General features: G+C 56.3%; 48 protein-coding genes (2 of these 48 cut by a window edge). 18 read left to right on the forward strand and 30 right to left on the reverse strand.

Annotated features, from left to right (window positions below; translation table 11 throughout):
- From OUO13_RS19660 to OUO13_RS19685, 6 genes are all read right to left on the reverse strand, one after another.
- Window positions 1–295 carry the 5' portion of a TIGR00266 family protein gene (locus OUO13_RS19660; RefSeq protein WP_283175610.1) on the reverse strand. Its footprint begins 365 nt before the window's first position, so 295 of the gene's 660 nt are visible here — the first part of the coding sequence; it begins with the start codon at window positions 293–295; its stop codon lies beyond the left edge, outside the window.
- Window positions 279–1472 (reverse strand): M48 family metallopeptidase, encoded by a 1194-nt coding sequence (locus tag OUO13_RS19665; RefSeq protein WP_283175611.1) that lies wholly within the window; start codon window positions 1470–1472, stop codon window positions 279–281. Before OUO13_RS19665 ends, OUO13_RS19660 begins: the two co-directional genes overlap by 17 nt.
- Window positions 1473–1909: 437 nt before the next feature.
- Window positions 1910–2479, reverse strand: a complete 570-nt coding sequence (locus OUO13_RS19670) for a CBS domain-containing protein (RefSeq protein WP_283175612.1) — start codon at window positions 2477–2479, stop codon at window positions 1910–1912.
- Between the two features lie 104 nt (window positions 2480–2583).
- The gene (locus OUO13_RS19675; protein ID WP_283175613.1) at window positions 2584–2877 is read right to left on the reverse strand and encodes a hypothetical protein; all 294 of its coding nucleotides are present in this window, start codon (window positions 2875–2877) and stop codon (window positions 2584–2586) included.
- Between the two features lie 325 nt (window positions 2878–3202).
- Window positions 3203–3481 (reverse strand): N(2)-fixation sustaining protein CowN, encoded by a 279-nt coding sequence (cowN, locus tag OUO13_RS19680; protein WP_283175614.1) that lies wholly within the window; start codon window positions 3479–3481, stop codon window positions 3203–3205.
- Window positions 3482–3551: 70 nt separating this feature from the next.
- A complete protein-coding gene (locus OUO13_RS19685) occupies window positions 3552–4193 on the reverse strand; it encodes a Crp/Fnr family transcriptional regulator (RefSeq protein ID WP_283175615.1) in 642 nt (213 codons plus the stop codon).
- A gap of 244 nt (window positions 4194–4437) precedes the next feature.
- On the opposite strand from OUO13_RS19685, the gene OUO13_RS19690 reads away from it, so the two are divergent.
- From OUO13_RS19690 to OUO13_RS19700, 3 genes are all read left to right on the forward strand, one after another.
- Entirely contained in the window at window positions 4438–4869 is a 432-nt protein-coding gene (locus tag OUO13_RS19690; RefSeq protein ID WP_283175616.1) for a CZB domain-containing protein, read from the forward strand.
- 231 nt (window positions 4870–5100) lie between these two features.
- On the forward strand, window positions 5101–6267 hold the full coding sequence (locus tag OUO13_RS19695) for a p-hydroxyphenylacetate 3-hydroxylase oxygenase component (protein WP_283175617.1): 1167 nt from the start codon (window positions 5101–5103) through the stop codon (window positions 6265–6267).
- 297 nt (window positions 6268–6564) lie between these two features.
- Window positions 6565–7500: a p-hydroxyphenylacetate 3-hydroxylase reductase component gene (locus OUO13_RS19700; protein ID WP_283175618.1), complete on the forward strand. Its 936-nt coding sequence runs from the start codon at window positions 6565–6567 to the stop codon at window positions 7498–7500.
- 226 nt (window positions 7501–7726) lie between these two features.
- Here OUO13_RS19700 and OUO13_RS19705 read toward each other — a convergent pair whose 3' ends face one another.
- The 4 genes from OUO13_RS19705 to OUO13_RS19720 form a co-directional block, all read right to left on the reverse strand.
- The gene (locus tag OUO13_RS19705) at window positions 7727–7936 is read right to left on the reverse strand and encodes a cold-shock protein (protein WP_283175619.1); all 210 of its coding nucleotides are present in this window, start codon (window positions 7934–7936) and stop codon (window positions 7727–7729) included.
- A 244-nt stretch (window positions 7937–8180) separates the two neighbouring features.
- Window positions 8181–10346, reverse strand: a complete 2166-nt coding sequence (locus OUO13_RS19710) for a PAS domain-containing hybrid sensor histidine kinase/response regulator (protein WP_283175620.1) — start codon at window positions 10344–10346, stop codon at window positions 8181–8183.
- A gap of 140 nt (window positions 10347–10486) precedes the next feature.
- Entirely contained in the window at window positions 10487–11647 is a 1161-nt protein-coding gene (locus tag OUO13_RS19715) for an acetyltransferase domain-containing protein (protein WP_283175621.1), read from the reverse strand.
- Window positions 11637–13757, reverse strand: coding sequence for a TonB-dependent siderophore receptor (locus tag OUO13_RS19720; RefSeq protein WP_283175622.1), 2121 nt, complete (start codon window positions 13755–13757; stop codon window positions 11637–11639). Before OUO13_RS19720 ends, OUO13_RS19715 begins: the two co-directional genes overlap by 11 nt.
- A gap of 237 nt (window positions 13758–13994) precedes the next feature.
- On the opposite strand from OUO13_RS19720, the gene hpaI reads away from it, so the two are divergent.
- Both hpaI and OUO13_RS19730 read left to right on the forward strand, forming a co-directional pair.
- The gene (gene hpaI / locus OUO13_RS19725; RefSeq protein WP_283175623.1) at window positions 13995–14813 is read left to right on the forward strand and encodes a 4-hydroxy-2-oxoheptanedioate aldolase; all 819 of its coding nucleotides are present in this window, start codon (window positions 13995–13997) and stop codon (window positions 14811–14813) included.
- A 237-nt stretch (window positions 14814–15050) separates the two neighbouring features.
- Window positions 15051–17159, forward strand: coding sequence for a TonB-dependent siderophore receptor (locus OUO13_RS19730; RefSeq protein WP_283175624.1), 2109 nt, complete (start codon window positions 15051–15053; stop codon window positions 17157–17159).
- Here OUO13_RS19730 and OUO13_RS20110 read toward each other — a convergent pair.
- Both OUO13_RS20110 and OUO13_RS19735 read right to left on the reverse strand, forming a co-directional pair.
- Window positions 17137–17712, reverse strand: a complete 576-nt coding sequence (locus OUO13_RS20110; protein ID WP_428982372.1) for a hypothetical protein — start codon at window positions 17710–17712, stop codon at window positions 17137–17139. The genes OUO13_RS19730 and OUO13_RS20110 overlap by 23 nt on opposite strands.
- A 936-nt stretch (window positions 17713–18648) precedes the next feature.
- The gene (locus tag OUO13_RS19735) at window positions 18649–19578 is read right to left on the reverse strand and encodes a LysR family transcriptional regulator (RefSeq protein ID WP_283175625.1); all 930 of its coding nucleotides are present in this window, start codon (window positions 19576–19578) and stop codon (window positions 18649–18651) included.
- Window positions 19579–19759: 181 nt separating this feature from the next.
- Between OUO13_RS19735 and OUO13_RS19740 the strand changes: the two genes are divergently transcribed.
- Genes OUO13_RS19740 through OUO13_RS19750 form a run of 3 tightly spaced genes read left to right on the forward strand, consistent with a single transcriptional unit; the run spans window position 19760 to window position 22617 of the window.
- Window positions 19760–20551 (forward strand): class II aldolase/adducin family protein, encoded by a 792-nt coding sequence (locus tag OUO13_RS19740; RefSeq protein WP_283175626.1) that lies wholly within the window; start codon window positions 19760–19762, stop codon window positions 20549–20551.
- A 43-nt stretch (window positions 20552–20594) separates the two neighbouring features.
- Window positions 20595–21614, forward strand: coding sequence for a TRAP transporter substrate-binding protein (locus tag OUO13_RS19745; RefSeq protein ID WP_283175627.1), 1020 nt, complete (start codon window positions 20595–20597; stop codon window positions 21612–21614).
- A gap of 37 nt (window positions 21615–21651) precedes the next feature.
- The gene (locus OUO13_RS19750; protein WP_283175628.1) at window positions 21652–22617 is read left to right on the forward strand and encodes a 2-dehydropantoate 2-reductase; all 966 of its coding nucleotides are present in this window, start codon (window positions 21652–21654) and stop codon (window positions 22615–22617) included.
- An 82-nt stretch (window positions 22618–22699) separates the two neighbouring features.
- On the opposite strand, the gene OUO13_RS19755 is transcribed toward OUO13_RS19750, so the two are convergent.
- The 3 genes from OUO13_RS19755 to OUO13_RS19765 are packed head-to-tail and all read right to left on the reverse strand — an operon-like array spanning window position 22700 to window position 24601.
- Window positions 22700–23566 (reverse strand): carbon-nitrogen hydrolase family protein, encoded by an 867-nt coding sequence (locus OUO13_RS19755; protein WP_283175629.1) that lies wholly within the window; start codon window positions 23564–23566, stop codon window positions 22700–22702.
- Window positions 23567–23568: 2 nt separating this feature from the next.
- Entirely contained in the window at window positions 23569–24174 is a 606-nt protein-coding gene (locus OUO13_RS19760; RefSeq protein ID WP_283175630.1) for a GNAT family N-acetyltransferase, read from the reverse strand.
- Between the two features lie 19 nt (window positions 24175–24193).
- Entirely contained in the window at window positions 24194–24601 is a 408-nt protein-coding gene (locus OUO13_RS19765) for a ketosteroid isomerase-related protein (protein ID WP_283175631.1), read from the reverse strand.
- 177 nt (window positions 24602–24778) lie between these two features.
- On the opposite strand from OUO13_RS19765, the gene OUO13_RS19770 reads away from it, so the two are divergent.
- The 3 genes from OUO13_RS19770 (at window position 24779) to rlmF (ending at window position 28676) form a co-directional block, all read left to right on the forward strand.
- On the forward strand, window positions 24779–25585 hold the full coding sequence (locus tag OUO13_RS19770) for a phosphate/phosphite/phosphonate ABC transporter substrate-binding protein (RefSeq protein ID WP_283175632.1): 807 nt from the start codon (window positions 24779–24781) through the stop codon (window positions 25583–25585).
- Window positions 25586–25600: 15 nt separating this feature from the next.
- The gene (locus OUO13_RS19775) at window positions 25601–27448 is read left to right on the forward strand and encodes an ATP-binding protein (RefSeq protein ID WP_283175633.1); all 1848 of its coding nucleotides are present in this window, start codon (window positions 25601–25603) and stop codon (window positions 27446–27448) included.
- 268 nt (window positions 27449–27716) lie between these two features.
- Window positions 27717–28676: a 23S rRNA (adenine(1618)-N(6))-methyltransferase RlmF gene (rlmF, locus tag OUO13_RS19780; protein ID WP_283175634.1), complete on the forward strand. Its 960-nt coding sequence runs from the start codon at window positions 27717–27719 to the stop codon at window positions 28674–28676.
- Between the two features lie 20 nt (window positions 28677–28696).
- Here the strand turns inward: rlmF and OUO13_RS19785 are convergent, their stop codons facing one another.
- Window positions 28697–29746 (reverse strand): helix-turn-helix transcriptional regulator, encoded by a 1050-nt coding sequence (locus tag OUO13_RS19785; protein WP_283175635.1) that lies wholly within the window; start codon window positions 29744–29746, stop codon window positions 28697–28699.
- Between the two features lie 439 nt (window positions 29747–30185).
- On the opposite strand from OUO13_RS19785, the gene OUO13_RS19790 reads away from it, so the two are divergent.
- On the forward strand, window positions 30186–31235 hold the full coding sequence (locus OUO13_RS19790; RefSeq protein ID WP_283175636.1) for an alkene reductase: 1050 nt from the start codon (window positions 30186–30188) through the stop codon (window positions 31233–31235).
- Between the two features lie 63 nt (window positions 31236–31298).
- Here OUO13_RS19790 and OUO13_RS19795 read toward each other — a convergent pair whose 3' ends face one another.
- The 3 genes from OUO13_RS19795 to OUO13_RS19805 form a co-directional block, all read right to left on the reverse strand.
- A complete protein-coding gene (locus OUO13_RS19795; protein WP_283175637.1) occupies window positions 31299–31694 on the reverse strand; it encodes a hypothetical protein in 396 nt (131 codons plus the stop codon).
- 101 nt (window positions 31695–31795) lie between these two features.
- Window positions 31796–33376: a chemotaxis protein CheW gene (locus tag OUO13_RS19800; protein ID WP_283175638.1), complete on the reverse strand. Its 1581-nt coding sequence runs from the start codon at window positions 33374–33376 to the stop codon at window positions 31796–31798.
- Window positions 33377–33406: 30 nt separating this feature from the next.
- Entirely contained in the window at window positions 33407–36637 is a 3231-nt protein-coding gene (locus OUO13_RS19805; RefSeq protein ID WP_283175639.1) for a methyl-accepting chemotaxis protein, read from the reverse strand.
- Window positions 36638–36901: 264 nt separating this feature from the next.
- Here OUO13_RS19805 and OUO13_RS19810 point away from each other — a divergent pair, with 264 nt between their 5' ends.
- Window positions 36902–37516 (forward strand): response regulator transcription factor, encoded by a 615-nt coding sequence (locus OUO13_RS19810; protein ID WP_283175640.1) that lies wholly within the window; start codon window positions 36902–36904, stop codon window positions 37514–37516.
- 42 nt (window positions 37517–37558) lie between these two features.
- Here the strand turns inward: OUO13_RS19810 and OUO13_RS19815 are convergent, their stop codons facing one another.
- From OUO13_RS19815 to OUO13_RS19830, 4 genes are all read right to left on the reverse strand, one after another.
- On the reverse strand, window positions 37559–41053 hold the full coding sequence (locus tag OUO13_RS19815; RefSeq protein WP_283175641.1) for a hybrid sensor histidine kinase/response regulator: 3495 nt from the start codon (window positions 41051–41053) through the stop codon (window positions 37559–37561).
- Between the two features lie 142 nt (window positions 41054–41195).
- Complete coding sequence (locus tag OUO13_RS19820) at window positions 41196–42056, reverse strand: AbiJ-NTD4 domain-containing protein (RefSeq protein WP_283175642.1); 861 nt, start codon at window positions 42054–42056, stop codon at window positions 41196–41198.
- A 165-nt stretch (window positions 42057–42221) separates the two neighbouring features.
- A complete protein-coding gene (gene nadS / locus OUO13_RS19825; protein WP_283175643.1) occupies window positions 42222–42512 on the reverse strand; it encodes a NadS family protein in 291 nt (96 codons plus the stop codon).
- On the reverse strand, window positions 42505–42846 hold the full coding sequence (locus OUO13_RS19830; RefSeq protein ID WP_283175644.1) for a type II toxin-antitoxin system RelE/ParE family toxin: 342 nt from the start codon (window positions 42844–42846) through the stop codon (window positions 42505–42507). Before OUO13_RS19830 ends, nadS begins: the two co-directional genes overlap by 8 nt.
- A 218-nt stretch (window positions 42847–43064) precedes the next feature.
- Between OUO13_RS19830 and OUO13_RS19835 the strand changes: the two genes are divergently transcribed.
- From OUO13_RS19835 to OUO13_RS19855, 5 genes are all read left to right on the forward strand, one after another.
- Complete coding sequence (locus OUO13_RS19835; RefSeq protein ID WP_283175645.1) at window positions 43065–44126, forward strand: TRAP transporter substrate-binding protein; 1062 nt, start codon at window positions 43065–43067, stop codon at window positions 44124–44126.
- 81 nt (window positions 44127–44207) lie between these two features.
- Window positions 44208–44771: a TRAP transporter small permease subunit gene (locus OUO13_RS19840; RefSeq protein WP_283175646.1), complete on the forward strand. Its 564-nt coding sequence runs from the start codon at window positions 44208–44210 to the stop codon at window positions 44769–44771.
- 2 nt (window positions 44772–44773) lie between these two features.
- Window positions 44774–46162 carry a TRAP transporter large permease gene (locus tag OUO13_RS19845; RefSeq protein ID WP_283175647.1) on the forward strand — a complete coding sequence of 463 codons (1389 nt, stop codon included), beginning with the start codon at window positions 44774–44776 and terminating at the stop codon, window positions 46160–46162.
- A gap of 162 nt (window positions 46163–46324) precedes the next feature.
- Window positions 46325–48301, forward strand: coding sequence for a RecQ family ATP-dependent DNA helicase (locus OUO13_RS19850; protein WP_283175648.1), 1977 nt, complete (start codon window positions 46325–46327; stop codon window positions 48299–48301).
- 339 nt (window positions 48302–48640) lie between these two features.
- Window positions 48641–49255 (forward strand): trimeric intracellular cation channel family protein, encoded by a 615-nt coding sequence (locus OUO13_RS19855; protein WP_283175649.1) that lies wholly within the window; start codon window positions 48641–48643, stop codon window positions 49253–49255.
- Window positions 49256–49273: 18 nt separating this feature from the next.
- Here the strand turns inward: OUO13_RS19855 and OUO13_RS19860 are convergent, their stop codons facing one another.
- From OUO13_RS19860 to OUO13_RS19890, 7 genes are all read right to left on the reverse strand, one after another.
- Window positions 49274–50494 (reverse strand): nucleoside recognition domain-containing protein, encoded by a 1221-nt coding sequence (locus OUO13_RS19860; protein WP_283175650.1) that lies wholly within the window; start codon window positions 50492–50494, stop codon window positions 49274–49276.
- Between the two features lie 108 nt (window positions 50495–50602).
- Complete coding sequence (locus tag OUO13_RS19865; protein ID WP_283175651.1) at window positions 50603–51592, reverse strand: TRAP transporter substrate-binding protein; 990 nt, start codon at window positions 51590–51592, stop codon at window positions 50603–50605.
- 1596 nt (window positions 51593–53188) lie between these two features.
- Window positions 53189–54460 (reverse strand): TRAP transporter large permease, encoded by a 1272-nt coding sequence (locus OUO13_RS19870; protein ID WP_283175652.1) that lies wholly within the window; start codon window positions 54458–54460, stop codon window positions 53189–53191.
- The gene (locus tag OUO13_RS19875) at window positions 54460–54996 is read right to left on the reverse strand and encodes a TRAP transporter small permease (protein ID WP_283175653.1); all 537 of its coding nucleotides are present in this window, start codon (window positions 54994–54996) and stop codon (window positions 54460–54462) included. The genes OUO13_RS19870 and OUO13_RS19875 overlap by 1 nt, the downstream gene beginning before the upstream one ends.
- Before the next feature lie 167 nt (window positions 54997–55163).
- On the reverse strand, window positions 55164–56147 hold the full coding sequence (locus tag OUO13_RS19880; protein ID WP_283175654.1) for a TRAP transporter substrate-binding protein: 984 nt from the start codon (window positions 56145–56147) through the stop codon (window positions 55164–55166).
- A gap of 102 nt (window positions 56148–56249) precedes the next feature.
- Window positions 56250–56945, reverse strand: a complete 696-nt coding sequence (locus OUO13_RS19885; RefSeq protein ID WP_283175655.1) for a fumarylacetoacetate hydrolase family protein — start codon at window positions 56943–56945, stop codon at window positions 56250–56252.
- Window positions 56946–57035: 90 nt separating this feature from the next.
- Window positions 57036–57671, reverse strand: the 3' portion of a protein-coding gene (locus OUO13_RS19890) for a cupin domain-containing protein (protein ID WP_283175656.1). It continues 408 nt past the right edge of the window; the window shows 636 of its 1044 coding nt (coding positions 409–1044); its start codon lies beyond the right edge, outside the window; the stop codon is at window positions 57036–57038.

Genomic DNA, 57671 nt, shown 5'->3' on the forward strand with positions numbered 1-57671 from the left:
GAAACAGGCCGTTTTCATCAATATCCACACAACGGATGTCACCCGGTGTGGGTTGCACCAGATACAAGGAGCGAGGCTCCTGGGTGTTGTTGGAAAAACGGCTGATAAACAGGGTTTCACCACCCAGATATTTGCGCAGCAGACCACGCACCAGCCCACCGTTCAGCTGTGCGGTAAGGTCGATGTTGGCATCCATACTCGACATGGCATTAGACTCGGTGACAATACTTTCCCCCGGAGCCAGCTCCACCTGCAAATGGGCAAATGCCTGCCCACCGTTAATCTCTACCTTCATCCTGCTCAGGCTCCTGTTCTGATTCCGTTACAAACTCCGAGACTGCCTGCTTCAGCGCCCGGAATTCCGAGTCGAGGTTGTAATAAGAGCGGTCCGCCCCGTTTTGTTGAATCAAATCCTGCAAGTTGGCGATGCGTTCGGCGGTTGCCGGATGACTGGCCAGCACCTGATAGGTAGCGGTTACCAGCTCGCGGGTATGTTCATCGCCGAATTCTTGCAGACGTTTTTGTTCTTCCTGTTGCAGCCGCATAAAAAAATCATGCAGGCCGTGAGGATCAATATCGGCCTGTAATAACAAGCCAAAACCGAGGCGGTCGGCCTCTCGTTCAAAATCGCGGGAGTAACTCTGGTTCACCAGCACGGGGGCAGCTCCCACCGCCAGCCCAGCAAGGCCTGAGGCATCACCAACCAACAGGTTCAGCAGCATATAGGTGCCCGCCGTACTGATAAGGTTGCGGGTGCCATGCTGTTCAGTAACGTGGGACGCTTCATGGGCCAAAACGCCCAGCAGTTCGCTGGCGTTATTGGCAGCCAGAATCAGACCGGAATTCACAACGATCCGTCCGCCCGGCAAGGCGAAGGCATTAATGGCGGGGTCGTTCACAATAAACAGCTGGAACCGGTAAGGAGACTGACTCAGGGTATCGAGCAACGGCTGGGCTACCGGGGTTAACCAGCGCTCGACGTTGGCCTGTGGCATCAGCTGTTCACGCAGGCGGATTTCGTCCATGGCAGTATCAGCCATGGATTCTTCCCATGCCTGCGGAATCTGGCGGGCCGCCAGATGCACCACTCCACTCCAGCTGAAGTAAGTGCCTGCACACAGCCCAACCAGCAATAACAGGCTGGCCACTAACCACAGGTGTCCCTGGGCGTTCACCCGACGAGCAGCGCGATGCTGATGTTGCAATTCAGGATGAGCACGCAGGGCGGGATGGTTCAGAACCGAACGGTCGGCGGTGAATAACGTCCAGCTCGGACAAGCGGGATGGGTGAAATACACCAGTCGATTACGGGCACCGCCCATACGCATGAGCAGGCCATTAAAGGGCATTCGTACCGATTGCCCGCCGCCCTGAAACTGCAAACCGGTATCGGATAATTCGAGGCTTCCAGACGATTTGCCTTTGGCAAACCCATCGAAGAAGGCGTGGGCAGGATACGTCTGGCTGTTCATTAACGCTTCCTTACGGGAACAAACAAAAGATTACCAAACGGAATCTGCCGTTTGATGACAAAAGCGTCAACCAGAAAAGGGCGCAATTGTGGCAGTATTGCCATTATTGATGGTTGCGCCAGCCAGAAATGAAGGCTGACGAGAATGCTCCAATCAGCCACTTATCGAGGAAAAATTGCGGGAGTGCCGATTAAAACCGCTATCGGGTCAATCAGAGGTTGGATTTTCCAACCCTTCACGTTGATTCGCCATGGCCGGAAAAAACAATCGGATGCGGTTAAATACTGTTCATCGGAGCAAACAACCATCCCTCCTCATCCAGTTGGTTGTTTGCTAGCGGAGAGTAAGAGACCTTACGTTCCTGTTGACCCCGTCTGGCGCCTGCTGTCCGGACGGGGCTTTTTTTTGCCTGTTATTCAGCCTCAGGCTGCCTGCGCTTATGAAACCGCGGCGAATACCTTGTAAAAGCTGGACTGGTCGTTGATGTTGATCGGCAGACGCAGTTTGCGGGAAATATCACTGGCGGAGAAAATTCCGCGAATACGGTGACGGTCGTGGTCAATCACCAGGCAGTGCTGCTGATGGTTGTCTTTCAGGAAGTTGATCACGTCGCCAATGGTGGAAAACTCCACTTCTTCAATACTCATCGCCAGCAGGTCCTGCTTGCGAGTCATCAGATCCTTCACTTCCAGATCGCTACGGGATACACCACGTTTCATCGCTGCCAGAGTGATTTTTTCATCGCTCAGGTCTTCGGCAGAAATGATGCCGACGAATTGTTTGTCGCTGTTCACCACCAGTTTCAGGCGTACGTGAGTTTTGATCATCACCGCACGGGCATGTTCAGCACCCAAATTCTTGTCGATTACCAGTGGTTCTTTCATCACGAAGTCGGTAAAGAATTCGAGTGCCATGGTATCCATGGACATCTGGCGTGGGGTTTCTGGCCAGGCCAGTTCGTCTACGTTGGAAACAGTGAACAGGTTCAGTTTGCGCATACGGTTCATAGGAGTACTCCTGCGGGACGGGTGCAAAGGCCCCGTCCACCTTATTTTCTGGAATCGGATCGAATGGGTTGCAGAACAACCGGGATTAGTCAGTCAACGAGGAATTACAGAGGGAAACGCGGTGGGCCGCGGCGTTGGACTGTTTCCGATGGCGAAAAGACCGGTTGTGCCGGAGGAGTGGGCAAAGGCACAACCAGGAGGAGAGCAAATAACAGCAGTGCAGGAGCCAGTAACAGGGACGCCAGCAACGCAGGAATAATATCCAGAATCGTTGAGGCACTGTCAGGCTGAAGTACCAGCTGCGGATCGAACATGCCAAATTCAGGCTGTACTTCTACGCCACTGGCGAACAGGCCAATGGTCAGCAGAAAACCGGTGTACAGCAGAAAGCGGGTCATGATCGGCATCTCCAGTGGAGAACTTCAACATCGGGCCTTGCCAGGAAAGCCGTTGTCAGAAGCCGGTACAAACAGGGACCCGCACATGCCCGAAACCCGGGACATATACGATGTCCATCTATTCGGTTGACCGGGTCCTGGCGAACAAGTTCAGCTGGCAACACTATGATCTTAGACTGCGCCCGTCAGGCTGCTTTTGGCAATACAGCATTGACTGGATAGTCAGCGGCTTTATAACCACTGGCTCAAAATGACGAATCAAGAAGTGCTGACGTTGGCCGCCGAGGCCGCATACCACCTGCCTTACAGGCTGAAAACAGTATTATCAACAGCATTCCTGTTCCAGCTTCCATAACAGCTGCAAGGCTATTTCATCGCCACAACCTTCCAGATAGCTGTACAGGTTGTTCATCTGGGCACCGACAAAATAGAGGCTGTCCTGGCCCATTTGCTGCTGTTGTAACTGTTTATCCCGAAAATACTGACACCAGCGCGGGTCGCCATCTTCGGCAACCAGGTGCTGGTTCAGAATGTCCATCAGCTGACGGGCATTGCCGTCACAATCGATTCCGCAAAAACTGACATAACGGTCGGTACTGGTCATGGTGGCTCCTGTTCGGTTGGAATTGCCCAGGTATCTGCGCCACTCTAGAACAACCGTACCAGCACGACTGTCAGCCAGCTGACAGTAACGACGAAGTATCCGCCAGCTGTTGTAACAGCCGACTGTCCAGCACCAGTAAATGATGGCGATCCGGCCGCTCCAGCAAGCCATCCCGAATCAGTCGGTTAATCACCGTCGACAGGGTTTGGCGCGAGGTTCCAAGCAGGCTGGCCAACAGGCCGGTATTGCCAGGCAAACGTAGTAAATGGCCACCCTGATTATCCAGCTCCAGCAACAGATAACGCGCCAGCCGCGACTCCACCGAACGAAATGCCAGATCTTCAATCAGGTTAATGGCCTGATGCAGCATCAAACCCACCTCGCGTAGCGCCTGCACCGCCAGCTCTGGCGAATCGGTGATCAGGCGCGTGAGTTGATCAAGCGGCCAACTGATGGTGCTGCAGGATTCCAGTGCCGCCACCCAGGCACGGGTATGAGTGACGTACACACAGCCCGGATTCAGACAGCCGAGGGTCAGCTCGCGTTGTTCGCCAGTCAGGAAGATTCGCGCTGAGCCTGTCTGCAAGCGGAACAGACGGTTATCGCCGCTGTCCGGGCGGCTGATGACCTCACCTGCGTCAAAAAAGCGCTGTATACCACCAGTCAGAGGTTCCAGCCAGGCCCTGGCCATTTGAGAACTGTCAGGATGCATACCGGGCACTCCAGCCAATATTTCAGCATTGTTCATGGCCTGCCGCGGTAAAACGAGCATTCACTAACACTGTCATTATTGGCAGTCGCACCATGAGATTGGGAGTGCATACAAAACGATCGATCAGTATTCATTTCCAGACCTCGATCAATATTTACGCCATTCAGGGTTTTATCATTTCTTCAGTTTCGATATTTGCCGCATGGATTACTGCCATTCGGCTAACTGTTTCAGGAGAGTTGCCATGGGATTACTGGCTTTTTTTGGCTTCGGCCATGATGATAAAAACGCTGTGGTAGCACAGGCAGCAGCACGCCGTGCAAGCCAGAGCCTGAATATTGATGTATCCATCGCGGCCCATGAAAACTGGCTGACCCGTCTGGAAACCTATCTGGCCGGACGCAGTCATGAAGAGCTGGAGCCAGAGAAAATCGCCTGTGACAACAAGTGCGAGCTGGGCCACTGGATCTACAGTGAAGGTCAAAAGAATCTGGGCGACTTTGCCGCCTTCCATGATCTTCAGGCGGCTCACAAGATGTTCCATTTCAAGGCCTCATCCATTGTCAGTCTGCATCAGGCCAACCGTACCGAAGAAGCCCAGAAAGAGCTGGCCGGTGATATCCAGAAACTTAGCCACAAGATCAAACAGCGCCTGACTGACCTAAAGGCGATCTGATTTGTTCAAAAAATGATCGTTATCCACACCCAGTGTGGATAACGACGCAATTCCCTGGCCGCTGCCTGTCTGGCTCAAGCAAACAGAAAAATCCCATTTTCAGCGAGGAAGTGTCATGTTACCTCGCCCACCCCATCGCAATAATGGCTCCATCGCTGTGCAGAAATTCACCGGTTCCTGATTGAACTGTCGCTGCCAGCCCTCCGTACAACAACAAGAATGGGCCATACCATGACCGCCAAGAATCCTATGCTCGCCAAGCTGCAAGAAATCCTGCCTGCTATTCGCGCCAACGCCCACAAGGCGGAAGAACTGCGTCAGGTTCCGAAGGAAAATATCGAGATGCTGCATGGCATCGGTCTCAACCGCGCCTTCCTGCCGAAAGCGTACGGTGGCCTGGAAATTTCCCTGCCAGAGTTCACCGACTGCATCGCCGCGCTGGCCGGTGCCTGCTGCTCCACAGCCTGGGCCTACAGCCTGCTCTGCACCCACAACCACCAGATGGCGATGTTCAGCAAGCAAGCCCAGCAAGAATTCTGGGGTGAAAACCCGGATGCCGTGGCGTCATCGTCCATTGCACCATTCGGTAAATACGAAGAAGCCGAAGGCGGCATTATCTTCACCGGTGACATGAAGTGGAGTTCTGGCGTGGATCACGCCGACTGGATCATTGTGGGTCTGAACCGCATGATCAACGATGAAAAAGTCTACTGCTTCGCGGTGATTCCGAAGCGTGACTTCAGTGTCATCGACGACTGGTTCTCCGTTGGTATGCAGGGCTCCGGCACCAAAACTGCCCGTATCGAGGGTGTGTTTGTGCCAGAACACCGTATCCAGGCCGCCAAAGACATGATGGAGGGCCGTCATGTTGGTCGTGAGCTGTATCCGGACAGCAAGATTTACCACACCCCGTACCGCCCATATTTCGCCTGTGGTTTCGCCGCCATGAGCCTGGGTGTGGCCGAACGTATGATCGAGGTCTACAAGGATCTCACCAAAAACCGCGTGCGCGCCTACACCGGCGCCAAGGTCGGCGGTTCGGTCCCTCCGATTCTGCGCATCGCCGAGTCTTACCAGCAGGTCTGTGCAGCCCGCGCCTATCTGGAAAAAACCTGGAACGAACACAAGGAATTCGGTGAGCGTCACCAGTACCCAACCCGCTACGAGCTGGCTCACTGGCGCACCAACCAGGCTTATGCCATCAAGATGTGTGTAGAAGCCGTCAACCGCCTGTGGGCCGTTATGGGCGCTTCCAACTGGTACGAAGACCGTGAAGCCCAGCGTCTGTGGCGCGAATCCAACATGACCGCTGCGCACGCCTACACCGACTATGATGTCTGCGCCCAGATCATTGGCCGCGAACTGCTCGATATGGAGCCGGACCCAAGCCTGCTGTAATCACACCAGCCTTAAAACTTCTTCCAACCCCGGCGGATTGCAGCTGACGGATGACGGTTCTGTACAAATGTTACCTCGTCGTCCGGCATACATTGATGTCTGCGGGCCGGGCTGGCCGGTGCTTCACTCTCACCGGCCAGCCCTCCATGACTGCGTCCAGCCAACCTGAATCACAGGCACAACATCATGAATCGACTGCTTTCGCTGTTTCGTCGTACCGAACAAGAGGCACTGCCGGAATCTGCCAGCCTGCTGAGCATGATGTTTCTGACGCCTTACCTGTAAAGGAAACTGACCATGACCGCATTTGATCCCAAAGCTTTCCGTCGCGCGCTGGGCAACTTCGCCACCGGCGTGACCGTGATCACCGCTTGCACCCCTGATGGCGTCAAAACCGGTGTCACCGCCAACAGCTTCAACTCGGTGTCCCTCGACCCTGCGCTGGTGCTGTGGAGCATTATGAAAACCTCCGGCAGCGTCGAGATTTTCGAGCAGGCCAGCCACTTTGCCGTGAACATTCTGGCGGCTGACCAGATCAACCTGTCGAACCACTTTGCACGTCCGTCCGACGACAAGTTCGCGGGTGTTGATTACGAAAGCGGCTTTGGCAATGCACCACTGCTGCGCGACTGCGCCGCCCGTTTCCAGTGCGAGAATTACCAGCGCCTCGACGGTGGTGATCACTGGATTCTGATCGGCAAAGTGGTGGCGTTTGATGATATTGGTCGCGCACCGCTGCTGTATCACGCCGGTGCCTATTCAGCGGTGATTCCACACGCCGGTGCCAAACCGAAAAACCCGGAAGCCAACGCTGAAGGCATCGAGAAAAACGCCCAGCGTCTGCACGACAACCTGTATTACCAGATGCTCCAGGGCGTCAAACGCTACCAGAACAGCTATCAGCCATTGCAACTGGCGACCGGCCTGCGTGTGATTGAAGCTCGCATGCTGATGACCCTGAACGACTTTGGCTCGCTGCTGGCCCGTGAGCTGGAAGAACGGATTGGTATGCCAGACCAGGACCTGCACGCCGCTCTGGAAACCCTGAAGCGCAAGGAATGGCTGGTAGTGAGTGGTGAAGGCAAGGACGAACGCCTGAGCCTGACCACAGCAGGCATTGAACAGGCTGAAACCCTGTGGCAGATCGCTCAGGAGCGTCAGCAGCAGGTATTTGGCCAGTTCAGCGCAGACGAGCTGGCGGCCTTCCGCAAGGTGCTCAACGCCATCCAGTAAGAATTTGTCTGGTCGGCGCTTGCTGGTCAGCCTGCCAAGATTCGCCGCACCAGTCGTGAGGGGCGCGAATGCTGACGATGCTGGTCTCCCCATCAGCGTCTGATCCTGTTGTTATATCTGCCTCATCCATTCCCGGCTTCGGCCGGGTTTTTTTCGTCAAACCTCAGACACAAAAAAAGCGGACCGAAGTCCGCTTTTTTATGTTGTCATGGTTTGCCGAAGCAAATTACACGATAACGATGTTCTCAGCCTGTGGGCCTTTTTTGCCTTGAGTCACAGTGAACTGGACTTTCTGGCCTTCAGCCAGGGTTTTGAAGCCTTCGCTCTGGATGGCGCTGTAGTGAGCGAATACATCTGGACCAGACTGCTGGGAGATGAAGCCAAAACCTTTCTCTTCGTTGAACCACTTAACGGTGCCGGTAACGGTGTTAGACATTTGAAATATCCTGTAGAAAAAATAAAAAATTCGCCACTGCGGGCGGACAGCAGGATGCAGATCGGAACCTGGATATTGCAGAACGAAGGACTACAAGAATACTTACGAAATGAATAACAAGAGGATTTGACTTCCAGCGTGTGCACCTACCTTAATACACCAGATTCTGGCTTGTCAAACGCAATGTCATACATGACTGGCTTTTTTGTAACCAACCTGTAAATTCGAGGCTCTGGTCTCTGGGTTACCGACCAGACTCATCACTTTTTGGCTCTCGTGGCGCATGACTGTCACGCGCAGCAGCAAGCCAACGCTCCAGTACCGGAATAATAGCTTCCATCCGCACCGGCTTTGCCAGATAGTCGTTCATACCTGCCAGCAGGCACTGCTCACGATCGCCCTGCATGGCATTGGCGGTCATAGCGATAATCGGCAAACGTCCGAAACGCAGGTCCTGTCGTAACAACCGCGTGGTGTCGTAACCGTCACGCACCGGCATATGGCAGTCCATCAGCACCAGATCACAACGATACTGATCCAGCCATTGCAGGGCTTCGTCACCATGGTTGCAAACCTCAACCTCCAGTCCCAGCAACTGCAACAAACCACTCGCCACCTTCTGATTTACCAGATTGTCTTCCACCAGCAGCACCTTGCCCTGCAGCTGGGGATAATGAGGGGGCGTCGAACGCTCAACGGGCCGGGAAGCCAACACCGTATGTTCGTCGTCAAACAGGGAGTGCAAGACATCAAACAGTAACGACTGGTTCAGCGGCTTGCTGATCACCGACCGGAAACCGTGCAAACCGGTAATCTGCCCCGACAGACGCATGCCCACGGACGAAATACCAATCACCACAGGCTGCGGCTGCAACTGCCCCAGCCAATGCAACTGTAACGCGGCTTCGTCAATGTTGTTCACCGCTAGCAGCACAACCTCCGGTTTTTCGAGATCGGCCGCTTCGGCAGGCAAAGTCTCCAGCAAGCGGTATTGCATTTGCCAGCAGTCGAGCATACGGCCGAGATATTCGCGACTGTCGCGATTCGGTTCGATCACCAGCAGACGGCGCTTGGCCAAACGGGGGGACTGTCGATACGCACGGTCACGATGACGTTCACTGCTGTCGAGCCAGATCCGGAACCAGAATCGTGAGCCTGCTCCCGGAATGCTGTTAACGCCAATATCACCGTCCATCAGCGCCACAATCTGCTTGCTGATGCTGAGGCCCAGTCCGGTGCCACCAAATCGGCGGGTGGTGCTGGAGTCGCCCTGATAAAACCGCTGGAACAGATGCCGACACACATCCGGCGCCATTCCCATACCAGTATCCACCACCTCGAACTGCAAGCAGCTGCGGTTGTTGAACTCGGCGATTACCCGGCAATGCACGCGGATGGAACCCTTTTCGGTGAACTTGATGGCATTACCAACCAGATTAAACAACACCTGCTGGATACGCCCCGGATCACCCACAAACCACTGGCTTTGCATCGGCTCCGCCGGGCAGATCAGTTCTACCGGTTTGTTCGCCACCCGGTGGGAAATGGATTCACCAAATATGGCCAGCAGTTTGGGCAGATCGAACTCGCGCTGCTCAAGCTCCAGCATGCCGGATTCAATTTTCGAGAAATCGAGAATGTCGTTGATGATGGTCAGCAGTGATTCGGCACTGTGATGAATGCTGTTGGCCATATCCAGCTGCTCTTCGCTGAGACTGGTTTCGCGCAGCAGGCTGATCATGCCCAGCACACCGTTGATCGGCGTGCGGATTTCATGACTCATATTGGCGAGGAACATACTCTTGGCGCGATCGGCGGCCTCGGCGACTTCTTTGGCGCGACGCAGCTCGACCATCATACGTTCGGTATTTTCCTTGGCTTCGCGTAACTCATGGGTACGCTCGTCGATCAGTTCTTCGAGGTGCTCCTGATAGTCCTGCAGCTCCTGCTCGGCACGTTTGCGTTCGGAAATATCCACCACAAACGCCACCACATACTCTTCGTTATCCAGCACAAAATAGTGGGAATGGATTTCTACCGGAAACTGCTTGCCATGATGGTCGATGTGCAGTGTTTCGAAATGCACCTTGTTGCTGAGCTTCAGCGCTTCCCAGATACCCGGCCAGTCGTCTTCACAGACATTCGGGTCCAGCTCCCAGATTGGACGCCCAATCATATCCTCACGGCTGTAACCCAGACGTTCACAGGCGGCCCGATTGACGTTCACAATGCGGGAATCGGCCCGCATCCAGAACACCTCGTGTGACGCTACCTCCAGCGAATACTGGTTAAAGCGCAAAGAGTTGAAAATCGCCTCGCTGTTGGCCAGTTCGTGGTCGAGATCAATGCGCGGAAACCGCTGCCCCTTGATGATCTCGTGAATATCCTGCGTCTTGTTATGCACGGCCATAGCAACACCTGCCAAACGGATGTTCCGGAATCCCTGACGAACATTCAGCCTAGCAGTAGCACAAGCCATGCGCGAACACCCTGGTCAAGATGGCGTATATTTTATAATCAATGATTCCCGCTCATGACCCAACGCACGACTTACCAGTATCGCAACCAGCCGTGTGAATGACGACGTTTCAGCCGCGCAAACCAGGCGGTCAGCGGGTACAGACACAGCGCCAGTCCGACAGCGATCATCCATACCTGACTGACGTGCTCAACGCCCAGCAAGTCGCCATGGTTGGTTCCCCACACAGACACCGCGACCTCGTACATCAGCAATAACGCATACAGGTGCAGCAGGTAGAAAAACATGGGGGCACCGCCCAGTGTGGTCAGCCAATGTTGCCAGCGCCCGGACCAGCGTTCGAAGGCGAACAACAACAGGCATGAAATCCCCAGCGTCAGCAGCAGAAAATGTAATGACGGCGGGTATTTGGTGAGGTTCACCATCGACATCAGGGTATGGGTTGGAGAGATTCCGGATTCCAGCGCCGATGGTTCCCCGTATAAATCACTTCCCCGCAGCACCACAAACAGCAACAGGCAGCTGGCACCAGCCAGCCACAAACTCTGCAGCCGTTTTACCGCATCGTAACCACGAGCAAACCAGGGGCCTGCCCAATATCCCAGCACAATTACGCCAATCCACGGGAGTAGCGGATAACTGATCTTGAGCCTGATCGGGCCATCGCTGATCAGGAAATTACGATCATGCAGGATGGTCCAAACCGGATAGGCCCAATGGTCGCTGCTGAATTGCAGCGGCGATAACAGGTTATGTCCCGCCACCAGCGTTAACCCCAGAACCAGCAGCCACGGCCGTGGCCAATGACTCACCAACGCCAGGCAGATCATGCTCAGACCAATGGCCCAGATCACCTGCAGCCAGATGGTGTGGTAGCTACCCATCCATGAGAACGTCACCAGCGTAAACTCCAGTACGATCAGAAACAGGCCACGCTTCAGCAAAAAGCCGGTTAACGGGCGCACCGGTCCACTGCCACCATGGGCATACAACCAGGCCGATACTCCGGCCAGAAACACAAACGAGGGCGCACACAGGTGCGCCGCAATCCGGCTCCAGAACAGAGCCGGAGACGTTGTGTCCAGATTCATCGGGTCACTGACCTGCTGATGCAGGAAAAACCGCTCACGCACGTGATCGACCAGCATCAACAACATCACCAGCCCGCGCAGGCTGTCGATGCTGCTGATACGGCCTGCCAGTGCAGGACTCTGGGCCAGCTCAGAACTCATAGGTCAGACTCGCACGAATATTGCGTGGCTCACCAGGCTGGTTCCACAAGGCCGAATAGCTGTTACGGATATAGGATTCGTCCAGCAGGTTATCCACATACAGAGCGGCGTCGAGGCCATCGCCCAACTCAGTGCCAGCGAATACATCGACCAGACTGTAGGCTGGCAGACGGTAATCCGGATCAGCCGCATCCCCCGGACGTGCGCCAACATGACGCAGACGCACTCCGGCGTGATTCTGATAACCGTAGAGGTCCAGCTGCTGTTTAAGGGTCAGGTTGAGGGTATGACGCGGGATATTCACAAGGCCACTGCCTTCCGGCACCAGCACGCCCCAATCAGCACTGATGGCATCACGAGTGGTGCGGGCATACAACCAGCTCCACGCCAGACTGGCGTTCAGACGCTCGGTCAGATCCGCCGCCACATCCAGCTCCAGCCCCTGGCTACGCGCCTCGCCCAGCGAGGCCGAGAAGCCGGCATTCACCGGGTCGGCGGTGAGAATGTTGGACTTCACCGCATCAAACACTGCCACCGTGCCCTGCAGACGTTCCGATTCGTACTTCACACCGGCTTCCAGCGAGTGACTGGCCTCGGGCTCAAAAGCATCGCCCTGATAATCAGAACCACTGACCGGCATAAAACCTTCGGAATAACTGCTGTACAGGCGGGTACTGTCGCTGAGCACATACACCACCCCCACACGCGGGCTCCAGCGACCATCGGCCTGATGGCTGCTGGTATTGGCTAACTGCTCATGCAGCTGCTGACGGAAACGGTCGTAACGAGCGCCCAGCAACAGTTGCCAGTCTGCGTTCAGCTCCATCTGATCCTGCAGGTATATTCCCCAGGCATTCCAGACTTCATGATTGCGATACAGAGGTGTCAGTGCGGGTGCGCTGCTGCCATACACCGGGTTGTGAATATCAATGGCGTAACTGCCCGCTGCTCCCCGATAACGGTCCATGTCGGTATCCAGCTGGTAACGGTAACCGTCAGCGCCCACCATCAGGTTGTGACGCACCGCCCCCGTCCATTCCTCACCACTCAGCTCCAGCCGTGCAGACTTGTCGGCAGCCGAATAATCGCGGTAACGACGCTGACGGGTGAGGGTGCTGCCATCCTGTAACAACGACTGGCGGCTGGCCGACAGCTCGGCCTCGGAGGAATACCCCTTGAAGCCGGAGTTGCGCTGGCTGATCCCGGCGGTTAACTGCCACCCATTGTCGAGCATGTGATCGAGTGACAGCTGATGACCCAACGCGCGGGTACGGATCGGGCCATCATCCGGTTCACCGAGAAAACGCGAACGCGGCACCGTATCAAAATCGCCGTTCAGCACCACTACACCACGATCGAAAACCTGATCCTGACGCACGTACTCCATCTCGTAGAGCAGACTGGTGTTATCGCCCAGCTCCTTCAGCAGCGATGGTGTCAGCACCCGTTTGCGGCTGTAAACATGGTCGCGAAAGCTGTCGTCATTGGCCCAGGCACCGTTCACCCGCCCGGCCATGGTGTCGGATAACGCACCCGTGATGTCCGCCTCCACCCGGCGATGACCAAAACGCCCGGTTTCACCCTTGATGTACCCGGCTGATTCAAATTCTGGCTTGCGGGTCACCACGTTGATGGTGCCGCCCGGCTCCGAACGGCCATAGAGCGCGGCCCCCGGCCCTTTTAACACCTCAATGGATTCCACATTGGACATGTCACGGTTGCCGCTGAAACCACGGCCACCACTGAAACCGTTCACCAGATACCCGGATGGCATGTTCTCGTTACCGGGAAAACCACGCAGCGCGTAGCTGTCCCAAAGACCACCGGTGTTGTTCTGACGCGCCACACTGGCGGATGAATCCAACGCGTCCTGAAAGGAATGCACTCCACGCTCATCCAGATCAACCCGCTCCAGCTGCTGCAACGCCTGCGGCCGATCCTGCTCGGCAACATTGCCGCGATAAGGCTGCTGATATGACGTGACCACGACCTCTTCGATGGGCGTTTCAGTGGCGGTTTTATTGGCCGTTTCAGTGGATTCGGACAACACCGGTGCCGACACAACCAGCAGCAACGGCAAGGAAACAGAGGGTTTGAGACTGGAAAACATGGATTCAACTCTGACGGGCAATAGAAATGGCTATCGTTTGATATGTAATAATATAACAATAAAATTAACAACATCTACCCACAATCCCAAATCAAATCCCAAATACGAAGCCAACCGGCACCGGCACAACAGCGGCATGATTCCATTTACGGAAACATGAAGTACCGCTACGGCCGCAATCGGCCTGTTTGCCACAGGCGTATGATCAGGCTGGATCACTGCTCACAGGAGTTGTATATGCCCGCCCCGATCAACCACTTCAAACGCGCCATCAATCCGGCCCAAACCATAAGCCCACGCGCCCAGATCGGCCTGTGGCTGGGTCTGGCCAACAGTTACACCGCTGAGTTGCTGGCAGGCGCCGGATTTGACTGGCTGCTGATTGATGGAGAGCACTCACCCAACGACCTGCGGACCATTCTCGAACAACTGCAGGCGGTCGCGCCGTACCCGACCACTCCGATTGTGCGTCCGGCCTGGCCCGATGCCGTACGCATCAAACAGATTCTCGATCTCGGTGTGCAAACCATCCTCGCGCCGATGGTTGAAACCGCCGAACAAGCCGCCGCCGTGGTGGCGGCGACCCGTTATCCGCCACAAGGCATTCGCGGGGTTGGCAGCCCGCTGGCACGCGCTTCACAGTTCAACCGTAATGCCGATTATCTGGAGACCGCCAATGAACAAATCTGTGTGCTGATCCAGATCGAAACCGCCACCGGCGTTGAACATCTGGATGCCATTCTGAAAGTGGAAGGGGTCGATGGTGTGTTTATTGGCCCGGCCGATCTCAGCGCCTCGATGGGTTACCTGAATAACCCCGGTCATCCTCAGGTGCAGGCGGTGATTGAATCCTGCATCGGCAAGATTGTGGCGGCTGGCAAAGCCCCCGGCATCCTGATTGGCAACGAACAACTGGCTAAACGCTACATCGAACTGGGTGCTCTGTTTGTGGGTGTTGGCACCGATACCGGCCTGCTGCTGAAGTCGTCGGCCGAGCTGATTGGTCGTTACAAAACAGAGTTAACACCGCAAGAAAAGCCCGGTTCGGTTTACTGATTACCCCTGTTACTCCTGCCCTTGTTGCCGCGTTATCTCTCAGCCGAGCCTGAGATATAACGCGGTGTCTGCAACAGCTCGATACTGCCCCGACCTGCCCCTGCCTTTGTCTCTGCTTTTGCCTGCCGACGATAGAAGCATTGCTGACATAACAATACATATTCTCAAATGAAAATGATTATTACATAAAATAAAATACCAGCCTTCTGCAACTTTCAAAGGCTGTTTGCTGTCGCCATGAAACCGAACCTGCTCGCACTTATTATCGCCTCGTTGTCCATTTCCACTGCCTGGGCAGAGACACTCAACGATGATACCCCCATCGAAATTACCGAGTCGGTGAGTGTGGTAGGCGAACAGGAATCCTGGTTCGAGGAAGCACGCACCACCGCCCTGAAAATGGATGCCGATGACCTCGAAACCCCATACAGCCAGAGTGTGCTGAACAGCACCCTGCTGGATGACTTCAAGGCCAACACCCTCGAAGAAGGCTTTGGTTACGTCAGCGGTTTCTCGCGTTCCGGCACCGCCGCCAACAGTTTCACCATTCGGGGCATGGCCGCCGATCTGCAAAACCTGCAAGTGGATGGCCTGCCGGGGCTGGTATCGCGCTTCGGTTCACCAGTGACCGCCAATATCGAACAGGTGGAAGTCCTGAAAGGCCCGGCCTCGGTGCTGTATGGCTGGATGGAACCGGGTGGCATGGTCAATATCGTTACCAAAAAGCCGCAGGCCGAAGCCCATAACAGCGTTGACCTGACCTATCAGAACTTTGTTAACCAAAACAAGGGTGGCTACGAAGGTTCGGTGGATTCCACCGGCGCTCTGACCGCCGATGGCAAGGTGATGTACCGCCTGATTGCCGGTGGTGAACACGAAAACAGCTATCGCGGTCTGGTCGATAACAACAGCCGTTATCTGTACCCGTCAATTGCCTTCCAGCTCGATAATGACACCCGCCTCGACCTGCAACTGGAATACACCAAAGAAGAGCGAGGTGCCGATGATGGCCTGGCGGTGCTGAACCACGACATCAACACCGCCGCCAGCATCGAAACCTGGTATCAGGAAAACGGTGATTTCGACAACGACGAAGGCCACGCCCTGTCGGCCACCCTCACCCACCAGTTCAACCAGCAACTCAGCAGCGAAGTGCGCTGGCGCAGCGTCTGGCACGAAGACGAACGTGATCTCTACGAAAACAACGCCGTGGTGGCCAGCGACAGCAGCCTTCGCCGTCGTGACCGCCACCAGTACAACGCCCGTGAATACCACTTCGTAGACGCCCGTCTGAACCTCGATATGGGCGAACAGATAAAACACCACCTGGTGATGGGGCTTAACGGCGGTTATGAATATCGCCAGTACGACCAGCTCGCCATCGACAGCCGCGGCGCCAACGTCAGCCTCTACAACCCGGTCAAAACCGGCAATGTCCTGACCGAAGACCCCGGCAGCTTCCGCCAGTGGGATATCTACAACGCCGGTATCTACCTGACCGACCGTATCGAACTCACCGACCAGCTCAGCCTGCTGGCCGGAGTGCGCCACGACTATCAGGAAGGTGACTACCACCTGTACTACCGCGATGCCGACACCAGCGCCGATGACCACACCGACACCCGCAGCACCAACTACAACGCCGGCGTGGTGTATCGCCTGACGCCGCAATGGTCGCTGTACAGCAGTTACGCGCAGTCGTTCAGCCCGCAAGCGGTCGCGACCTACGATGAAAACAACCAGCAGATGGACCCGGAACAGGGCGAGCAGTATGAATCGGGGGTAAAATTCGGCTCCGACGACGGCCGCCTGAACATGAACCTCGCCTGGTTTGATATCCACAAATACAACGTGGTGGAAAACAATGGCGACTACAACGAACTGGTGGGAGAAATCCGCTCACGCGGACTGGAGCTGAACCCGCAGTACCAGATCACCAACAACCTGCAAATGCAGGCCGGTTACACCTGGACCGAAGCGGAAGTCTCCAATAGCCTCAATGACGACGCCGAAGGCAACACCCCGGCCTTTGCCCCGGTACACAGCGCCTTTATGTGGAGCCGCTACAACTACCCAACCCAGGTCATGGGTGGCACTGTCGGCTCCAGCCTAGGGATGAAATATGAATCGGTACGTTACACCGACGAAGAAACCAGCAAACGCGTACGCCTACCGGGTTACACCGTCATCAACGCCGGTTTCTACTACGAACGCAACTCCGCCCGTTACGCCCTGAACGTCAGCAACCTCACCAACGAGCAGTACTACACCGGCGGCAGCGCCGACACCAAAATCTACCCAGGCGAACCACTGAAACTGTCACTCAGCGCCCAGTATGAGTTTTGATCAAAAGGCCATGTCGGGTGTCGGGTGTCGGGTGTCGGGTGTCGGGTGTCGGGTGTCGGGTGTCGGGTGTCGGGCGTCGGGCGTCGGGCGTCGGGCGTCGGGCGTCGGGCGTCGGGCGTCGGGCGTCGGGCGTCGGGCGTCGGGCGTCGGGCGTCGGGCGTCGGGCGTCGGGCGTCGGGCGTCGGGCGTCGGGCGTCGGGCGTCGGGCGTCGGGCGTCGGGCGTCGGGCGTCGGGCGTCGGGCGTCGGGCGTCGGGCGTCGGGCGTCGGGCGTCGGGCGTCGGGCGTCGGGCGTCGGGCGTCGGGCGTCGGGCGTCGGGCGTCGGGCGTCGGGCGTCGGGCGTCGGGCGTCGGGCGTCGGGCGTCGGGCGTCGGGCGTCGGGCGTCGGGCGTCGGGCGTCGGGCGTCGGGCGTCGGGCGTCGGGCGTCGGGCGTCGGGCGTCGGGCGTCGGGCGTCGGGCGTCGGGCGTCGGGCGTCGGGCGTCGGGCGTCGGGCGTCGGGCGTCGGGCGTCGGGCGTCGGGCGTCGGGCGTCGGGCGTCGGGTGAGCAGCATTCATCAACACACCGCTAAAACCCAGCGCAGCTGGCCACGTTAATTGCCCATTGGGCGAGCCGGGATTAACCGCAACGGCCGACCCGGCCGGGGCATGGATGCCCCGCAAGGCCCTATTTTCAAAGATAGACAGGGCACAGGGATGTGCCATCGGGCCGGGGTCGAAACGCCGTTGTCGGGGAATACCGGGTAAACGAGCCCAGTCGGGCTAAGCAGGGGGAGGCCCGCCCGGCCGGGGGACAAGGTCCCCCACGAGGGCAAGCGGCCTAGCCAATTAACAAGCCGAGTAATCGCAAAGCGTCGGACGAACAGCATCCACCAGCACACCGATTTAGCCCAGCGCTGCTGGCTACTGAATGCCCATCTGGGCGAGCCGGAATTCACCGCAACGGCCGACCCAGCCGGGGCATGGATGCCCCGCAAGGCCCGTTGGCACAGGGATGTGCCATCGGGCCGGGGTCGAAACGCCGTTGTCGGGGAATACCGGAGACACGAGCCCAGTCGGGCTAAGCAGGGGGAGGCCCGCCCGGCCGGGGGACAAGGTCCCCCACGAGGGCAAGCAGCCTAGCCAATTAACAAGCCGAGTAATCGCAAAGCGTCGGACGTCGGACGTCGGACGTCGGACGTCGGACGTCGGACGTCGGACGAACAGCATCCACCAGCACACCGATTTAGCCCAGCGCTGCTGGCTACTGAATGCCCATCTGGGCGAGCCGGGATTCACCGCAACGGCCGACCCAGCCGGGGCATGGATGCCCCGCAAGGCCCGTTGGCACAGGGATGTGCCATCGGGCCGGGGTCGAAACGCCGTTGTCGGGGAATACCGGAGACACGAGCCCAGTCGGGCTAAGCAGGGGGAGGCCCGCCCGGCCGGGGGACAAGGTCCCCCACGAGGGCAAGCAGCTTTGCGCCAGACGCCAGGCCCAGACCATCGCCTCACACCAACCACACACCTTCCGCTACCAGCTGCTGGCTGAGTTCCTTCACCACCGCGGCGACTGCCCTGCAGGCCAAACTGCGCGGGCGGTCGTGCATTTGCACCAGATTCACCGCTCGTTGCAGATCCGGTTCGGTAATCCGCAGCGCCTGAATCTCACCACTGCGCAGTTGTGGATAAATCGCCGTCGAAGGGCAGATCAGCAGGCCGTAGCCTTCGCTGACATAGCGCAGGGTGGTCATCAGCTGGCCGAACGGCTGTGCCCGTTGCAGACGAATGCCGGTGAGTTGTTCGTACTGGCCGATGCGATACCCCAGTGAATCCTTATAGCCGGTGAACATCACCGGTAACTCGGCCAGTTGCTGCCATGAGATGCTGGAGTGCGCCAGCAGCTGTTCAAACTGGCCGCCCGCCACCGTGCCCACTGCCAGCAAGAGCTGTTCGTTAAGCAGCAGTTCGCTGCTCATGCCCATGTGGTCAGAGGCGTCCGGCGAGCACACCAGCACATCCACTTCGCCCTTGCGTAACTGTTCATAGAGGGTGCTCGACAGCCCGGTGTAGAGATCCAGCTCGATGCCCGGATAAGAGCGGCTGATTTCGGCGTACAACGCGACAGCCAGGGCATTGCCGGTGGGCTGGGTCATGCCGATAGCAACCCGGCCACGGATGTCATTGTTGTCTTGCAGGGCCAGACGGGCGCTGTCGAGTTGTTCCAGGGCTCCACGGGCGGCCTGCACAAAACGCTCACCGGCGTCGGTGAGGCGCACGCCTTTGTGGTCACGTTCCAGCAGACGGGTTTTGAGTTCGTGCTCCAGCGCCGCCAGTTGCTGGCTGATGCTGGGCTGTGCGACATCCAGTTCACGGGCGGCGGCGGCGATGCTACCGGTGCGGGCGCAGACCAGCAGATAGGTGAGTTGACGAGTGTTCATGACGGCTCCGGAAACGGCGGTTGGGTATCAGTTTTTCCTATACCCCATCGATAAAGATCAGCCTACCAGAAGCGCTTGCCAATACTTAACATCTAAATTAACCAGACAGTCATAAATGGCAAAGCTGCCTGTCTGCCCTGTCGGGTAACCCTCTTTTAATAACAACAACCGGAGTGATGTGATGGCCTCATTCGATAACAACCCGCTGGCCCGCAGCCAGCAGAATTTCAACAAACCGGCACGTTTTTCCGAGGAAGAATGGCAAGCCCGTATCAAGCTGGCTGGCACCTATCGGGTGTTCGCCTACCTGGGGTGGGACGAGTCCATCTACAACCATATTTCCCTGCGGGTGCCGGGCACCAATCACTTTCTGATCAACCCGTTTGGCCTGCACTACAGCGAAGTGACTGCCTCCAATCTGGTCAAGGTCGATATCGACGGCAATATCATTGGCGAGTCCGACTGGCCCATTAACCCGGCCGGTTTTACCTTCCACGGCGAAATCCACGCCAAGGTCGCTGATGGCCACTGCGTGATGCACGTCCACACCACCCCAACGCTGGCGGTATGTTGTCTGGAAGAAGGCATTTCCTATAGCAACTTCTATTCAGCCCAGCTCTACGGCAAGGTTGCCTGGCACGATTTTGAAGGTATCACCCTGCGCTCTGACGAAGGTGCGCGGATTCTGGCCAGCGCCGGTGACAAGCCGGTACTGATGCTGAAAAACCACGGCCCGGTGGTGATTGGCGCCACACTGGCACAGGCGTTTTCGCTGATGTGGCTGGTCAACCGCGCCTGTGAAGTACAGCTGGCATCCATGAGTATGGGCAAGGTGATCCGTATTCCAGAGCCGATCCTGCAAGGCTGTGTGGCCGACTCGCTCAACTTCGACCCACGTTACGGTGCTGGCGAAGACGCCCTGGCTGCCATGATCCGGGTAGTTGAACGCCAGGATCCATCATTCAAATATTGATTGCCAACGATCACCATTCCAATAACAAATACGACGGTGTGTTATGAAAACCTTTTGTTTGTTCGCTCTCACCTGGCTGCTGTCATTGCCATCCCAGGCTGAAACCATTCTCCGCGTTGGCACCTGGCTGCCACCAACCAACCCGCAGAATTCGGAGGTCTGGGCAACCTGGTCCCAATGGGTCGAGGAAGCGACCGAGGGGCGAGTCAAAGTTAAACTGGAGTATGGTCTGGGCCATCCCAAGTCCCTGTTCAGCATGGTGGAAGACGGTGTGATCGATGCTGCTTTCAGTGTTAACGGTTACCTGCCAGGCCGCTTCCGGCTCGACATCATGGCCGAACTGCCAGGCCTCAGTAACAATGCCGAAGCCGCTTCTGTTGCCCTCTGGCGCACCCACCAGAAATACTTCGCCGACCAGGGTGAATTTGATGGCCTGGAACTGCTCGGCCTGTTTGTGCACGGCCCCGGCCAGATTTACAGCCGCAAGCCAATCCAGTCGTTAGCCGATCTGCGTGGTATGAAAATGCGGATTGGTGGCGGCGTGATGGGCACCATTGCCGAGCGTCTGGAATGCACGGCGGTGCAGGCTCCAGCTCCGAAGGTCTATGAAATGATGCAACAAGGTGTCGTGGATGGTGTGTTCCTGCCGCTGCTGGAACAGAAATACCTGCGCCTGAATGAGGTCACCAGCCACATCGTCACGATTCCCGGCGGCTTTTACGCCAGTTCGTTCTCATTCTTTGCCAATCCGGAATTTATGGAGAATCTGGAACCGCGCGACCGCGAAGCCATTCGCCGGGTATCAGGCGAGAAACTGTCCGCTCTGGCAGGCCGTGCCTGGGCCAATGCCGACCAGACCGGTTATGAAGCCGCTCGCGCCAGCGGTGTCCAGATCACGGAACTGACCGAAACTGACCCGATGACCGTTGAAATCCGCTCGCTGCTGGCGGATATGGAAGATCAGTGGGTAAAACAGATCGCCGATACTGGCGTGGATGCCAAGGCCGCACTGGCTTACTTCAAAGCTCAGAAAACCGAGCTGTTAACCGCTACCAACCCATAACATCAGGCCCTTCCGGGCCTTTTTCGGGAGATCGGATATGAACATCGCCATCGTGGGTGCCGGTGCCATTGGTGGCCATATCGCCGCCCGCCTGTTGCACAGTGGCCAGCCGGTCAGCCTGCTAGCGCGTGGCCAGACCCTGACCCAACTCCACCAGCAAGGGCTGGGCTGGAGTAGCGCCGACAGCCAACGCCAGTTTCTGCCGGTGATCGCCAGTGACGATGCTGGATTGCTCGGTCCGCAGGATCTGGTGATTGTGGCGGTGAAAGAACCGGCGCTGGCGGCACTGGTGCCACAACTGCGCGCGCTGATTGGCCCGGAGACCCGTGTGCTGACCGCCATGAATGGTATTCCCTGGTGGTTTACGGCCGGAATTCCAGCTCTGCAACAACAGCGCCTGAGCTGCCTTGATCCACAGGGACAACTGGCAGATTTGCTGCCTCCGGAACGTATTCTGGGCGCGGTGCTGCATATGGCCTGTACCAATCCGGCCCCCGGCATCTGCCACCATGTGATGGGCAATCGTATGGTACTGGGAAATGCCTGCGGTGGCGTTGATCCGACTCTGCAGAAGGTCAGCGAGCTACTCGGCCAGAGTGGTTTTGAGGTGCAGGTGTCTGACTTTATCCACAAGGACATCTGGTTCAAGTTGTGGGGCAACATGACCCATAACCCGATTTCCGCACTGACCCGTGCCACCACCGACCAGATCATCCACGACCCGCTGACCTGCCAGCTGGCAGTGAGAGTTATGACCGAAGCCCAGCAACTGGGGGCGCGTATCGGCTGCCAGCTGGATCAGGACCCGGCTGCCCGCAATCAGGAGGCACTGAAGCTGGGCGCGTTCAAAACCTCGATGCTACAGGATGTCGAAGCCGGTAAACCGCTGGAGGTAAACGCCCTGTTGGGCGCATTTGTGGAGCTGGCGGCACTGCTGCACGAGGATGTGCCCTGGAGCGGCAGCCTGCTGGGGTTGTTGCGCTTGCTGGCCAACAACCGCTGAGCCGTCTACTCAACTCAGAGCGCCATCCGCTGCAGACTCAAAACGCCACCCGCGCGGGGTCAGAGTGCCGTCAGCTGCCGAGTCAGAGACGAATGGATAACTGCCGCGACCAGTCGCGGTGGTTATACACCTGCCCCTGCTGGCGCACGGTTTCCAGCGCATCGAGATCCAGCTCGGCCATTACCCAGCCGGGTTGTTGCGAATCACCACTGGCCAGAATGCCGTTATCGGGGAAGCCGTAATCCACCGGTGTATAAATGCTGGCAACCCCGGTGTTTTCATCCAGTGCCGGTGACCACAAGGCCGTACCGAAAGTGGGTGCCTGCACCACGTAACACTGGTTTTCCAGCGCCCGCGCCTGACAGCCGATTTTGACCCGGTTAAAACCGGCCTCGGTATCGGTGCAGCTCGGCACCAGAATCAGCCGAGCCCCGGCTTCCACCTGCTGGCGCGCCAGCAACGGAAATTCGCTGTCGTAACAGATATTCACCGCCAGTGGGCCAATGTCGGTCGGGATTACCCGCAACTCGCGGCCAGCACTGATGCCCCACTGTTCGGTTTCGAAGCGGGTCATGATCATCTTGTCTTGCCAGCCCAACACCCCGTCGGGGCTGTACAGCACGGCGCGGTTATAAAAGTGGCCATCTTCGAGCACCGGAAAACTCGCTCCCAGAATCATCACGTCGTAACGACGCGCCAGTTCCTGATGCAACTCCAGCACCTCTGGCCACAGCTCCTGCACCGCCACCAGCTGCTGGTGCAGATCGCGGTACACCGCTTCACCCAGCAGGGAGGCCAGTTCGAGGCTGGCGTATTCCGGAAACACCAGCAAACGTGCGCCCAAACGCGCAGCGCTGCGGACTTCGTGATCCAGCTTGTCGTGATACTCACGCCAGTGCCCAAAAAAACTGATCGGGTACTGGGCGGCGGCAACGGTAATACGAGTCATGGTTATGCCTCCCCGTTGGTCAGATGTTTCAGCCAGAACACCATGGGTTTGGCTGATTCCCGGGTTTCATCCAGATCCTGCCAGCTGAAGGTGGTCTGCAGCTGTGGATAACGTTGATAACCGCGGTGTTGCCAGAAGTCGTCGAGCGGCCGGTAATCCGCCGGACGCCGTGGATGATCCAGCGGGCGCTCCACCGCGCAGAACACGCTGGTATCAAAACCACCCAGCGCTTTGGCGTGGGCCTCACGGCGGCGGAAAAACTCGACCCCGGCACCGAGGCCGCGATATTCCGGCAACAACACCGACTCACCGCAATAAAACACCCGCGCCAACGCCATTCCGGCTTGCCGAAACGGTGCCTGCACCTCAGGCGTTTCATCACTTAGCGGTAAGCCCGACGACGCTCCGACCACCTGTTCGCCATCAAACACCAGCACCATCAGGCTACGCGGTGATTGCAGGTAGGTTTGCAAATAACGGGCTTCATAGGCTTCGTCACCGTCATACAGATAAGGATACTCCCGGAATACCCGAATCCGCAGGCGCGCCAGCTCGCTGATCCAGTCGGCCAGTTGGGCTCCTTGCAGATTCAGGTATCTCAGGGTCATGTCAGAGTTCCTCTCCGGTTTACGGGTTCACCTGGGCAATCCAGTCATTGAGGTTGTAGTAGTTGCTGACCCGCGCCACCTTGCCGTCACACAGCTCAAAAAAAGCTCCGGCAGGCAGGCGATAGGTCTGGCCGCAGGCTTCTGGCAGGCCGTCATCCGTACTCAGATACTCACCCAGCACTACAAATTCCGCAGCGGCGCGTTGGCCATCCGCACTGGCCATAATCACCATGTCTACCAGCTGTTCGCGGTAGTGGGCGTTCATACGTGCCATAAAGGCCGCAAACACATCCTTGCCGGTTTCGCGGGCGCCCTGATTGATATCGTGCACCACATCGTCGGTTAACAGAGCCAGAAACGCCGGCATGTCCTGACGGTTAAAAGCATCGTAATAGGCGCGGACCAGTTCGATGGCGGCTTGAGTCATGTAATGGGCTCCTGAGGTTTTGTAATTCAAAACCAGACGGTATCACAGCCCATCATGGCCGAAGGCAACCCCTGCCGCCCCGCTTTGGCCTGCTTGCGCCAGATAACCGGCGGGTAAATTTGTGTTCCGGTGGCGCACTGCTATGTTTTCAGAGAGTCCTTCACGCTGGAATCCATCATGAATACCCTGTTTCGACCGGCCCTGAGCCTGCTGTTGCTACTGACAAGCCAGGTCAGTCTCGCCTGTTTGCTGACGATAGGTGTGGTGCCCCAGTTTGAACAGCGCAAACTGCTGGAGATCTGGCAGCCGATTATGGATCAGCTGTCACAGGCAACCGAGTGCCGGGTTGATCTGGCCGGCTCGGAAAACATCCCGGACTTCGAGGCCAAGTTTATGGCCGGGCGCTTTGATATTGCCTACATGAATCCCTATCACGCCGTGATGGCACACGCAGCCCAGGGGTACGAACCCTTTTTGCGCAGCAAGAGCAACCTGCAGGGTGTACTGGTCGTAAAAGACGACTCGCCGATCAAGGACGTGTCTGAATTACAGGGTCAGCCAGTGGCGTTTCCATCACCCAATGCATTGGGCGCGTCATTGCTGATGCGGGCTGAACTCAAGAACCTGCACGGCGTGGATGTCGATGCCCGTTACGTCAACACCCATCCATCGGTATACCTGCATGTCGCCAAGGGCCTGACGGTGGCCGGTGGCGGTGTGCAGAAAACCTTCGACGAACAACCACAGGTCATTCGTGATCGCCTGCGGGTGCTCTACAGCACCCGTGAAACACCGTCTCATCCGCTGGTTATTCACCCTCGGCTCGGCAAAGAACAGACACAAACCGTCATCAAGGCACTGACCAAAATTGCTTCCGAGCAGCCTGCACTGTTTGACGCTATTCCGATGCCAGGTCCAACCGCCACCACGTACCGTGACTACCAGCCACTGGAGGAACTGCATCTGGAGCAGTTCCAGCACTGACGCGGTAAACCATCCATGACTGGCCGCAGCCTGTTTTTCCGCTTCTTGTCGCCGCTACTGGTGTTATTGCTGGTAGCGCTGGTGTACGCACATGAAATCTGGACTCCCGCACTGGTGCGCCAGACCATGCAGAACGCCGAAGTGGAAATTCACAACTCGCTGGCCATTGTGGCAGAAGGGCTGGTGCCCATGCTGATTCAGGAAGATCTGTCGAACATCTACGACACCCTGGATCAGATCCTCGCCAACAATCCCAACTGGGACAACATCGCGCTCTACAACGCTGAAGGGCTGTCGTTATATCCGCTGGATGAGTTACCGGCACCTGAGCCGGGTAGCCATTTGCGCATGTATTCACAAGCCATCAGCGCTGGCAGCATTCCGGTTGGACGGCTTGATCTGCATTACAACGAAAGCGCCAGCCTGACCAGTATTCATGCTCAGGCCGATGCCATTTACCACACCCTGGTGGCCCTCATCGTGTTGGTCATGCTGGCCACGGCCTTCCTGTTTTACACCCTGGTCGCCACACCGATTCGCCGCCTGACCGTGGCAGTGGATGCGCTGTCGCGTGGAGATTTTGATTACCCTCTGCCAATTACCGGCAAACACGAAATTGGCCATCTGGCCGAACGTTTTGCGTTCATGCGTAACCAGCTACAAACCGAAAAACAGAACTTGCAAAAAGCGATTCAGGTTGCTGAACAGGCCAGCAAGGCCAAGGGGGAGTTTCTGGCCAACATGAGCCACGAAATCCGCACGCCCATGCACGGCGTAGTGGGTATGTTGCAGCTGCTGCTGGATAACCCGCTGGATGACGAACAACGCGAACGCGCCATGCTGGCACAATCATCGGCCCGGTCGCTGATCACCATCATCAACGACATTCTCGACTTCTCGAAAATCGAAGCGGGCAAGCTGGTGATGGAAGACATCGACTTTGATCTGGTCAGCCTGCTGACCGAAATCTACCGCCAGCAAAAACCCCAGACAGAAGCCAAGGCCCTGCGCCTGACCATCGACCTCAGCCGCATTCAGTTACGCTTCCTGCGCGGCGATCCACACAGGATTCGCCAGATACTGAACAACTTATGCAGCAACGCCATCAAGTTCACCAACGAAGGTGAAGTACATATCGATGCCATCACACGTTTGCTCAACAGCGGAGAGGTAGAGTTGTGTTGCAGTGTTACCGATACCGGGATTGGTATTCCGGCTGAACGTCAGGCCATGATTTTTGACAGCTTCTCCCAGGCCGATGCCTCCACCACCCGTCAGTACGGCGGCACCGGTCTGGGCCTCACCATTGCCCGCCAGCTGTGTGAGCTGATGGGCGGCAGTATCAGTCTGCAAAGCGCCAGTGGCAGCGGCACCCGTATGGATATTCGCCTGTTGCTGAATATGGGCAGCAGTGTCTCCAGCCCTGACACAACGACCAACCAGACCACTCAAAAACCAGTGGGGGCATGCCACGTATTACTGGTGGAAGATAACCAGGTGAATCAGGTAATCGCCTGCGCCCTGCTGAAACAGCTGCAATGCAGTGTCAAGGTCGCTCGTAACGGCATCCATGCGCTGGAGCTGTTGCAGGCCAGCCCACCTGACCAGATTTATGAAATGATCCTGATGGATTGCCAAATGCCGATAATGGACGGTTACGATACCACTCATCGAATTCGTTCCGGCGAAGCCGGTGAGCATTATGTACACGTGCCAATCATCGCCATGACGGCCAACTCCATGAAAGGAGATATGGAAAAATGTCTGGCAGCAGGGATGGATGATTACCTCAGCAAACCGCTGAACCTCGATCTGTTCCGCAAGACCATCCAGCTCTGGCATATGAAAGCTACCCATAGCTGACAGACTGGCCAATGAGCCTTTCAATAACCAAAGGTTAATCCTTACACCCGTTAGAATGACGTATTCTGTCGTTTGTTTCCGGCATAATGCCACTACCTGCAAGAGGCAGGTCTCCTCGGCAACGGGTGAGCGGATTCAGTGTGCAGGAAGCAGGCGACAAGGATGTCGCCCCGTTCCCTCTGCCAACCAGAGTTATTGCAGGTCATCGGCAATTACCGGCACGGACCGATATACTGCACAGACCTTATCCAGCCCTGAAATCTTTACCATGTCTGACCCAACACGCCCGGCTGCCCAGCTGCATCCCCGCAACCGTCATCAGCAGCGTTATGACTTCCCGACGCTGTGTGCCAGCAGCCCGGAACTGGCATTGTTTATGCGACAGACCCCCAAGGGCAATCGCGCCATCGACTTTACCGATCCGCAGGCCATCAAGGCCCTGAATCGCGCCTTGCTGAAACACTGGTACGGCATCGAAGGCTGGGGTATTCCGGATGGTTACCTGTGCCCACCGATCCCTGGCCGCGCCGATTACATTCACCATCTGGCCGATTTGCTGGCCAGCAGCCATCACGGAGTATTACCCCGTGGTGAACAGATTCAGGTACTGGATATCGGCTGTGGTGCCAACTGTATTTACCCGCTGATTGGCCACAGTGAATACCAGTGGCAGTTCACCGGCGCCGATATCGAACCGCGCTCACTGGCATCAGCGCAGAAGATTCTGGATGCCAATCCGGCACTGGCAGCGCATATCCGCCTGCAGCAACAACCAGACCCGCAGTGCTGCTTCAGCCAGATCATTCAGCCTAACGATCGTTATGACCTGACGCTCTGTAATCCGCCGTTTCATACCTCGCCGGAGCAAATGACCAAGGGCAACCAGCGCAAGTGGAAACACCCCGGCAAATGGGATGGCAGTGCGGTCGACAGCAGCCTCAACTTTGGTGGCCAAAGTAACGAGCTGTGGTGTGACGGTGGCGAGGTGGCGTTTATAAGCCGGATGATTCGCGAAAGCGTACAGTTCGGTGCACAGGTGTACTGGTTTACCTGTCTGGTATCGAAGCAAACGACCCTGGCGGCCATCGAACCGGTATTACAAGAAGTGGGAATAGAGCAGCGGCAGACCCTGGTGATGACCCAGGGCCTGAAAACCAGCCGTTTTATTGCCTGGAGCTTTCTGACACCGGCGCAGCGCCAGCTCTGGCAACAGCAACGCTGGGGCTGAACCGGATCAACCGCCGCCGCTTATTCCAGCGTGCTGGCAGCATCCTCAGGGGCGAATTCGTACAGCCCACACAACTCACGCAGACGACTGTGAATTTCTTCCACCCAGTGTTGTGGCGCCTGTACTTTCAGGCGCGAGTTCATACTGAACACCCACCACAGGGTTTCTAGGTCGTCCGCAACAATGGCTTCGAGCCGATACCAGCCCACCCGAGTGTGAGAATCCGGCAGAGGTTCAATGCTCTGCTGCAGGCTTAACGGAGTTTCTCGCAGCAGGTTGGCGACTTCCGGAGCAATTTCCGCCACCAGGGTGACATCCCCTTGTGGTTGCCAGCCAAAGGTTCCCTTGCGGATATAGTCATCGAGGTCAAAACCAGCCAGCTGACGAGCCGGTGCATCCAGTATGTCCACCTCGGAAATACGATGCAGGGCATACAGGGTTTCCTGCTCGTAATCGTTGGCCATAGCCACCAGATAACTTTTGTTATCCCGCATCACCAACGCCAGTGGGTGCAAACGCAAGCTGCGGGTTTCGCCTTTGGCCAGACTGAAATATTGCACCTGCAGCTGCTGTCCGAGCAGCAGGGCTTCACCGACTTTTTCCCAGACTCCGGCTTTGATTTCGGCGGGCAGCAGGGTTTTACCGGTTGGCAGAGCACGAATGCGCTGTGGCCAGTCGGCCAGTGAGTTTTCGGTGAGGCTGGTCAGGTGCAGCGAAGCGCGTTTGAACTGGGGCTGCAATTGCTGGAACACACCGGCAGGCAACCGCTGGCGCAAATGCGGCTCTGCCAGACACCAGGCCAGCGCCGCCGGGGTATTGGTTACCGGGAATTGCTGATGGATATCACCTTCGTAATACCAGCGATAAGGCTTGCTGTCGGTGTCGTTACGAATAGGAAACAACAGGGATAAACGATCAAGATCGCGCTGGATGGTACGCGCCGATACTTCGTAACCGCGCTCGCGCAAACGCTCTTCCAGCGTAGTCGTCGCAATTTTGGTCGGCAGACGCGGGATGAGGTTCAGGGTTTCGATATAACGCAGCAGCGTATCCTTGCTTCCGTGTGACATGGGGGCCTCAAAATGTGATTCCGTTCAAACTTTTCAGAGCATAGGGCAATGCCGATACGGCAGACAAGTCGTAATTTTCGCTGCAACATTTGTTTACTGACAAGGCGATCAGAGTTCTGATTCATATCAGCTTTGTATAGGTCGTCCGCAATGTCTCTGGAAAAACGGCCCATACGATGCATAAAACATCCAGATACCGATTCGACACGGGGCAGAAGGGCTTGGGCTAAGCTGTATGGATTTGAGCTGTATGGATTGAGCTGTATGGGCTTGAACAAAATAGGCTTGAGCAGCACAGATCGGTAAAACGGATCAGCAAGAACACACTATCCCGAAAATGCCCCTTCAGGATCAAATTGCCCGCCCCCATATCGGGTGTAGCATCCATTTACATCGCCACACCAATCCCCCCCCCTTATTCAGAATCAAGGAGCTCGCCATGCCCGGTTTGTTTGACCCGATCCAGATGGGAGAACTGCACCTCAGCAACCGCGTGATCATGTCACCACTGACCCGTTGCCGTGCCGAAGGACGTATTCCCAATGCCCTGATGGCGGAATACTACGCCCAACGCGCCAGCGCCGGTCTGATCATCAGCGAAGCCACAGCGGTAACGCCGATGGGTGTGGGGTATCCGGATACTCCCGGCATCTGGTCCGACGAGCAGGTGGAAGGCTGGAAGCTGGTTACCAACGCCGTCCACCAGGCCGGTGGCAAGATTGTCTGCCAGTTATGGCACGTAGGCCGTATTTCCGATCCATCGTATCTGGATGGTGAGCTGCCGGTATCCGCCAGCGCCATCAAACCGGCTGGCCACGTCAGCCTGGTACGGCCCATGAAAGAATTCGAAACCCCACGCGCGCTCGAAACTGCCGAGATTCCGGCCATTATCGAAGCCTACCGGGTCGGTGCCGAAAACGCCCGTAAGGCCGGTTTTGACGGTGTGGAATTACACGGTGCCAATGGTTATCTGCCCGAACAGTTCCTGCATAGCAGCACCAACCAGCGTACCGACCAGTACGGCGGCAGCCTCGAAAACCGTGCCCGTTTTATGCTGGAAGCCACCGACGCCCTGATTTCCGTCTGGGGTGCCGGTCGAGTGGGTGTGCACCTGTCACCACGTGGTGACGCTCACGATATGGGTGATGCCAACCCGGCGGAAACCTACGGCTACCTGATGCAAGCCTTCAGTGAACGTGACATTGCCTTTGTGTTCACCCGCGAACACTTCAATGAACCAGCCCTGACGCCAGCGCTGAAACAGCAGTTCAGTGGTGCCTTTATTGCCAACATGAACATGACCGCCGAACAGGCCGAACAACTGGTTGCCGACGGTGTGGTCGACGCGGTGGCCTGGGGCAAGGCGTTTATCTCCACCCCGGATCTGGTCTATCGCCTGCAGCAAAAAGCGGCCTGGAACGAGTGGGATATGAGCACTTTCTATGGCAGCGGGCCGAAGGGTTATACCGACTACCCGGCTCTGGCATAACACTGCGCAGGCCTGACCGCCACAACCGACATTCCCGCCGCCCAAACGGCGGGAATACCCTTTTCAGGCCGCCACCGGATAACACAGGGTGGCCGCCACCAGCAGCAATAACCACAACCCGATTTCAAGCGTTTCGGTCAGCGGCTGAATGCGTAACACCGCACCCATCACATGCACCACCAGCATGGCAGCAAACACCAGCAGCAACAGCTGGAACGTCGCCTCCAGCCATTCACCACTGCTGGCAGCACGGAAAATAAAACACTCCACCACCAGCACAAACGCACCCACGCAGCGGCCGAAATACACCGCCAGATCGGTATGCTCCGGAATAGTCCACTGCATCAGCCGAGCCCAGCGCAAAGGCACCGCAAACAGCGGTATCGCAAAAAACAAAGTAGTTGAAACACCTAACAGCCATAAGAAAAACACAGCCTGATCCGCAAACATACCCAACATCGCCCGACACTCCTTTGGAAGAAAGGCCAAAGAGTAACGAAGAGAGACAGGACGATTGTCAGATCTGTGTCAGAACTGCCTGCTCACACGCAGGTAGCCGTTCAGTGCACTACCGCCAGGTCATGATCCGGGTCGTGTGAGCTGTCATTGCCACTGTTTCCTTGCTCAATCCACGCAAAATCCATCCCGCGGCGACTGCCGGTTTTTAATACCTGATCGGCCAGCATCGACAAGTCCAGCGACAGGCAGGTTTCATGGCCATCGTCGCTGTTGTATTTGATCAGCCCCCAGCAACCGCGCGCGGCGCTGCCTGCACTGCCTTCCGGTACGGTATCGCGGTTGGAGCGCATCCAGATGATGTCACCAATGGCGTACAGGGTTGGCACCATAAAACCGATATAACTGTAGTCTTTCTGCACCACCAGAATCGATGAGGTAGGTGTCAGTTCAGTGGGCGGCGCACGGCCAATAAGGCCGTTGAGGCAGAAAATCGGCACTGGTTTGCCGCGTAACATCACCAGCCCACGGGCGTAACCAGCGGCATTAAACAGATCGACCTGACGGCTCAAAGGCAGGATTTCGCAGATACTGGACACTTGTGAGGCCAAACGCACACCGGCATCAAATACCAGCGCCTGACCATAACCGCGGTTGATCCGTTTCTGTTCGGAGGTTTCGGCCTGCGGTTTGACCGACGATGCACTCAAACGCGCGAGATCCTGTAGCGCTGGGCACTGCATCAGCGCCGTAGCATTCAGCAGCAGGAAATAATCCTCGGTTACGCCGAACCGCTGGATATCACTCACATGGAACAGCGACTCGGTCTTGCAGGCACCGGAATAAAACGCCGCCGCCGGGAACATACCACTCGGCATCAGGGGTAATTCAGACAAACGAGCACTGACCACATCAATAATATGATCCACCAGAAAGGTCACCATCCCGTCGCCAATACGCAGGATAAAACCCTGACAACGCTCCTTGTATTCGTAATCAATACCCAGCAGCGCGCCGGTCGATACCGTCGAGACCCGTTGCCCCAAATGGAACATATCACCGCGATAGACCGGGTTTTCGGTTACCGCTTCTTCGATTTTCGGGCTTTGTAACGTCGCCACAACTGACGAGGTTTCCAGCGCCAGCAACATACGGCCCACGCTGAATAACATCAGATGCTGGCTGTCGTGGCTGTTCACCACCCGCGACAGCTCGGTAAAGTTGTTGGTGACCACCCGGTTGCGAATACGTGGCACGCCCGGTAAACGCAGCAGCGCAGGCATATTGATCAGACAGACAAAGCCGTTGCCGTCAGGATGCGGAAACGCCGCCAGCAGGAACTCGCTGGTTTCTTCTTCCGGGCTCAGGTAACTCATACCGTCACGCGGAGCATCCACCACGCCTTCGAGGCTGTCGCCCAGCAGACCGTAAATAAACCCCTCTACCTGCACCACAATCACAATACTGTGCGACCGCGATGTTGCCGTCAGCCCCATCAGCACATCCGGGTCCAGCAAGGGCACCAGACTGCCGCGCAGGTTCGCGGCCCCCGGCATACAGGCCGCAGCGCTGGGTAATGGCTCGATCCGGGTCAGTGGCATCACTTCCTTGAGATGATCAAGCGGCACGGCCAGCCGCAGCTCACCCAGTCGAAATACACCGTACTGATCGGACAGATTACTCATACTCCCCCCTACTGGTCGGTCTGACGGCCATCAGGCTTCGGAAATCAGGATCTGCTGCAGATCGGCAATCGCCTGCTTGACGTCCTGGGCCAGGTCTCGCTGACCACCAGTCGCCTGCACAATCTGGTCAACGTAGTTCACCATCGCCGACACTTCACGAATGATGCCTTCAAACTGGGTCACGGCGGTGCGCTGGACATCCGCGCCGCGCCGCACCTCTTCACCGGATGCCCGGATCAGATCGGAAATCTGGCTGGCGGCATCAGCACTGCGTTCGGCCAGTTTACGTACCTCGCTGGCTACCACCGAGAAACCAATACCGTGTTCACCGGCACGCGCGGCCTCGATCGAGGCATTAAACGCCAGCAGATTGGTCTGGCTGGCAATCTCGGTAATGATGTTGACGATCTGGGTGACTTTTTCGGAGCTGGACTGAATTTGCCGCACGGCACTCATGGACTCTTCGAGTGCCTGTTTACCCGCCATGGCCGTATCGGCCGATTGCCGTGCACTGTTGGAGGCGGTAGCAGAATGGCGGGCAATTTCGCGAGCACTGTCGAGCAAAGCAGCAACCTTGTCACTCATCAGCCGCGACCGGGTACTGAGCGCCTGTTCCAGTTCAACTTCCTTGGTCACGTCATAGGCGTATTTCACCACCTTGATGACCTGGCCATTCAAATCGAGAATCGGGTTGTAGGTCGCCTGAATCCATACATTGCGGTCAAATTTGGCAATCCGGTGGAAACGGCCGGTAATAAACTCACCGTCATTCAGGGATAACCAGAAATCCCGGTATTGCTGGCTCTGAATGTGTTCAACAGTACAGAACATGCTGTGATGCTGACCCAGAATCTCACGGGCGGTGTAGCCCATAGCGCGCAGGAAATTGCGATTGGCACTAAGTACCTTGCCATCCAGATCAAACTCGATCACCAGCTGGCCTTTGTCGATGGCCTCTACCTTGGCCCTGAACTCGGAATTGGCCAGCTTGGTTTCGGTAACATCAATAGCAAACTTCACCACTTTTACCGGTTGGCCGCTGGGGTCGAATACCGGGTTATAAGTGGCCTGCAACCAGACTTCCTTGCCATCTTTGCCGATGCGTTTGTATTCACCGCCTTCATGTTCACCACGGGATAGACGCTCCCAGAAACTCTGATAATCAACAGACGCCGCTTGTACATGCTCCACAAACATCCGGTGATGGTGACCCTGGATCTCGGCCATTTCATACCCCACCAGCTTCAGGAAATTGTCGTTGGCCTTGATGATGCGCCCCGACAGATCAAACTCAACCATCAGCTGTGAACGCTGGATTGCCTTGATCTTGCTGTCAGCATCCAGACGTTCCTGTTTATCTTCAGTAACATCACGCCCCAGCATGAACACTTTCGACAACATGCCATCCAGGCCCATCATCGGGCTGAAGGTAGCGCTGAACCAGATCTCCTTGTCACCAATGCCGCGACGCCGAAACTCACCGGTTAATGGAATGCCCTCGCGCAGGTCACGCCAGCCGCTGGTGTAATAAATCGACTTCAGATCCCCCTCAAACAACAACTTGTCACCGGATTTGCCGACCAGTTCGGACTGCCGATAACCCAGCGCTTTTTCCATCTCGGCATTCATCGAGATGATATACCCCTCCCGGTCGAGTTCCAGCGTGCAGTTACTGGCCTCAACAGCCTGCATACGAGTGCGGGTTTCCAGCGATTTGATCTTTTCGGCGGTGATGTCCTGACAGTATTTCACCACCTTGTAAGGACGCCCGTTAAAATCGACGATGGGGTTGTAACTGGCCTGAATCCACAGCACCTTGCCGTTTTTGCCAATGCGCATGTATTCGCCAGAATCGAACTCACCTCGACCCAGTTTGTTCCAGAATGCCTTGTAAGACGGATTATCACGCTCGGACTCCTGCACCAGTATACGGTGGTGCTGCCCTTCCAGTTCTTCGAACACATAACCGGTCATATCGAGGAATTTCTGGTTGGCCGTCAGGATATTGCCAGCCAGATCAAATTCGATCATGCCGTTGGATTTGCCAACCGCCTGCACACGGCTGTCATCCTCCATGGACTGGATCCGACTTTCTGTGAAATCAAAGCCGTACAGCACAACTTTACTGGGCTTTATGTCTTCTTTAATGAGGGGCACATAGATCCCTTGTAACCAGCGTGGATTACCCTTTTTATCAAAAAACAAGACCACGTTATTGTTAATGGAGCCTTCTTCCAACAATTCCCAGAACACTCGATAGTCCGGCGAAGTAACGTATTCTCGGGAGCATAGAATCTTGTGCTGATGCCCTATCAATTCTTCTTCGCTATACCCCATCATCTTCAGAAAGGTGTCATTGGTATGCAAGATGGTGCCATCCAGTGCAAACTCCGCTACCGCAAGTGACCCCGTGATAGCATCCAGCTTACAACCCAACTCGATGTTCTGGCGTTTGTGTACCGATATATCCTGCGAGATTTCCTGAATCCGCACGACTATGCCTTCGATATTGCGCACTGCTGAGAAGTTGGACCAAACCCATACCGTTTCGCCCGCGGCATTGATTCGGCGGAAGTCACCTGCACGCGCCTTACCCTGCAGCAAATCCTCCCAGAACAACTGGTAACCAACCGCTCCGGCCAGAGCCTCCGGACAGCTGTCACGATAAGTAAAACTGGCCTGAGCTTCAGTCGTCAAACGATACAATCGGGCAAAGTTGGGATTACAACGCAGCATATTGCCCTGCAAATCGTACTCGGCCACACACATGGAACCCTCAATCGATTCCACCTTGAATTGGTCTTCATAAGTCTTGCGGCGAACATCATTGATATCATCAGCTTCCATCAGAATGCCAATGACCTCGCCTTTATCGTTCCGTAAACCAACATAGGAAGCGTGTACATAAATATCCCAGCCATCAGCGGAGATACGGGCGAAATCCTTGTAGTAGGAGCCCCCCTCCCTCACCAAAGTCCACCACTGCTGAAAATCCGGCGAGTCCACATCTTCTCGACGACAAAAATCGTGATGATGCATGCCCTTGATCGAGTTGTTATCAAAGCCGAACAGTTGACTGAAGCGTGCATTGACCTCCAGAAAATTACCTTCATGTGAAAACAACGCCGTGCAATGAGACTTCTGCAAACTATCAAAGGCCCACAAACGAGCTGCAATCTGGTCACGTACACGGGGATCGAATCCATCAATGCCGTCAAGAGCATCAATGAGATGAGAAGAACCAAGCGAAGCTAGCGTCACAACAGCCACCCATAAACCACAGCTGGAAATGCTTTAGGTATAGCAGCCAGACGCTGGGTGTGCCTTTAATTGAGCAATGTATCGACAAGCCCTGCAGATAACTGCCTTTTTTCGTACCAGCAGATGCAAAGAAAGATAGATGCGCGAGGCCAGACTTCCCCTCCTTTAGTAGGAGAGCAGCCTGTAAGGCTTCGCATCCGGCTTGCAGGCTGAATCCACGCGGGGTAATAGTTGGGCACAACAACGATAACAACAGGTCATGCCATGTACCGGGTTCTGATTGCCGATGATCACCCCCTGTTTCGCCGAGCATTGCGAGAAGCCGTTGATAGCACGGGCGAGGACTGCGAACTGATCGAGTGTGAACAGCTCGATCAGGCGCTGGCCATCATCACTCACCAGCAACCCGACCTGTTACTGCTGGATCTGAAAATGCCCGGCAGCAGCGGTCTGGCCGGACTGGCGCAAATCCGCAGTGCATATCCGGAACTGGCAGTGGTGGTGGTAACCGCCTCGGAAGATGGCACGGTTGCCAGCCGGGTGCGGCAACTGGGAGCTTTGGGGTTTATTCCCAAATCGGCCAGTATTGAAACCATGACCCAGGCGTTACGCAGTGTACTGCAAGGCAAGCTGGTATTTCCGGAGTTTGTCAGCCAGACACCTGACGAATTAACCCGCAAACTGGCCAGCCTGACCCCTCAACAGCTGAAAGTGCTGGTGCTGATTTCAGAAGGGGCTCTCAACAAACAGATCGGTTACACCCTTGATATCAAGGAGACCACCGTCAAATCGCACGTTCGGGATATCTTCCGTAAGCTCGATATTATCAACCGCACTCAGGCGGCGATGGTGATTCAGCAGCTGCAAATTCCCGATTGAGGTGGCCCTGATCCCGACACGCCAGAGCGGACACCGGATTATTCAGAGGGTCTCCAGCAAACGGTTGATTACCGCACGCAGAGCCATGGGTTTTACAGGCTTGCGTAACAACCGATACCCCTGTTGTTCAATCGCCTGCTTGACCTCGTCGGTATAATCCGCGCTGATCACCAATCCGGGCACGGCGACGACATCCTGCCCCGTGCTCCATTCCTGCTGCAAACTCGCCAGCAACTGCAAACCGGTACGCCCTTCATCGAGATGGTAATCCACAATCACCAAGGCCGGGCGGGCACCGTTCAGAATGGCACGGGCGCCGTTCTCATCCGCAGCGACCCGCACTTCATACCCCCAGTCACCCAGTAGATGACTCATGCCGGTGGTAATCTGGATTTCGTTATCCACGCACAGAATCAGGCCGCTACCACCATTGGCGCGGAGAGGCGGATGGATACGCTCAATCGGCAATTCTGCTTCTACCGAAGGCAGCAAAACGCCAAAACAGCTCCCCCGTCCAGCAACTGATTGCACCCGTACCGGATGATCAAGCAACTGCCCAAGACGCTGCACGATCGACAACCCCAGACCCAAGCCCTTGCTGCTAACGTCTGGGCCTGCGGCTGGCAAACGGTGAAACTCTTCAAAAATCGCTTCCAGTTCCGAGTCAGGAATCCCCGGTCCACTATCGAGTACCTGAACCTCAACATGGGTCCCACGGCGCCGCCCCCCCACCAGAATCCGGCCATGACTGGTGTAACGCAGCGCATTGGCCAACAGGTTCTGGAGAATCCGCCGCAACAATACCGGATCGGTTCTGACCGTCAGACTGGTTGGGACGGTACGCAAAACCAGTCCTTTGCGCTCAATCAATGGCCGGAACTCGGCTAATAACGACTCCAGAATCTGCCCCAGCGGCAAAACCTGATAACGGGCGCGGATAATGTCAGCATCCAGTTTCGAGATTTCCAGCAGTTCACCCAACAAGGACTCAGCGGCATGTAACGACTGATCGAGATGACAGGCCACCGGCAGAACCGCGTCCACCAGCTCCGGCGCCTGTTCGCGGCGGCGCTCCAGCTTGCTGATGATCGACGCCGAGAACAGGGTTGCCGAGTTCAGTGGCTGCACCAGATCATGACCCGCCGCCGCCAGAAACCGGGTTTTGTTGCGATTGGCTTTCTCCAGATCCTCGTTCAGGGTGCGTAACTCGCGGGTACGTTCGCTGACCCGTTCCTCCAACACTTCGTTGGCGAGCCGCAAGCGCCGTTCAATATGGCGCTGATCCGTAATGTCGGTATAAACGGTTACGTACAGGCTGTTGTTGATCGGAATGCCGTTGAGCTGAATATGACGACCATCCGAGGTTTCACGCACGTATAACAACGCCTCGCGGTTGCGCACCTCTTCACGGCGTAACCGCACCATGTCCTCCTCGTCCCCATCGCCATAACCGCCCGAACGGGCGATAAAACGCACCACGTTCTCGGACGACTGGCCGACGTACAGATACCCCGGCGGAAACTGGTACAACGCCGCAAACTTCTGGTTCCAGGCCACCAGATTGTCGTTTTCATCGATCACGGTGATACCCTGATTCAGGCTGTGCAAAACCGCATTCAGAACATCACGATTGAACAGCACCACTTCCGATACCTCATCCATGATGTTGTTGAGATTACTGAAGCGATTGCCCTGGTCATCCAGCAGGTTGCGCAGCAACAGATCTGCACCGCGACGCCCGACAACCGAACGCAACAAACGATCAGCCGCTCGCAGAGTCACATCATCCACCTGACCACGCGCCAGCAAACGTCCGGTCAAAGGGTTGCTGGTTGCCTCAAACAGGCTGGCCACCTTGGCTGCACTGAGAAAACGCAATAACAGCGCACGCAAGTCATCGACCCGCACCCCAGCCTGACGCCCGGAACGGAGCATTCCCGGCTCCGGACTCATCACAAAACGCTGGGCTTGTTCAACGTCAGCAAATCCGGGTTTGTAATACAGCGAGCCCAGTACCAACGCCAGACAATTCAGCAGCAAACTCCAGAACGTGCCATGAACACCCGGGTCCAGCCCTTCCAGGCCAAACAGGGCATGCGGGCGCAGGAACGGTAGCCAATCGTGTCCATTCAGGAACACCGCAGGCAACCAGCCCTCTCCCGCCAGTACGGGTAAAAACAGACAATAAAGCCAGACCACAAACCCGGTACCAATTCCCCATGCAGCACCACTGCGATTGGCACCATGCCAGATCAGGCCGATCAGCATCGCGGGGGCAAATTGCGCCACCGCCACAAACGACAGGAAACCGATTTCCGCAAGACTGTGATAACGCGACAGCATCCGGTAATACACAAACCCCAGAATCAGAATCACCAGAATGGTCAGGCGCCGGATCACCAGTACTCGCTGGCGAATATCACTGGTCGGCCCTTGCCAGCCCAGCTTGATCAGGCCCGGCAACAGCAACTCGTTACACATCATGGTGGCCAGTGTGATCGAGGAAATAATCACCATCGAAGTGCCTGCTGAAAAGCCACCGAGATAGGCCAGCAAGGCCAACCAGTCCTGACCCGCCAATAATGGAATCGTCAGGGTGATATACCCCAGCTCCAGAATTCCGGGCTGCAAGGCAGCAACCAGTGCCAGCGGCAGCACAAACAGATTCATCAGCAACAGATACAGAGGAAATAGCCAGCGCGCGGTCTGGATATCACGTTCACTGCGATACTCCACCACTGCGACATGGAAATGGCGAGGCAAGGCCACAATCGCCAATCCTCCCAGCAGTACGTGGGTCAGGTAGATACTGGGGTTATGGTAATCCGCCAGTCGTTGCGCCAGATCCGGCTGTTGCATGACCCGCTGCCAGAGGTCTGCAAAACCGTCGTAAAGCCCGTAAACAGCAAAACAGCCAACCGCCAGCATAGCGACCAGCTTGATCAGAGACTCAAAGGCAATCGCCAGCATCATGCCACGATGACTCTCACTGGAATCAACGGTACGGGTACCAAACAGAATACTGAACAACGCCATAAAGGCCGCGATGTAGAGTGTCGGGTCACGAAACCAGCTGACGGTGGTGACAGCCGACGAGGTAAGCAACTGAAAACTGCCCGATACCGCCTTCAGCTGCAGAGCGATATAGGGCACCACCCCCAGCAGACACAGCAACGCCACCGTCATACCAATGCCACGACTGTGGCCGTAACGGGCCGAGATAAAATCCGAAATCGTCGTGCTGTTCTCCTGACGGGCGATCCGCACAATACGGTCAAACAGCTTCCAGCCGAGAGTGATCAGCAGAATCGCGCCCAGATAGGTAGGTGCCAGCCACCAGCCGAAATAGGCCGCCTGCTGCACGGTGCCGTAAAAAGCCCAGGTAGTGCAGAAAATCGCCAGCGTCAGGCTGTAGATATACGGCTGCCAGCCACTGCGACTGACGCGGTTGCCCCAGATCGCCACCACAAACAGCAGCGCCACGTACAACAGCGAAATCGTTCCGGCAAACCAGACCGTATTGATATAACCGCTCACCGTCACTCTTCCCCTGTCACCAGCCACACCATGGCCCGGCCTCCATGCTTATCCAGACACCGGCCTACGACAACCTTCTTTAGGAGGAGAGAATGAATTTGGACAATGATCAAAATTTTTACGTTGATCACAGCTCTTGAGATTACTCCGAACGAACGTGCTCCATATCGTGACACGCAGTCAGCTCAACCAGATAATTTGTAAACGCAGAGCAACTGACCAGCATAAATCTGGCATCCGCCTTGGTTAATGACGAATCCTCCATAAGTGCATGCCTTATGCCATCTGCATCACTTGTATAACCATAAAGAGAGGAGAATGCATTTTTGAGAGCTTTATGTAGCCGTCCGGTTCTTTCAAGAGCCGTTAACGCCTCTCCCAATGTTGCTTTATCATGCCCGGATATCTGTTTGGCAACAGATTCTACAGCGGAGATGGATTCCTTGATCGAATTTCGATAATCAGGATTTGTTTTATCACTCATTAAACCAAGTGCTGTTCGAAGATGGCGTTTTGCTCCTCCATTTAAAACGGCACTTTCAATCGCTGTTTCAACAGCGCTGATTTCCTCTTCAGACGTTATCTCTGCCAATAGACCATTAACGAATCGATATGCGGAGTTTTCGCGCTCCAAAAATCCATTGCAATATAAAGGAAATAATTTTTCATATTCACTTGGGCCAGATTTAGCACAAAATTCAATAAAATCAAGTAACCTAAACCATTCGGTCGTGTAGAGCCAGGATTTTATTTCGGAGGTCGCATCGTTGAATTGCCATGGTATTTCATCAGCCGGGCGTTTAAAAAAATCAATCCAGATAGATCTTATAAATCCATAAACACTGGACATCTCCGTTTGATTTGGAAAGTATTCGTCAAAGGTGGCGTTTTGAAAATATACAATATAGATTGCGTTCCACAAGCTATTTTTCAAGTCATTGTCCATCTCTTCCTTTTGAACAAATTTTAATGGAGTTATTCCTATTCGTTGAGAAAACCTCATGATCAATCTCCGATCCTTAATATCCAAATTATCAGATGGGCCTGAAAGTGTAATCACAGGATGTCAGTCAACATCATTCGCCTGATTCAGTGATAGATACATTTCGAAGCTACGACTTATGAATTGATGTTCAAGTCGTCAAAATAAATAGTTAAATCCCGCAGATTAGCCGGAGCCCAGCGCCCGCAATACGGCTGCAGGTTCCCTGGCAACCACATTCAGCAGCACCAGCGCCGGACCTTGTGGTGTACGATCACCACGCTCCCAGTGGCGTAATGTGCTCACGCTGATACCGAAAGCCGAAGCAAATTCGTTCTGGGACATGCCGACTCTGGCTCGTATGGCCTTGACATCCAGAGGACCGAATTCATGCACAACGGCACGTCCGGATTTACCTTTGGAGAATTCAACGGCCTCGGTCAGGCCCTGCATGATACTGGCGAATGCACTACTCATTGACGTCACCATAATGCTTGACTAATAACGTGGTAAATCTGGCCAGCTGATTGCGCTCGGCCTTGCTGAGATTGGCTTTTTCACCCTTGCCAAACAGGGTCAACAGGAACAGTGGCATGGCGCCATTGTGGAAGTAGTAAATCACCCTGACACCACCACTTTTACCCTTGCCCAGAGCAGACCAGCGCAGTTTGCGGATGCCTCCGGTCCCCTGCATCAAATCACCAGCCATGGGGTGAGCCGCCAGATAATTGATAATACTGGTTTTTTCTTCTTCCTTGAGCAGATCCAGTGATCGTCTCTGGAATTCCGGCAGTTCTACGATCGTTTGCATAACAGCCAGTCTAATCCAATGGATTATACGACGCCACTTATCGCTATTGCCTTTCCCGCCATCCCCTTCTTTGGAAGGAGATGCCCCCGTTCTCCTCCTTTTGATCGGTATACCAGCCGGTGCTGTAGTTTTTACAGTAGTGCCATGGCCGGTTGCCCGCCGGTGCCGACCGCACCGCAGGTGCTGTCGGTGATCAACAATAACAACAGGAGCAGATCATGAAGACCACTCTGAAACGCCTGGCGCTGGCGACTACTCTGGCCATTGCCACTACCACCAGCGTTACGGCGGATGCCAAACCGGTACTGCTGAAAACCCCGATTGCGTTCGGTTCCAACCTGCCTGCCCTCGGCACCCCGATTGTGTGGGTATCCGAACAGTTGCCACTGGTGTCCGGTGGCCAGCTGAAAATGAAAATCTACGAACCGGGCAAACTGGTGGCACCACTGGAAATTCTGGATGCCGTGTCGAGCGGCAAGGTCAATTCCGGCTACTCCATTGCCGGTTACTGGGCAGGCAAAATGCCAGCCGCTGCAATTTTCTCGACCATTCCTTTTGGTCCGGAAGCTCCGGAATTCATGGCGTGGATGTACTACGGCAACGGCCTCAAGCTGTACCAGAAAATGTACGACGACGCCGGTTATAACGTTCATGTTGAGCCTTGTGCCCTGATCAGTCCGGAAACCTCCGGCTGGTTCAAAAAACCGGTCAATTCACTCGATGATCTAAAAGGTCTGAACATGCGCTTTTATGGCCTTGGTGGTGAAGTGCTGGCCAAATTGGGGGTCTCTACCTCACTGATTCCTGGTGGTGAGATTTTTGGTGCTCTGGAAAAAGGTGCCATTGATGCCACCGAATTTTCACAACCTGCGATTGATGAACGCCTCGGTTTCTACAAGGTCGCCAAATACAACTACTTCCCTGGCTGGCATCAGCAAGCCACCTTCTTTGAGTTGCTGATCAACAAAAGTGAATGGAATGGCATGGACGACAGCCAACGCGCCATTATCTCCAGCGTCTGCAAGGCATCGGTCACCAACTCCATTGCTGAATCCGAATTCATTCAATACCAGTCGATTCGCAGCAACATGGAAGAACGCGGCGTGACAGTGAACAAGTGGTCGCCGGAAATGCTGAAGGCTTTCAAGACGGCCTGGGAAGAAGTCGTACAGGAACAACGCAAGGACCCGACTTTCGCCGCTGTTTATGACGACCTCCACGCCTTCCGGGAAAACTACAAAATCTGGTCATCCCGCGCCTTTGTTCCACGAGAAGAGTAAGAGACTCCCCTCGGGCGTACCGGCCACACGCCGCTCTACGCCCCTTTTTAGCCTTCACGTTTGCACTGGACAGGACGTTATATGAACCAACCTGCTGATCTGTCTGCCGGTGAACATCCGCAATCCCCATCCCTGTCAGTACCACTGGCAGACACCATCGATCACGCCCTGCGGCGTCTGGGGGAAGCGTTTGCCTGGCTGTTTGTAATCCTGATGCTGGTCATCCTGTTGCAGGTGGTACTGCGACGCGGTTTCAGTGCCGGTCAGATTGCACTCGAAGAACTGCAATGGCACTTGTACGGCATTGGCGTGCTGATCGGCGCCGTGTATGCCCAGGCCGCCAATACCCATGTTCGGGTGGACATATTCCACGCCCACTTCAGTCGAGCCTGGCAATACCGGATCGAGATTATCGGACTGCTGGTGCTGTTGCTGCCGTTTCTCGGACTGGTGTTGTTTCACGGACTTGAGCTGGTGCAAGAAGCCTGGCGTATCAGCGAACGTTCACTGGCCCCGGCAGGTTTGCCATGGCGCTGGTTAATCAAATCCATGATTCCACTGACCACAGTGCTGCTGATCATCGCCGCCCTCAATCGTATCTATCGTGATCTGACCTTGTTACGGCGCTGCCGTCGGGAGTTGTGAGTATGGAGCTCAATGAACTCCTCATTGTGCTGATGTTTGTCAGCTTCATTCTGCTGCTGTTTACCGGCTTTCCGGTGGCCTGGGTACTGGCCGGTGTCGGCACCCTGTTTGGCCTGGTCGCCTGGGGATTTGATCTTTGGGGCGACACCCTGTTCGGTATTGATTTCAACACCATGGGGATTGTGGTCAGTCGTATCTACAAGATCATGGATAACTGGATTCTGGTTGCACTGCCCATGTTTATTTTTATGGGCAACCTGCTCGACAAATCCGGTGTCGCCGAGAAACTCATGCATTCGTTTCAGGCACTGTTTGGTCAGGTCCGCGGTGGGCTGGCCATCACCGTGGTACTGATCGGGATTATCCTTGCCGCGTCGACCGGCATTGTTGGTGCGTCCGTCGTGTTACTGGGCGTAATGTCACTGCCAGCCATGCTGTCGCAGGGCTACAGCAAAACCGTCACGGTTGGCACCGTGGCCAGCTCCGGAACCCTTGGCATCCTGATTCCCCCCAGCATCATGCTGGTGATCATGGCCGACCAGCTGGCGCTGTCGGTGGGGGATCTGTTTATGGGCGCGGTGTTGCCGGGGCTGTTACTGGGTGTTCTCTATATCGTCTACATTCTCGGCTGGGGTCTGATCAAACCCGACGCCATGCCGCTGGCCGAAAACGTCAAACCCGTTACCAAAGAGGTCTGGATTGAAGTGCTGCAGTCGGTACTGCCGACTCTCAGCATGATCTTTGCCGTGCTAGGCAGTATTTTTACCGGCCTTGCCACCCCCACCGAAGCCTCGGCAGTAGGCGCTGCTGCAGCCATGGCACTGGCCTGGCACAACAAGCGTCTGAGCTGGCAGGTGCTACGGGAGTGCCTGCGCGATACCCTCAACGTCAGTGGTTATATTTTCGCCATTTTTATCGGTGCCACCATGTTTGCCTTAGTGCTACGGGAATTGGGCGGTGACGAATATATCGAGTCGCTGCTGACCTCACTTCCGTTTGGCCCCTACGGCATCATCCTGTTTATTCTGGCCGTGGTGTTCCTGCTTGGATTTATTCTCGACTGGATTGAAATCACCCTGATTATCCTGCCGCTGGTAGCCCCGGTGGTCAGTGCTCTGGAGATTTCCATTAACGGTTATGGAGTGCTCGATAATCCGATTCTGGTGTGGTTTGTGATGCTGGTTGCCATGACCTTGCAGACATCCTTCCTCACACCACCGGTAGGGTTCTCGCTATTTTATCTGAAGGGGGTTTGCCCGCCGGAAGTCAGCCTGCTGGATATCTACAAGGGCGTAATTCCCTTCATCCTGCTGCAATTACTGGCGCTGACCCTGATGATTCTGTACCCACAGCTGGTGAACTGGTTACCGGCGGTTGTGTACGGCAAATAATCAATCCCGCCCGGCCTGGCATGCTGTGCCAGGCCGCCAGCGTCATGCAGTGACGCAGTTGCGGTTATCCTCACGCCAAAGCGCTGGCCATCAGCGACAGAGCCGTTACACTCCCCTCCTATTCCATGTCATCCAGTTGAACCCGTTTCAGGGAGGGAACGTATGCAACCGTTATGGCAAGCGCCGTTACAGCAGTATTTTGGCTTTGAGAGCCTGCGCCCCGGCCAGCAGCCGGTGGTTGAGACGATTCTGGCCGGGCGTTCGGCTGCGGCGATTTTTCCGACCGGTTCCGGCAAGTCGTTGTGTTACCAGCTACCCGCCCTGTTGCTGCCACACCTGACGCTGGTGATTTCGCCGTTGCTGGCATTGATGCAGGACCAGGTGCAGTTTCTGAAGTCAAAAGGCATTGCCGCCGCCACCATTGATTCCAGTCAGAGCCCGGATGACACCAAAGCGGTGATGCAGGCAGCCCGTAGCGGACAGCTGAAGATTCTGATGGTGTCGGTGGAGCGTCTGAAAAACGAACGCTTTCGCCAGTTCATCAGTGACGTGCCCATTTCCATGCTGGTCGTGGACGAGGCCCACTGCATTTCCGAGTGGGGCCATAACTTCCGCCCGGATTACCTGAAGTTACCCGAGTATTGCCGTCAGTTTGCGGTGCCACAAGTGTTGTTGCTGACCGCAACCGCCACTCAGGCGGTGATCAGTGACATGCAGCAGCATTTTGATATTGCCCCGCAGGATGTGGTGGTAACCGGTTTCCATCGCCCCAACTTACGCCTGTTAGCCCAGCCGACCGCCGAGACAGACCGGATCAACAAGTGCGCCACCTGGTTGCATTACCTGGCGGAGAAGTCGGCCAGCAAACAACAGGCGTTTGCCGCCATTATTTATGTAACCCTGCAAAACACCGCCGAAACCGTGGCCTCCCAGCTGGCACGGCAATTACCGTTTCCGGTGCAGGCTTATCACGCCGGTATGGACAGTGACGAACGGGAACGTATCCAGAGCGCGTTTATGCGCGGCGATATTCCGGTGATTGTGGCCACCATCGCCTTCGGAATGGGTGTGGATAAAAGCAATATCCGTCAGGTGATTCACTACGACTTGCCAAAGTCGGTCGAGAACTACAGTCAGGAAATTGGCCGCGCCGGCCGTGATGGCAAACCGTCAGACTGCATCATGCTCGGGGATGCCTCCGGTCTGACCGTGTTGGAGAACTTTGTCTACGGCGACACCCCGGAGCTGTATGGTATTCAGGCGGTGCTGGATAACATTCGCTCACAGCTGCAGGGCAATCAGTGGGAAGTGCTGATGACTCCGCTGTCGAACAGCACCAATATTCGCCAGTTACCCCTCAAGACCCTGCTGGTGAATCTGGAAATGCGCGGAGTATTAACCTCGCAGTACAGCTATTTCGCCGAGTACCGTTATCAGCTGGAAATCAGCGAATCCGCACTGTTTGGTCATTTTGATGATGAGCGCCGCCAGTTTCTGGCCACCATGATCAACACCAGCCAACGTGGCCGCAGCTGGTTTACCCTCAATATCAGTGCCCTTGAACAGGCGCTAGGCCCCCAGCCGGGCCACACACCGGTGCGGGCGCGAGCCCTCAGTGCGCTGGAGTTCTGTGCCGCCCGTGGCTGGTTAAAGCTCGAAAGCAAACAGATGACCGACGTGTATCGGGTTAATCCGCAATTGCTGGCCGACCCGGCGCTGGCCACCAGCCTGCACCAGCATTTTGTCCACAAGCAGCAGAATGAAATCCGCCGCATTCACAGCATGCTCGACCTGTTCCGCCAGCCGGTCTGTATCTCGCGCCAGCTCGCCAACTGGTTTGGTGATGCCATGCAACAGGACTGCGGCACCTGTTCGGTATGCCGCGGCCAATTCCGGCCATGGCCAGAGATCACACGCGCCCAGTCATTGGCCAGCCTCGACCGCCGCAGCCTGACCGGCCCGTTACAGCAGGCGATTCAGCAGACCTTTGGCCAGCCAGCCTCAACCGAACTCCTCACCCGTTTCCTGTGTGGTATCCAGGTGCCCTGGTTCAGCAAGGTCAAAGCCCGCCAGATGGCCGGATTCGGCAAACTCGAACAAGTGCCGTATGCCGAGGTAAAAGCCTGGTTGGAAAGCTGAGCGGCAGCGAACACGGGAGAACCGATGGGCATAAATGCCCATCCTGCTGATACGTCGGCAATGGATTCGGCACGACCCGGCGTTGTGGCCAATACGGCATGTTTGTATCCAGGACGATGTTTTGGGCACTCAGCCTGTATTTGCCCAAAACCGGCATTAACCACTGCGTTTCCGCCACTCTGGCGAGGTAAACACTCCGGAAGCGTTCAATTTCCGAGCAACAAATGGTTTGGCTTTGACTACACTGCAGTTCAGGCTCGACCGTTCTCCCCCGCAGATAACGACCATCGAGCCTTTCCTTTTTCTCCCCTCTCGTGATCGCCGCCGGAATGGTTCCCCATGGAATTTTCGCCTACTACCCTGTCAATTCTGTACTGGTCAACGCTGTTGTCGTCGGTGGCATCCGGCGCGGCCGCCGTGATTGATTGCCGCCGCAAGCAGTTTGATCTGTTCGGGGTTTTGATGGTGGCATTTTGTGCCGCCCTGGGTGGCGGTACCTTGCGGGATGTGGCGCTTGACCGTCCGGTGTTCTGGATTGCCGATTCCAGCAACCTGGTGTTTGTGTGGCTGGGAGCACTGGCGACGTTTTTTGTGGCGCGCAAGATCGAGCTGTCGGCCAACCGTTTTGAAATTCCCGATGCCATCGCTCTCGGGCTGTTTACCGTGGCCGGTACACACGCGGCGCTGATGATGAACACCGACTGGGTGGTTGCCAGCTTTATGGGAGTGATTACCAGTGTGGCCGGTGGCATCCTGCGCGATATTCTGCTGAACGAAGAACCACAGGTATTCAAATGTCAGGTGTATGCCACCGCCAGCTGGGTCGGTGCGTTGTTGTACGTCGCCATGTGGCACCGGGTTGATCCCAACCTGGCGGCGGCGATTACCGCAATCACCGTTACCCTGCTGCGCTTTGGCGCCTTGCGCTGGAACTGGACGCTGCCAAAAGCCTGATCGTGGCAAAACCACGGGTTAACCAAAAAACCAGATACCCACCAGCACGGCGGTGGTTAACCCGACCAGATCACACAACAACCCGGCCCACAGGGCATACCGCATACGGGTAATGCCGACCACACCAAAATACACTGTCAGCACGTAAAACGTGGTTTCGGTAGAGCCCTGCATAATCGCGGCAATGCGCCCCGGCAGTGAATCCACCCCCTGCTGGTTCATCACATCCAGCATCAGCGCCCGCGCACCACTGCCGCTGAACGGTTTCATAAAGGCCACTGGCAAGGCATCGACAAAACCGGTCGCCAGCCCGACCAACCCCAATAACCAGCGAATACCATCCAGCAGCCATTCCAGCGCACCACTGGCACGGAACAGGGCAATCGCCACCAGCATCGCCACCAGATACGGAATCAGCTGCACCGCGGTTTCAAATCCACTGCGTGCACCCGCCACAAACTCCTCGTAAACCGGCACCTTGCGGGCCCAGCCAGCCCCAATAAACAACGCCACAATGGCCAACAACAAACCGTTGGCCAGTTGTTCCGACACCGGCCCCAGAGCGCTGGCCGGTAACAGGCTGAGCCAGTACACAAAGGCGCTGATCAGCACCACCAGCCCCCCCAGAAACGCCAGAATCACCGCATCCACACGGATTTTCTGAATCGCCATCACTGCCAGCAAACCGGCCATGGTCGAGGCGCAGGTGGCCAGCAGAATCGGAATAAACACATCGGTAGGATTAGCGGCACCGAGCTGGGCGCGGTACATAAAAATCGAAATCGGCAGCAGGGTCACCGACGAGGTATTCAGCACCAGAAACAGGATCTGGGCATTGGTCGCGGTGTGTTTGACGGGGTTGAGGCTTTGCAGCTCTTGCATGGCACGAATGCCCAGCGGGGTTGCGGCGTTATCCAGCCCCAGCATGTTGGCAGCCAGATTCATGCAAATAGCGCCCTGGGCCGGATGTCCGGCGGGCACCTCCGGCATCAGACGTAAAAACAGCGGCGACAGGCCACGGCTCAGACGTTCGATCAGACCCGCCTGTTCGGCGATCCGGAACAAGCCCGACCACAACGCCAGCAGGCCAATCAGGCCGAGGGAAATCTCCACCGCCAGTTTGGCCATATCAAACATGGCCTTGACCACCGCGGCGAGAATCGCCGTATCACCCCCAAGCCACTGCAGGGCGGTGCTACCAATACCGATCAGAAATAACGCCGCCCAGACCTGATTCACCGCCGCCACCTGTTTGTTGGATCACTACTGTCAGGTGTAGCAGTTTACACGCCGTCCGGGAGGCTGGCAGGCATCCTGTTGATACCTGCCACACGCATTACGGCAGAGTTATTGAACGTTGGTAATAAAATGACCAATCGCCGGAGTCGCCGTGCTGTACTGTTTAACGATGTTGTCACCCACCTGCTGGAAACCCTGCAGGTCTGGTTGCACCACGTTCACACCTTCGGCTTTCAGGTGTGCGAGGTTGGCCACTTCCGCTTCGGCCTGTTTCTGGAAGCCCCAGCTTTCGGCTTCCTGGAAGGCTTTGGTCACCATCTTGCGATCAGCATCCGACAGGCCATCCCACCACTTGCGCGACGCCACCATCACACCGGGAAACGCCATGTGGTTGGTGAACAGCAGGTTCGGCGCCTGTTTGTAGAGCTGCAGGCCAACGGCCATATCGAGGTCAACATCAACCGCATCCAGCTGACCGGCAGCCAGCGCCGGCGCTACATCACTGATGGCCAGTTGCACGGGAGTTGCTTGCAGGTTTTTCCACCAGTCCTGGAATACCGGAGCCGGGAAAGCACGGACTTTCATATCCTTGAAATCAGCAACCGACTGCACCGGTTTCACTGAAATCACCTGACGCATACCGGACAAGGCATAACCCAGGCCCACCATTTGATGCTCGTTCAGTGACGTCAGCATATTGCGGGCGTCTTCGTTACGGGTAGCCTTCGCCACCGCGGTCACATCGGCAAAGCGGTACGGCATGTACCAGCCGGTAAACGCCGGTTCAAACCCGGCCAGACTGCCTACGGTCAGAATCGCCAGCTGCATGTTGTTGGTCTGCAACTGGGCGATCATTTCCGGCTCACCCTGCAGCTTCGCCAGCGACGACATACGAATGTGGTACTGACCATTACTGGCTTTTTCGAGGTTATCGTTAAAACGGTCAGACACCTGATTCCAGATATGCCCCGGTGGCGACACCATACCGATTTTCAGGGAAGCCGCTTCAACAGCACTGGATGCAAAACCGACCAACCCCACCATCAGGGAAGCCAGCAAACGGCGGTGACCGCCAGCAAGACGAACAGAAAGGGTCATGTTTACCTCGTGAACTCACAGCAACGATGTGCCCATGGCCTCCCTGCCAAATGGACCAATACGGGTCAGAGCAGGCAGGTTACCCATGATTTGCTACAAATTCACCTGACAATCCGGCTGTCTTACCAAAAACGCTCGTAAAGCTGAGCCAGAGCAAAAAGCCATTGGCTGCTGATAAAAATGTCGGGCGTCGGGCCGGGCCGCGTTCGGATCGGGCGTTGGGCGTTGGGCACGATTTTTTGTGGGCATAAATGCCCACCCTACAACAGAGCATCTATTTACACCGATTTAACCCACCGAAGGTGGCCGCCAAATGCCCATCTGGGCGAGCCGGGATTCACCGCAACCGCCGCCCCGGCCGGGGCATGGATGCCCCGCCAGCTCAGTTGGCACATGGATGTGCCATCTGAGCGGGGTCGAAACGCGGTTGTCGGTGAAAACCGGAGACACGAGCCCAGCCGGGCAAAAGCAGGGGGAGGCCCGCCCGGCCGGGGGACAAGGTCCCCCAGGAGGGCAAGCGGCCTGGCCAATTAACAAGCCGAGTAGACGTCGGGCGTCGGGCGTCGGGCGTCGGGCGTCGGGCGTCGGACGTCGGACGAAAAGCATGAGCCAGATGCCAGACGTAGAGTCGGATCTTGTGGGCATAAATGCCCACCCTACAACAGAGCATCTATTTACACCGATTTAACCCACCGAAGGTGGCCGCCAAATGCCCATCTGGGCGAGCCGGGATTCACCGCAACGGCCGCCCCGGCCGGGGCATGGATGCCCCGCCAGCTCAGTTGGCACATGGATGTGCCATCTGAGCGGGGTCGAAACGCGGTTGTCGGTGAAAACCGGAGACACGAGCCCAGCCGGGCAAAAGCAGGGGGAGGCCCGCCCGGCCGGGGGACAAGGTCCCCCAGGAGGGCAAGCGGCCTGGCCAATTAACAAGCCGAGTAGACGTCGGGCGTCGGGCGTCGGGCGTCGGGCGTCGGGCGTCGGACGTCGGACGAAAAGCATGAGCCAGATGCCAGACGTAGAGTCGGATCTTGTGGGCATAAATGCCCACCCTACAACAGAGCATCTATTTACACCGATTTAACCCACCGAAGGTGGCCGCCAAATGCCCATCTGGGCGAGCCGGGATTCACCGCAACGGCCGACCCGGCCGGGGCATGGATGCCCCGCCAGACCCGTTGGCACAGGGACGTGCCATCGGGTCGGGGTCGAAACGCCGTTGTCGGTGAAAACCGGAGACACGAGCCCAGCCGGGCAAAAGCAGGGGGAGGCCCGCCCGGCCGGGGGACAAGGTCCCCCATGAGGGCAAGCGGCCTGGCCAATTAACAAGCCGAGTAGACGTCGGACGAAAAGCATGAGCCAGACGCCAGACGCCAGACGCCAGACGTAGAGTCGGATCTTGTGGGCATAAATGCCCACCCTACAACAGAGCATCTATTTACACCGATTTAACCCACCGAAGGTGGCCGCCAAATGCCCATCTGGGCGAGCCGGGATTCACCGCAACGGCCGACCCGGCCGGGGCATGGATGCCCCGCCACATAAAAAAACAGCGGCCACAGCCGCTGTAAATGAGGAGTCAGAATAACAAACGTCTTACTGCATCAGGCTCGGCAGCCACAACGACAACTCCGGCACCAGCGCGATAATCACCATACAAACGGCCATCGCCAGCAGGAACGGAATCATGGCCCGGAACAGCGCCATCATGGGTAATTCCGCGGTGGTCATGGCGATGTACAAACCCGGCCCAACGGGCGGTGTAACCAGACCAATCAGGGTCGCCAGGCTGATCACCACACCAAAGTGAATCGGATCAATGCCGAAGTTCTGCGCCACCGGCAGCAGGATCGGCACAATCACAATCATCACGGCAATACTTTCGAGGAACATGCCCAGCACAATCACCAGCGCATACACCAGCATCAGGAATACCCACGGAGATTCAGTGAGGCCGGAAATCCAGTCCACCATCTCGTCCGGCACCCCTTCAAACGACAGCGCCCAGCCCAGAATCGAGGCGGCGGCAATCAGTCCGGTAATGGTGGCAGTACTGGTGGCAACCGAGGCAAATATCTCACCGAGATCGGCAAAACGAATGGATTTGTACACCAGCATTCCGATCAGAAACGACATCACCGAGGCAATGGCACCGGCTTCGGTTGGCGTCATCACACCGGTGATGATGCAGATGATGACCACCACCGGGATGGTGCCCGGCAACAAGCCGTCGATCAGGTCCTTGCGAACGTTCTTGTGCTGGATGTGTTCACCGGATGGCAAACCCTTGATCAGGCCCGTCAGGAAAATCACGCTGGCAAAGCCGAAAATGATGAGGATGCCCGGCAGGATACCGGCAATAAACAGATCGGAAATCGGCTGGTACGCCACTACGCCGTAAATAATCATCAGCATCGACGGCGGAATAATCGGCCCCAGCAAACCACCGGCAATGGTGACCGCGGCTGAGAATTCCTTGTTGTAGCCCTTCTCGACCATGCTCGGAATCATCAGACGGCTCATCACCGAAATCTGTGCCGTGGCCGAACCCAGAATCGAGGCTGCCATGGCATTGGTGAGCAGGTTGACGTACGCCATACCACCGCGGAAGCCACCCACAAACACATCGGCCGCGTTCATCAGGCGTGAGGTCAGGCCACCTTTGTTCATCAGCTCGCCCACCAGCATAAACAGCGGAATCGCCAGCAGGCCGTTCTGGTTCAGTGAACCGTACAGCTGGATCGGCAGAGAACTGAGCAACAGGGTCATATCGGTTTCGCCGAGGAATACCTGGGTACCCAGAATCAGGGTCAGGAAAATCGGCAGGCCCACCAGCAGGGCCACAAAAAAGACAATCAGGGTAATCATCAGCGTGCCTCACCAGAGTTCTGGTTATTGCTGCCTGCCAGTAAACCCACCGGGCTGGCGGCTTTGGCAGGAACCAGCAGTTTCACCAGCTGGTGAAACGCCATGCAGTAAAACGAAAACACCAGTACGGAGTAGTTGTACCAGCGTGGAATACCGGTTGTCGGGGAGATGTCGCCGCGAATTTCCGGACGCTGAATCCACTCGGTGGCGTAGTAACACAGCAGAACCAGCACCACCAGCCCGACCAGATCCAGTACCCGCATCAGCACACCGGCCGCCGGTGCTGGCAGGATGTTGAGCAGGAAATCGACCCGTACCGCCTTGCCGGCATGAATCAGGTAACTGGCCCCGAGGAAGGAAATAATGATCAGAATCTGTACCGATACTTCTTCGGCCCAGAACAGCGGGCTGTTGAAGAAATACCGCAGGATCACCTGTACGCACAGGATCAGGGTCAGAGCAGCCGTCAGCGCAATCATCAGCCAGCGTTCAGAGCGGCCAACGACAGAGTCAAAAGAATCCAGTTGTGTGAGCATGAGTACCTCGGGGCATCCCGATCAGCCACGCCCGGCACCGCCATGCGCAATATCCACAAGAACATTCCACAGGGCGATGCCGGTTCCATCCTGGAGCGCAGCGGGTTAACAGGTCCGCTGCCAGCGGCCTGCATTGTTATGGTCTGGCGAAAATAACGGTGGAGAGATCAGCGGTTTTCTTCGTAGAACGCCTTGATGTCTGCGTTTTCGGACATGTAACGGCCGTTGATCTTGTTCATCACTGGCTGCAGGCTGACCTTGTCGAACGGCACAATGGTCACACCGGCTTTTTTCAGTACATCCAGATTGCTGACTTCAGCTTCGGCCTGTTTCTCGAAGCCCCAGCTTTCTGCTTCCGCGAAGGCTTTTTTCACCTGTGCACGCTGGGCATCACTCAGACCGTCCCACCAGGTTTTGGAGGCCACCACAATGCCCGGGAAAGCCATGTGATTGGTGAGGGTCAGATTGGGTGCCTGCTGGTACATCTTCATGCCCACCACGATATCGAGGTCAACGTCGACGGCGTCGAGCAGGTTGGTGGTCAGCGATTGGGATACTTCGGAAATCGGCATGGCGGTTGGTGCAGCACCCAGCTCCTGCCAGAAATCGTTAAACACCTGGTTCGGGAAAGAACGGATTTTCTTGTTGGCAAAGTCATCGACGGAATCCATCGGTTTGGTCGACAACACATGGCGCATACCGGCGAAGGTGTACCCCAGACCCACCAGCTTGTGGGCTTCGAGTTTCTGCAGCATGGCCTGAGCTTGTGGTTTGTGAGCGGCATCGGCAGCGTCACGCACATCATCAAACAGACCCGGCAGGAACCAGCCGGAAATAGACGGTTCGCGGTTCGACAGTACACCGGCGGTCAGTACCGCCAGTTGCATACCACCGGATTGCAGCAGGTCGATCATCTGCTGTTCACCACCCAGCTTGGACAGCGGGAAGATCTTGATCTTCATGTCCTTGGCGGTTTCCTGCTGGAGGTTGTTATCAAAACGTTCGGACACCTGATTCCAGATATGGCTGGGTGGCGTCACCATGCCCATACGCAGGGTTTCGGCCTGAGCTGCCAGAGTGGCCGCCATCAGCGATACACCCAGTACGGCACTGGAGAGGGTTTTGCGGAAAAAGCTGAGTGATGCAGTCATGTCAAAAGCCTTATTTATTGTTGTTGGTGTGGTCTTGTTGTCTGTTCCGTTGTCGTTCGGGCCGGTCTGGTGGTAACCGGCCCTGTGCTGCGCGACAGTCGCTCAGGCGATGGTCAGGCTGATGCTGCCAACCTGATCAATGCTGCCGGTGATCACATCACCCGCCACTACCGGGCCTACGCCCTCTGGCGTACCGGTGTAAATCAGGTCGCCTGGCTGCAGGTGGTAGAACTGTGACAGGTGGGCAATCACTTCGCGGACGTTCCAGATCAGCAGGTTGAGATCGGAGCTCTGCTTAACTTCGTCACCCACTTTCAGTTCGATCTTGCCGCTGTTGATCAGGCCGATTTCGGCTTTTGGCACAATCGGGGAGATCACCGCAGACTCTTCGAAGTTCTTGCCCAGATCCCATGGCCGACCGGTTTCACGGGCTTTCAGCTGCAGGTCTCGACGGGTCATGTCGAGGCCGCAGGCATAGCCGTAAATCAGCTCATCCGCATCGGCTTCGGCCACTTCAAAACCGGCCTTGCCAATGGCAACCACAAATTCCATCTCGTAGTGGTAGTTGGCGGTTTTTGGTGGGTAAACCACGGTGCTGCCAGTGGCAACCAGGTTGCTGGCGTCTTTCAGGAAGTAGAACGGTTCCTGCGTGTTCTTATCGACGGCCACACCCATTTCCGCGGCGTGGGCCAGATAGTTACGGCCAACGCAGAAAATGCGATTCACCGGGAAACGGGTTTCGGTACCAGCGATGGCCGTGGTGACTGGCTCGCGGGCCGGGAACAGGAATTGGCTCATGGTAAATCTCTCGTTTATCGATATCGGGTTGGCGCGGCAGCCGGGCTGCCGCGCAGTTATTCATTTACCGGTCAGGTACCGGTCAGCCACTCAGAAAATGCCGAGGTAACGGTGCAGCGGTGCTTCGTCAGCAGTGATCAGGAACGCCGGTTCAGTGGCAGAGGCGTTGCTCAGGGTCAGCTGGGTGTAACCCGGTGCGCAGAAGGTATCGCGCTCGATCCAAACCAGCGGGTCAGTGGCAGCCGGATGACCTTCCACTTTGAGCTGGCCTGCACCTTCCACCGCATGGAACACCACCGGGCAGGTACGTTTTGGCAGCACCAGGGTTTCCCCCGGACGCAGCATCAGTGCACCAAAACCAATACTCGGGAACAGGCTGTTGCCGTTTTCCGGGTTTACGTAGCTGATGCTGAGCATGCCCTCGGCATATTCGGCGGCCATTTCCACCAGACAGGCTCGGGTTTTGGCCCATGGATAACGCAGCATCGGACTGTTGCTGCTGCCGCGCTGGAAGCCGGTGTTTGGCACCACACCAGCGGCGCTGTATTCCGCAAAGGATTTGTCGCGCTGGGAGCGCAGTTGCTGGGTTTCACCTTCCATCGCCCACGAGCTTTCAAGGCGATACACCAGCGGCAGGTCGAGAATATCGAGCCACACAATCGGGCCCTGACCTTCGTGATGATGTTCGTGCCATTTGCCGGACGGGGTCAGGATCAGGTCACCACG

This window comes from Parathalassolituus penaei, assembly GCF_026626885.1.
Taxonomy (GTDB): domain Bacteria; phylum Pseudomonadota; class Gammaproteobacteria; order Pseudomonadales; family Oceanobacteraceae; genus Oceanobacter; species Oceanobacter penaei.

Excerpts from the sequence above, each read along its gene's own strand:
- OUO13_RS19665 (WP_283175611.1), bottom strand. The coding sequence starts at position 1,472 with ATGAACAGCCAGACGTATCCTGCCCACGCCTTCTTCGATGGGTTTGCC.
- OUO13_RS19670 (WP_283175612.1), bottom strand. The coding sequence starts at position 2,479 with ATGAACCGTATGCGCAAACTGAACCTGTTCACTGTTTCCAACGTAGAC.
- OUO13_RS19675 (WP_283175613.1), bottom strand. The coding sequence starts at position 2,877 with ATGACCCGCTTTCTGCTGTACACCGGTTTTCTGCTGACCATTGGCCTG.
- cowN (WP_283175614.1), bottom strand. The coding sequence starts at position 3,481 with ATGACCAGTACCGACCGTTATGTCAGTTTTTGCGGAATCGATTGTGAC.
- OUO13_RS19685 (WP_283175615.1), bottom strand. The coding sequence starts at position 4,193 with ATGCATCCTGACAGTTCTCAAATGGCCAGGGCCTGGCTGGAACCTCTG.
- OUO13_RS19690 (WP_283175616.1), top strand. The coding sequence starts at position 4,438 with ATGGGATTACTGGCTTTTTTTGGCTTCGGCCATGATGATAAAAACGCT.
- OUO13_RS19695 (WP_283175617.1), top strand. The coding sequence starts at position 5,101 with ATGACCGCCAAGAATCCTATGCTCGCCAAGCTGCAAGAAATCCTGCCT.
- OUO13_RS19700 (WP_283175618.1), top strand. The coding sequence starts at position 6,565 with ATGACCGCATTTGATCCCAAAGCTTTCCGTCGCGCGCTGGGCAACTTC.
- OUO13_RS19705 (WP_283175619.1), bottom strand. The coding sequence starts at position 7,936 with ATGTCTAACACCGTTACCGGCACCGTTAAGTGGTTCAACGAAGAGAAA.
- OUO13_RS19710 (WP_283175620.1), bottom strand. The coding sequence starts at position 10,346 with ATGGCCGTGCATAACAAGACGCAGGATATTCACGAGATCATCAAGGGG.
- OUO13_RS19715 (WP_283175621.1), bottom strand. The coding sequence starts at position 11,647 with ATGAGTTCTGAGCTGGCCCAGAGTCCTGCACTGGCAGGCCGTATCAGC.
- OUO13_RS19720 (WP_283175622.1), bottom strand. The coding sequence starts at position 13,757 with ATGTTTTCCAGTCTCAAACCCTCTGTTTCCTTGCCGTTGCTGCTGGTT.
- hpaI (WP_283175623.1), top strand. The coding sequence starts at position 13,995 with ATGCCCGCCCCGATCAACCACTTCAAACGCGCCATCAATCCGGCCCAA.
- OUO13_RS19730 (WP_283175624.1), top strand. The coding sequence starts at position 15,051 with ATGAAACCGAACCTGCTCGCACTTATTATCGCCTCGTTGTCCATTTCC.
- OUO13_RS20110 (WP_428982372.1), bottom strand. The coding sequence starts at position 17,712 with ATGCTGCTCACCCGACGCCCGACGCCCGACGCCCGACGCCCGACGCCC.
- OUO13_RS19735 (WP_283175625.1), bottom strand. The coding sequence starts at position 19,578 with ATGAACACTCGTCAACTCACCTATCTGCTGGTCTGCGCCCGCACCGGT.
- OUO13_RS19740 (WP_283175626.1), top strand. The coding sequence starts at position 19,760 with ATGGCCTCATTCGATAACAACCCGCTGGCCCGCAGCCAGCAGAATTTC.
- OUO13_RS19745 (WP_283175627.1), top strand. The coding sequence starts at position 20,595 with ATGAAAACCTTTTGTTTGTTCGCTCTCACCTGGCTGCTGTCATTGCCA.
- OUO13_RS19750 (WP_283175628.1), top strand. The coding sequence starts at position 21,652 with ATGAACATCGCCATCGTGGGTGCCGGTGCCATTGGTGGCCATATCGCC.
- OUO13_RS19755 (WP_283175629.1), bottom strand. The coding sequence starts at position 23,566 with ATGACTCGTATTACCGTTGCCGCCGCCCAGTACCCGATCAGTTTTTTT.
- OUO13_RS19760 (WP_283175630.1), bottom strand. The coding sequence starts at position 24,174 with ATGACCCTGAGATACCTGAATCTGCAAGGAGCCCAACTGGCCGACTGG.
- OUO13_RS19765 (WP_283175631.1), bottom strand. The coding sequence starts at position 24,601 with ATGACTCAAGCCGCCATCGAACTGGTCCGCGCCTATTACGATGCTTTT.
- OUO13_RS19770 (WP_283175632.1), top strand. The coding sequence starts at position 24,779 with ATGAATACCCTGTTTCGACCGGCCCTGAGCCTGCTGTTGCTACTGACA.
- OUO13_RS19775 (WP_283175633.1), top strand. The coding sequence starts at position 25,601 with ATGACTGGCCGCAGCCTGTTTTTCCGCTTCTTGTCGCCGCTACTGGTG.
- rlmF (WP_283175634.1), top strand. The coding sequence starts at position 27,717 with ATGTCTGACCCAACACGCCCGGCTGCCCAGCTGCATCCCCGCAACCGT.
- OUO13_RS19785 (WP_283175635.1), bottom strand. The coding sequence starts at position 29,746 with ATGTCACACGGAAGCAAGGATACGCTGCTGCGTTATATCGAAACCCTG.
- OUO13_RS19790 (WP_283175636.1), top strand. The coding sequence starts at position 30,186 with ATGCCCGGTTTGTTTGACCCGATCCAGATGGGAGAACTGCACCTCAGC.
- OUO13_RS19795 (WP_283175637.1), bottom strand. The coding sequence starts at position 31,694 with ATGTTGGGTATGTTTGCGGATCAGGCTGTGTTTTTCTTATGGCTGTTA.
- OUO13_RS19800 (WP_283175638.1), bottom strand. The coding sequence starts at position 33,376 with ATGAGTAATCTGTCCGATCAGTACGGTGTATTTCGACTGGGTGAGCTG.
- OUO13_RS19810 (WP_283175640.1), top strand. The coding sequence starts at position 36,902 with ATGTACCGGGTTCTGATTGCCGATGATCACCCCCTGTTTCGCCGAGCA.
- OUO13_RS19820 (WP_283175642.1), bottom strand. The coding sequence starts at position 42,056 with ATGAGGTTTTCTCAACGAATAGGAATAACTCCATTAAAATTTGTTCAA.
- nadS (WP_283175643.1), bottom strand. The coding sequence starts at position 42,512 with ATGAGTAGTGCATTCGCCAGTATCATGCAGGGCCTGACCGAGGCCGTT.
- OUO13_RS19830 (WP_283175644.1), bottom strand. The coding sequence starts at position 42,846 with ATGCAAACGATCGTAGAACTGCCGGAATTCCAGAGACGATCACTGGAT.
- OUO13_RS19835 (WP_283175645.1), top strand. The coding sequence starts at position 43,065 with ATGAAGACCACTCTGAAACGCCTGGCGCTGGCGACTACTCTGGCCATT.
- OUO13_RS19840 (WP_283175646.1), top strand. The coding sequence starts at position 44,208 with ATGAACCAACCTGCTGATCTGTCTGCCGGTGAACATCCGCAATCCCCA.
- OUO13_RS19845 (WP_283175647.1), top strand. The coding sequence starts at position 44,774 with ATGGAGCTCAATGAACTCCTCATTGTGCTGATGTTTGTCAGCTTCATT.
- OUO13_RS19850 (WP_283175648.1), top strand. The coding sequence starts at position 46,325 with ATGCAACCGTTATGGCAAGCGCCGTTACAGCAGTATTTTGGCTTTGAG.
- OUO13_RS19855 (WP_283175649.1), top strand. The coding sequence starts at position 48,641 with ATGGAATTTTCGCCTACTACCCTGTCAATTCTGTACTGGTCAACGCTG.
- OUO13_RS19865 (WP_283175651.1), bottom strand. The coding sequence starts at position 51,592 with ATGACCCTTTCTGTTCGTCTTGCTGGCGGTCACCGCCGTTTGCTGGCT.
- OUO13_RS19870 (WP_283175652.1), bottom strand. The coding sequence starts at position 54,460 with ATGATTACCCTGATTGTCTTTTTTGTGGCCCTGCTGGTGGGCCTGCCG.
- OUO13_RS19875 (WP_283175653.1), bottom strand. The coding sequence starts at position 54,996 with ATGCTCACACAACTGGATTCTTTTGACTCTGTCGTTGGCCGCTCTGAA.
- OUO13_RS19880 (WP_283175654.1), bottom strand. The coding sequence starts at position 56,147 with ATGACTGCATCACTCAGCTTTTTCCGCAAAACCCTCTCCAGTGCCGTA.
- OUO13_RS19885 (WP_283175655.1), bottom strand. The coding sequence starts at position 56,945 with ATGAGCCAATTCCTGTTCCCGGCCCGCGAGCCAGTCACCACGGCCATC.